This window comes from Streptacidiphilus sp. EB103A (assembly GCF_041261405.1).
Lineage (GTDB): Bacteria > Actinomycetota > Actinomycetes > Streptomycetales > Streptomycetaceae > Streptacidiphilus.
Genome location: NZ_JBGCAQ010000021.1, coordinates 57,672 through 112,627 on the forward strand (window position 1 = coordinate 57,672; position 54,956 = coordinate 112,627).

Sequence of the window (54,956 nt, forward strand, 5' to 3'; positions counted from 1 at the left end):
CCCACCACCGGCGCGCCACCCGGCAACGCACGCCCCACCAACCGCCCCGCTCCTCGTGGTTGCCGCGAGGCGGAGCCGAGCCACCCCAGCCTGGCATGGACCGACGCGCCCCACGGAGGAGACGGACGGTCAGCGGGAGCAATCGCGCACCGGTCACTCGGCCGCTGGAAGGGGGCTCGGCCGCGCGACGGGCCCCGGGGCAGCGGCGGCGGATTTGCTCGGCGCGGTTTCGGGGGCGCGGCGGAACAGGGCCGTCCAGAGGAAGGGTTCGCCGAAGAGTGGGGACTCGGGGGGTTCGTCGTGCATGCGGCGCAGTTCCACCTCCGTCAGGTCGGAGAAGATTCGGCGCAGGGATTCCGGGGTGTAGGCGAGGCCGCCGTGGAGGCGGGAGTCGCGGTAGAAGTCCGCATCGGGAAGTTCGGAGCCCATCGCGCCGGAGGCGAAGCAGGTCAGGGCCAGATGGCCGCCCGGGGCGAGGACGCGGGCGAGGAGGTCGAGGTAGCTGATCCGGCGGTGCGGGGGCAGGTGGTGGAAGCAGCCCGAGTCGCAGATCAGGTCGTAGGGGCCGGTCAGTTCGGCGGCGGTGAGTGCGAAGGCGTCGCCGCAGCGGAACCGGACGTCGGCGTCCGTCCCGGACTCGCGGGCCCGTTCCTCGGCCCAGGCGATGGCGGCGGGGGAGAGGTCGACGGCATCCACTCGGAAGCCGCGCGAGGCCAGGTACAGGGCGTTCCGGCCCGGGCCGCACCCCAGGTCGAGGGCGCGGCCCGCCGGGGCGACCAGGCCACGGTCCAGGCAGGAGACCAGGCTTTCGTCCGGCTTGGCGACGAAGAACGGGATCGGCCTGGAGCGGTCCGCGTAGAAGCTGTCCCACCAGGCGCCGCCGTGGGCCGGCGTCCAGCGGTCCGCCTCGGGGGCGAACAGGTCGTCCAGGAGTCTGAGTACGTCTTCGACCGTGCGTATGTTCCGGTCCATCCGGCCCCCTTTGGCGGTGGTCGGATCCTAGGGCTGATGACGATGAAAGGCCAGGTCAGGGCAGGGTGCTGACGGTCGTGCGAGCCCGCTGAACGGCTGGGGGAGGGGGTGGCAGCCACGGGTGTCCGGGCTGTGCGTGCGACATCGCGCAAGCCCCCGTTCAGAGCCGCCAGGAGGCCATTCCTGGCCGGGCCGGGCGAAGTTTTTTTCGCGGATTTCAGCGAGGGAGCCAGGCGTCCGGGGCGGCGGCCATTCTGCGGACGTGGGCCGGGAGCTTGCCGCTGAGGACCTGGGCGAGGGTCGTCTCGTCGAGGACGCGGCGCAGGCTGGCGCGGGCGGCGACCCAGACCTCGGGGAGGTGTTCGGCGGCGCCGGCGTAGGCGGTCTCGTGCGGACGCAGGCCGCGGACCTCGGCGAGCGGGCCGTCGACCGCGCGGATGACCGATCCCAGCGTGATCTCGGTGGCGGGCTTCGCCAGGGTGTACCCGCCCTCGGCGCCGCGGTGGCTGCAGACCAGATCGGCGTGGCGGAGTTCGACCAGGATGGTCTCGACGAACTTCCGGGGCAGCCCCTGATGGTCGATCAGGACGTTGGCCTTCACCACCTCGGGGCCGTGCGCGGCCAGCTCGAGCATGGCTCGTACCGCATAGTCCGCCTTGGCCGAAATCTGCACGCTTGATGCTAACAGCGGTGGTGCCGCCGGGGACGGTTCCCGTCGTTGCGCGTACGGGTCCGTCGATGCTGTAATACATTTGCTTGCAAAGCAAAGATAGTGGACGTAGACAAGGGGTCGACGTGGGCATGGGCTGGAACGAGCAGATCATCCGGGAGTTCCGGGAGAACAACGGCCGGGTGGGCGGCATGTTCGAAGGGGTCCCGCTGGTGCTGATCACTACGGCAGGCGCGAGGACCGGGAGGCCGCACACGACCCCGGTCGTCTGTCTGCGGGACAGCGACCGGGTCGTGGTCTTCGGTTCGAACATGGGGAAGGATCAGCACCCGGACTGGTACCACAACATCCTCGGCACCGCGCAGGTCACGATGGAGACCGGTACTGCGGAGGGCCGGGTGAAGTCGTTCTCGACCCGTGCCGTCGTTCTGGAGGGCGAGGAGCGGGACCAGTTGTGGGAGCAGCAGTGCTCCCTGGACCCGGCCTTTCGCGCGTACCAGGAGAAGACCGCGCGGCAGATCCCCGTGATCGCCCTGCATCCCCTCGACCTGTCGGCGGACCCGTCCCGGAACCGACTGATCGGGGAGCAGTTGCTCGCGCACCACCGGGATCTGCGCGCCGAGCTGGCCCGGCTGCGGGCAGCCATTGACCCAGCGAAAGCGACACCAGGGCCGGAGCCTGCGGCGGCCGCGCAGCTGCGCGCCCACTGCCTGGCCTTCTGCTACGGACTGCAGCTGCACCACACCCGCGAGGACGGCGCCTTCACTGAGTTCGAGCGGGTGTATCCGCATCTGGCTCCGGTGATCACGCGACTGCGCGCGGAGCACGTCGTCGTGGAGCAAGGGCTGAAGGAGTTCGAGGACCTGCTGTCCGGGGCCGGGGCCGCGGGCGAGGTCGAGTCGGTTCGCGTGGAGCTGGAGCGGGTCGTCGCCGGTCTTGAGCAGCACTTCGCCTATGAGGAGGAGCAGCTGCTGCCCGCCCTGCACGGTGACGTCGGATAACCTGGCGGCTCACGGCAGGACGCGCACCGGGCGCTGAGCCGGGAAGGGGCCGCTGGAGTGGCGACGGAGCCCGGCCTCGAACCCGCGTCGGATCCGGGTCCCAGCACCCCGGGTCCCAACACCCCCGGTCTGAGCACCGACGACGCGATTCGGGCGATGCTGTTGCTGATGCCGAGGGTGGCGGCCCGGCTCAAGCGGATCCCGCTGCCGGAGCGGCTGCAGCCGATGAAGCTGGCGCCCAGGCACCTGTCGCTGCTCTCGTACCTGCTCTTCGACGGGCCGATGCCTGTCAGTCAGCTCGCCGCCCGGCTCGAAGTCGCGCCCACCACGGTGAGCCTGATGGTCAGTGACCTCTCCCAGCAGGGGGTGCTGGAGCGGCGCGACGATCCGGAGGACCGGCGGCGGACCATCGTGGCCCTCACCGAGGACCCGGAGACCCGCTCTGCGATCGAGCGCTGGCTCGCCAACGGCGCCCGGGCCTGGCGGGTGGCGTTCGATCCGCTGACCCCGGCTGAGCGTGCGGTGTTCGTACGCACCATGGAGGCCTACGAGGGCGAGTCCACCTGACAGCGTCGTCCCCTACGCGGAGAGGCGTCGACGGACCCAGGCCTGGTCCTCCTCCGGCAGCGCGTCCACGACCAGCAGCTTCGGCAGCAGTTCGGGTTCCAGTGTCGCCGCGCGGAAGAGCACCGCGACGGTCACGTCGTGGTCCGGGCGGTGGACGATCTCGACCGGGTCCCCGGCGCGGATCTCTCCCGGCTCGATCACCCGCAGGTACGCGCCGGGGAGCGCGGCCTGGGTGAACCGCTTGATCCAGCCCTCGCGCTGCAGCCACCCCTGGAACGTCGAGCACGGGATCCGGGCACTCGACACCTCCAGGAGCACCTGCGGCCCGATCCGCCAGCGCTCGCCGATCAGCGCGCCGTTGACGTCCACGCCGAGGGTGGTGAGGTTCTCGCCGAAGGAGCCGCCGGGCAGGGGGCGGCCCAGCTCGGCCTCCCAGCCGTCGAGGTCCTCCCGGGCGTAGGCGTAGACGGCCTGGTCGGAACCGCCGTGGTGGTCCAGGTCGTAGACGCGGTCACCGGCGAGTCCGACCGCGCCGGTGCCCTTCGGCCCCGGGGCGGTGACGGCCACCGGCCCGTCCACCGGCCGCTTGTCGATACCGGTGGTGCCGGTGGTGCCGAGACCCTTCCAGGGGTTCTGCCGAGGCTTACCGACATTGACGGAAAGCAGTTCCATACGCGCGAGGGTACGGTCCGCCGCAGCGCCGAGTCGATGCATTTACACTGTCGCGATGCTCTCCGATGCCGATGTCGCCGCCCACTACGACCTGCTCAGTCCCTGGGATCCCATCCGCTTTCCCAGCGACGCCTTCTACGACGAGCTGGTCCGCGGCGCGGACGCCGTCCTGGACGTCGGCTGCGGTACGGGCAACATGCTGCGCCAGGCCCGCGAGTCCGGGCACAGTGGCCGGCTCGTCGGGATCGACCCCGATCGGGCGGCGCTGGACCGGGCCCGCAGACGCACCGACGTCGAGTGGGTGCTCGGCACGGCTGCCGACATCGGCTGGGTCGGTGAATTCGACCTGGCGACCATGGTCAGCCACGCCTTCCAGTGCCTGATCGGCGACGACGAGTTGCGCGCCTCGCTCGCGGCTGTCCGGACCGCCCTGCGTGACGGCGGGCGGTTCGCCTTCGAGACGCGCCATCCGCAGGCCCGCGCCTGGGAGGACTGGAACGCCTCCAACGCCGAGGACTTCACGGACCCGGCCGGCCGCGCTCTGCGCTCGTCGCACCACGTCGAGTCGGTCGTGGGCGACGTGGTGACCTTCACCGAGACCACCAGCGACCCGGCGGACGGCACCGTCCTGCGCGTCGATCGCGCCAGCCTGCGCTTCCTGGACGTGCCGACGCTCGGCGACTTCCTGGACGGGGCCGGTTTCGCGATCGAGTCCCAGTACGGCGACTGGCACGGCGGCCCGATCACCGAAACCAGCCGCGAGATCGTCACCATCGCACGCCGGGTCTGAAGCCGACCTTATTCGAAGCTAGCGGCCGGTGTTCGCGGGCGGCGCCTGGGTGGTGCAGACCAGCGGTACTCCGGTCGGCACCAGGCGTTCGACCGAGCCGGGGCGCCCGTGGGTGACGGCCAGTTGAGCCGGGGTCAGGTAGCCGATGAACAGCTGCTCGCCCTTGGGCATGGCCGAGGGGGTGAAGACGAACTCGACCTTGCCGCCGCTCTGCGACTCGCCCTTCATGACCCGGTCCACCCCGGGCCCCGCGCCGCTCGGGTCCAGCGTCCCGGTATCGCCCGAGCCGTGGCAGAACTCCCCGGTCCTGATGAGCACCGGGAAGCCGGCCCTGGTCAGCGCCGCCTGCAGGCCGGTGCGGTCCTCGAAGTACTTGGCCTTGTCCCAGGTCACGTGGACCGTGCCGTCCGCGTTGGTGTCCACGGTGTACGCGGCCGTGTGGATGTGCACGGCGCCGGCTGCGGAGCTGCTGCCTCCGGCCGCGGGCGGCGCGGTCGAAGGGTTGCCGTAGGTGGTCACGCCGAGCGCCAGCCCCACGGCTGCCGTTGCGGCCACCGAGACCTTGGCCAGGCGCCGACGGCGCCCGCGCGCGCGGCCCGCGGCCACGATCTGTTCGACCGGGGCGCGCATGGTGACCTCGGCCAGCGATGCCTTCAGGGTGTCCAGGACCTCCGTGGTCCCGGTGGTTTCCTCGTTCATGGTGCGACCTCCGGATTGTCTGTGATGGTGTCTGCGCTGACGAAAAGGCCGCGCAGCGTTGCGACGGCGCGTGCCAGGTGGGCGGTGACGGTCCCCGGGGCGATGCCGAGGGCCTGGGCGGTGGCTCGGGTGTCGAGATCCAGGAAGACCCGGAACGCGATCACCTCCCGCTGCCGCTGCGGGAGTGCGCGCAGCGCGGCGAGCAGGACCGGGTCCAGGCCGGGTTCGTCGACGGCGGCTGTTGAGCCCGTTGCGCCGACGGCGTTCGCGACGTCGTCGGCGCCGTCCCAGGCGACGTCCCGGCGCCGCCTGCGCCACCAGGAGACCCTGGTGTTGAAGGCGGTCCGGACGACCCATGCGCGTGGCGCGGGATGCTTGCGCACCACGTGCCAGGAGATCCAGGCCCGGGTGAACGCCTCGGCGACCAGATCCTCCGCCAGTTGCCGGTCACCCACGCCGGCCAGAACCGCCCTCAGGCACACGTCCCGACTGGATTCGTAGAACTCGCTGAACTCCGACTGCTTCACGCCCGCTACACGCTTGGGGGTCGCTCTTCGCTTACCTGGCGGACGAGATCGCTCTGGCATGATCGCTCCCGTAGCCGGTCGGATCGGTCGGATCAGTCGGATCGAGCGGGGCGAGAGGGAGGAGAGGACCAGTGCAGCACTTCACGCGTCCCGAGGGGATGCCTCCGGTGAACGGTTACAGCCACGCGGTTGCGGCGGCGGGGACGGTGGTCGCCGTCTCGGGTCAGGTGCCGTTGGACGAGGAGGGACGGGTGGTTGGGGAGGGTGACGTCGCGGCCCAGGTCCGGCAGGTGTTCCGCAATCTGCGGGTGGCGCTCCGCGCGGCGGGCGCCGAGCTGGAAGATGTCGTCAAGCTCACGGTGTTCCTCACCGACATGGCCGACCTGCCGGCCTTCCGCCAGGCCCGGGACGAGTTCCTCGACCCGCAGCGCCTGCCCGCAAGCTCCCTGGTCCAGGTCGCAGGCCTGGTGCATCCGGCGTTCCGGGCGGAGATCGACGCCCTCGCGGTCATTTCTGGGGCTCCCGCAGCTTCCTGAGGGAGCGTCAGGAAGCTGTCAGGCGTCGGTGACGCTCCCTGCGGTCAGGCCGTCGGCGAGGGTTGCCACGGCGACGTCGACCATCTGGCGCCGGTCCTGGTCGGGGAGGCCGCGGATCGGGCCGTCCAGGAGGAGGGTGGCCAGGCCGTGGACGACGGCCCAGGCGGTGGTCTCGGCGCCGGGGCGGCGGGCCGGGGTGATCAGGCCGGCGGCGAGCATGGAGTCCAGGACGTCCACGAGCGTCCGGTAGGCGCGCTGGGTGCCGAGGTCGAACGGCTCGGTGGCGGAATCGGTGGCGGAATCGGTGCCGGGCTCGGCCATCGCGTGAGCGGTGATCTCGGAGCGGCAGAAGGCGGTCCGGAACAGCCCGGGGGCGGCGAGGGCGAAGTCGACGTAGCCGTGGCCGATCGCGCTCAGTCGCGCCCGGGCCCGCTGCTGCTCCGCGCGGACGGCGGCGGGTGAGCCCGCGGCGGGTGAGCCGGCGGAACCGGGGGCGGTCGGTGGGCTCGGTGCGGTCCGGTCGGCCTCGGCGACCGCTGCGGCGAGTGCGTCGGCGAGGTCGGCCAGGGCCTCGTGCTTGACCGCGGTGAGCAGGTCGGCGTGGTTCTCGAAGTGCCGGTAGGCGGCCGTGGGGGAGACCCCGACGCGGCGCGCGGCCTCGCGCAGCACGACGGCTTCGGGGCCGCCCTCCCTGGCGAGTTCGGCCGCGGCGGCGGACAGCGCGTTGCGCAGATCGCCGTGGTGGTAGCCACCGCGTGGGGGAGTCCGCTCCGAGGTCGTCCGTTCGTGCCGCACTCGACCATGGTGCCGCATGTTGACAGCGTAAGCATCCCGCGCGTTAGGATGTTCACGCCGTAAACATTGACCATCGGCGCACAGCCGACCGCGCGATCCCAGGGTGGGGTATCCCATGAACGGACCGTCAGCCCAACCGGACCATGCAGAGCATGATGAAGGGCCCACGCCCTCCCGCCCGCCACGACCGGGCGGTCCGCTCGCCCGGCTCGCGCGGCTCGCACACCGGCGCGCCCGCCTGCTGCTGGTGCTCGCCGTCGTCGCCCTGGTCGCCGCCGCGGCGCTCGGGGTCGGGGCCTTCGGCAAGCTGCAGAACGGCGGGTTCGACGATCCCGCTTCGCCCTCCAGCCGGGCCGCCCAGCTGCTGGACTCCCGCTTCGGCGGCGCGACCGACCTGGTGCTGCTGGTCCGTGCCAGCGGCGGCGGCAGCATCGACACGCCCGCCGACGCCGCGGCCGGCCGCGCGCTCACCGCACGCCTCCGGGCCGAACCCGGGCTGACCCATCTCGCGTCCTACTGGGACTCCAGTGCCGCCACCGCCACCGCCACCGCCGCGACCTCGGCTCTCCGCGGCGACGACGGCGCCGAGGCGCTGATCGTCGCCCACGTCGACGGCACCGAACAGCAGGCGTCCAAGACCGCCAAGGCCCTGATCACCCGCTACACCGGCGACCACGACGGCCTCACCGTCCAGGCCGGCGGCCACCGGGGCGTCAACAACGACGTCTCCGGCCAGGTCACCAAGGACCTCGCGCTCGCCGAGGGCATCGCCGTCCCGGTGACGCTGCTGTTGCTGGTGCTGGCCTTCGGCAGCCTGGTGGCTGCGCTGCTCCCGCTGGTCATCGGCGTGATCGCGATCCTCGGCACCTTCGCCGAACTTGACCTGCTCGGCAGCGTGACCAGCGTCTCCGTCTTCGCCATCAACCTCACCACGGCCCTCGGCCTCGGCCTGGGCATCGACTACGCGCTGCTCCTGGTCAGCCGCTTCCGGGAGGAACTCGCCGCGGGCCGGGAGACGCCCGAGGCGCTGGTCGCCACGGTCCGTACCGCCGGGCGCACTATCCTCTTCTCCGCCGCGACGGTCGCCACCGCGCTCGCCGCGCTGCTGCTCTTCCCGCCGTTCTTCCTGCGCTCCTTCGCCTACGCCGGCATCGGCGTGGTCGCCATCGCGGCGCTCGCCGCCCTGACCGTCGTGCCGGCGCTGCTCGCGGTGCTCGGCCCGCGCGTCAACGCCGGGCGGCTGCCCTGGCCGCGCAGCACTCCGGGCGCGGCCTCACCGCGCTGGGGGCGGCTGGCCGCCGCAGTGATGCGCAGGCCGGCCCGGTGGGCGCTGCCGGTGCTCGCGGTGCTGCTGCTCGGTGCCGCGCCGCTGCTCGGAGTCGGATTCGGCACCCCTGACCAGCGGGTTCTCCCCACCAGCGCGCCCAGCCGACAGGTCGCGGACGCGCTCGCGGCGCACTTCCCGGGCAATGACACCACCGCGCTCCAGGTCGTCACCGACGGTCCCGTCGACGCCGCCCACCTCGACGCCTACGCCCGCACGCTGTCCCGTCTGCCCGGCGTCGGCAGCGTCACCTCCAGCGCCGGGACCTTCCACGACGGCGCACCCGTCCCCGGCAGGGCGGCCCCGGCGGGCTACGGCACGCCCACCGCGCAGCGGCTCACCCTCGCGACCGCCGACGACCCGCACTCGTCCGCCGCCCAGAACCTGGTCGATGCGGTACGGGCGGTCCCGGCGCCGAAGGCCGGGGTCCGTGCCTACGTCGGCGGCGACGCGGCCGTCCTGGTCGACGCCAAGCACACCATCGGCAGCCGCCTCCCCTACGCCGTCGGACTGGTCGCGGCCACCACCTTCCTGCTGCTCTTCCTGTTCACCGGCAGCGTGCTGCAGCCGCTGCGCGCCCTGCTGCTCAACGCCATCAGCCTCAGCGCGGCCCTCGGCGCGATGGTCTGGATCTTCCAGGACGGCCACCTGGCCGGCCTGCTCGGCTTCACCGCCCAGCCGATGGACACCTCGATGACGGTGCTGATGTTCTGCGTCGCCTTCGGGCTGTCCATGGACTACGAGGTCTTCGTCACCAGCCGGATCAAGGAGATGCACGACGCCGGCGCCGGCCCCGGCGAAGCCGTCACCGAGGGCCTGTCCCGCACCGGACGGATCGTCTCCACGGCGGCGGGGCTGCTCGCCGTCAGCTTCTTCGCCTTCGGGACGAGCAGCATCAGCTTCCTGCAGATGTTCGGCATCGGCACCGGTCTGGCCATCCTGCTGGACGCGGTACTGGTCCGCGGCGTCCTCGTCCCGGCCGTGCTGCGGCTGCTCGGCGACACGGCCTGGTACGCGCCGGGGCCGCTGCGGCGGCTGCACAGCCGGATCGGGCTGTCGGAGGCGGCGGCGGACGGCCCCGACGATTCGCCGAGCTCCGACGACGTCAAGCGGCTCGACGCTCAGACACCGGTCGCGTAGCCGGCGCCCGAAGTCCCGCATCACGGTCGGCGTCAGCCGGTCGGCCTCAGCGGGTCGGCATCAGGCCCGGCACAGGTCGACCTGACGGGACGCCAGGACCGCTGCCGCAGCATCGAGCAGGCGGCTGCGCGGCAGGTGTCCGCTCGCGACCGCGGCCACCTCCGCCGCGGCGATGGCCGAAGTCTGCGCCTGGACCCTCGGTCCGAGGTCGGACATCACCATGTCCGCTCCGGCCCGCAGTGCCTGTACGGCCGCCTGCGGCACGCTGTAGCCGGCCCCGGAGACGGCGCCCGCGCTCAGCGAGTCGGTGAGGACCAGTCCGTGGAAGCCGAGCCGTCCGCGCAGTTCGGTGCCGACCAGGGTGGGGGAGAGGCCGGCCGGGAGCGTGGTGAGGCCGGGGACGCTGTCGTTGGACATCATCACGGCGGGGGCGCCCGCGGCGATCGCGGCGCTGAACGGGGTCAGGCCGCTGCCGACCTCGGCGGTCCAGGGCACGGTGTGCGCCGGGGCGAAGTCGGAGTTGACCGTGGAGCCGCCGAGGCCGGGGAAGTGCTTGAGGACGGGGATGACTCCGGCGGAGCGCAGGCCCTGCATGAAGGCGACGGTGTCCCGGGCCGCCACTGCGGGGTCCCCGCTGAAGGAGCGCAGGCCGTCCGGGTCCCCGGAGCCGGGCACGACCTGCTTGCCGTCGACGTCGGCCACCGGGGCGAGGTCCATGTTCACCTGGGCGGCGGCCATCCTCGCGCCGACCTGGGCGGCCGCCTGGCGGATCCGGTCAGGTGTCCAGTGCGCTCCCATCCAGCCCGGCCAGGGCAGCGAGCCGACCAGGTTGTCCATCCGCTGGACGGCGCCGCCCTCCTCGTCGGTCATCACCAGCAGCCCGAGGCGGCCGGGGACGTGCGTCTTCAGCGCGGTGAGGTCGGCGCCCAGCCGGGGCGGGGCCGAGGAGCCGAACAGCAGGACGCCGCCGGCACCCGCGGCCACCTCGGGGGCGACGGTGCCGACGGCGTTCTCGGACACCGGCACGGCGATCGTCAGCATGGCCAGCCGCTGGTCGGACCAGCCGGCGAGCCGTGCGGCAGTGGTGCACGCGGCCGGGGCGGTGGCAGCGGGGGCCGCCGGAGACGACCCGGTGGGCCTGGACGGCCCGGACCGGGGCTGGGGCGCCGGCTGGGACGAGGACGGGCTCCCCGTCCGGTTCGGCGCTCCGGTCGCCGAGGCGGACGCCCGGGAGTCCGCGCTGATGTGCTGCTTCGCACCGCCGCCCGCGCCGCAGCCGGTCAGGACCAGCGCGGCACTGGCCGTGACCGCCCCGCCCCGGACCACCGCCCGGACCACGGCCGGGCGGAGACGGGGGGCGAAGGCGGACATACGGGTGGATGTGGTGCTTTGCGGCATCCTTCCACGGTAGCCCGGACGGCGGACTGTGACGCCCGACACGTCAGGGGCGGGCGGTGGGACGGGGGCGCTCGGCACGCCGGGGGCGCGCGACGGGACGGTCGAGCCCCCCGCTCAGCGCCCCCGGGGCTGCGCTCCCTGATCAGCGCGCGTCGAGCAGGTCGGCCAGGACCCGGGCGTAGCGGCCGGCGGCGGCCGGGGCGGTGGGAAGGAAAAGCTCGGGCTCGATCAGCTCCAGCTCCATCACCGCCGGACCGCCCGGCAGCTGGACCAGGTCGACCCGGGCGTAGCTGGTCGCCGCCGGGGCCGCGGCGAGGGCGGCCGCGGCGACGGCCAGTTCGGCGGCGTCGGGGGCGTACTGCTGCACCGATCCGCCGTGGTGCAGGTGGATGCGGTACTCGCCGGCCGCGGGGATCTTGCGCACGGCATGGCTGAACGCGCCGTCGAAGAACACCAGCGAGGTCTCCCCGCGGGCGAGCACGGACTCGGCGAACGGCTGCACCAGGGCGTCGCCGACTCCGGTGAGCTCGGCCAGGTGGGCAGCGGAGACGTCGTCGGCGGCGAGGGAGCGCAGGGCGCCGCGCGCGCCCGCCGACACGGCCGGCTTGAGCACCACCTCGTCGTCCCCGAACGCGAGGAGCACCCGGCCCCGCTCCGCGTCGGAGGCGCCCCGCGGCACCAGCCGGGTCGGCACCACCGGCACGCCGGCTGCCGCCAGCTCGACGAGGTAGCCCTTGTGACTGTTCCAGAGCAGCACCTCGACCGGGTTGCGCAGCGTCGTCAGCCTCGCCGTCCGCTCGGCCCAGGCGGCGAACTCCTCGCTGCGGGACCAGTAGTCCCAGGTCGTCCGCACCACGGCGAGTCCGAATCCGGCCCAGTCCAGGGGTTCGTCCCAGGGGTGGATCTCCACGGTGACGCCGAGTCGGCCCAGCTCGGCGACCAGCAGGCCGTTCTCCGGCACCTCGCGGGGCATGGTCCGACCTGTGAGCAGTGCGATATCAGCCATGTGTTCATCCTAAGGAACGATCTATCGACCCGACCTGAGATGTTCCTTCAATTGACGCAATGTCACCTCGTCCAGTGGTGTCAGGACGTACGCTGACTTCGAGTAGCCACGAAACGGTGTGGGGGTGCCCAGTGGCCGAGGACACAAGCTGGATGACGGCGGGGGCCGGAGAGCCTGCCCCCTCGGACGAACTGCACCCCGAGACAGCCCATCCTGCCCGGATCTACAACGCGCTGATCGGCGGCAAGGACAACTTCGCCGCGGATCGTCTGGTCGCCGAGCGGCTGAGCGCAGTCGTCCCGGGCGCGGTCGCCGGGGCCAAGGCCAACCGGGCCTTCCTGGGCCGGGCGGTGCGCGCCGCGGCCGCCCTCGGGGTGCGCCAGTTCCTGGACATCGGCACCGGCATCCCGACGGCCGGCAACACGCATCAGATCGCCCAGTCCGTCGAGCCGTCCGCGCGGGTCGCCTATGTCGACAACGACCCCATCGTGCTGGCCCACGCCCGCGCGCTGATGAGCGGACCCGGCCACGGCGCGACCAGCGTCACCCGGGCCGACCTGCGCGAGACGGAGGCGCTGCTGGCCGCCCCGGGCGTGTGCGACCTGCTGGACCTCACCCGACCGGTCGCCCTGATGCTGGTCGCGATCCTGCACTTCATCAGCGACGACGAGGACCCGTACGGCATCGTCAAACGGCTGCTGGCCGCGCTGCCCAGCGGCAGCCTGCTGGTGCTCAGCCACGGCAGCGGCGACCTGGTCACCCCGGAACAGGCCGAGCTCGCCGAACGCAGCTACGACCCCGCCGCCTCCGGCATCCACCTGCGGACCAGGGACGACATCGCCCGCTTCTTCGACGGCCTCACCCTGCTCGACCCCGGCCTGGTCATCGCCCCGCACTGGCGCCCGGACACCCCGCCGGCCGCGGGGGACGAGCGGCTGGGGATCTACACGGGCATGGCCCGGCTCTGACGAACGGGCCCTTCAGCGGCTGTAAGCGCCTGGACGAGGGTCCGCGCCCCCTCCCGCTGAGGCCGATACCTGCCGATAGTGAGTGATAGTGGGGACGGAGGCGGTCGCACCTCCGCCTCGCCCCGTACCGCTCCCGGCAGACCCGCCTCGTGAAGGAGCCCCGACCATGGCCACCGAGACCTGGACCCCAGCCCGACTTCCCGACCTCTACGGCCGAACGGCCGTGGTCACCGGGGCCTCCAGCGGGCTCGGCGCGGACACCGCCCGGGCTCTGGCCGGGGCCGGGGCCCGGGTCGTGCTGGCGGTGCGCGACCCGGCGAAGGGCCGGGCGGTCGCGGACCGGATCGACGGCGAGACCGAGGTCCGCGCCCTGGACCTGGGCGATCTGGCCTCGGTCCGCGCCTTCGCCGGAGCCTGGACCGAACCGCTGGACCTGCTGGTCAACAACGCCGGGATCATGGCCGTCCCGCAGGGCCGTACCGTCGACGGCTTCGAACTGCAGATCGGCACCAATCATCTGGGCCACTTCGCGCTGACCAATCTGCTGCTGCCGCACATCGGCGGACGGGTCGTCACGGTCTCCTCGGGACTGGCCCGGAGGGGGCGGATCGACCTGGACGACCTCAACTGGGAGCGCCGCAGCTACCGGCCCTGGCAGGCGTACAGCCAGTCCAAGCTCGCCAATCTGCTGTTCACCCTGGAGCTCCAGCGCCGGCTGGAGGCCGCCGGCAGCGAGGTGCGGGCCCTGAGCGCGCACCCCGGCGTCGCCGCCACCGGGCTGACCCGGTCCATGGGACGGCTGCGGTCGGGCATCGTCGGCCTGGGCACCCGTCTCGCCGGCCAGCGGAAACCGGAGTACGGCGCGCTGCCCACGCTCTACGCCGCCACCCAGGACCTGCCCGGCGGCAGCTACGTCGGACCGGGCGGCCGCAGCGGCGAGCGCCCGCGCGAGGAGGAGCCCGTCGCGGCCGGACGCGACCCGGAGGTCGCCCGCAGGCTCTGGGACCTCTCCGAGAAGCTGACCGGTGTGACCTTCCCCGGCTGAGTCCGACTCACCCCGTTGGAGCAGGCGAAACCTGTCCGCCATGCGTACATCCCGATCCGGTAGGCGTACGACATGTTTTGGCAGCTTTCCCGTAACGGGCGCAGTGCAGAGTAGTTCTCGGCGGCAGGCGCAGGAGCTAGGAGCGGCTCCCGAACTCCTGTAAGTCGCCACTGAACCGCAGCTGCCGGGTCCTGTTCCACCCCTCTTTCGGGGGGTTCGGACGGCGCCCGACTGCGGTGGCCCTGTGCGGCTCCCGGGTGGGGGAGCCCCAGCGCAGACCGGTAGGGTCGGCCCCGGGTGGGGGTCCGGCCCTACCGGCGTGTCCGGGCCTTCCGGTGGCGCCCAAGTGCTGCGTGCTGGCCGTGGTGGCAGACTGACGCGGTGTCGACCACACCTGAGGCGGCGCCTCCCGGGCGCCGGATGTCGTTCAATGCCGCGGCGGGCAGCTACCGGCGAGGTCGGCCGCCGTATCCGGATGCGGTGTTCGAGCTACTGGCCGACCGCTGCGGGCTGCGGCCGGGGGCGCGGGTTCTGGACATCGGCGCGGGTACGGGGTTGGCGACCGGGCCGCTGCTGGCCGCCGGGGCACACGTGGTCGCGGTCGAACCGGGCGAGAACCTGGCGGCGATTCTGGCCGCCACCCACGCATCCGACCGGCTGGAGGTCACGGTCGCCGACTTCGAGACCGCTGACCTCGCGGGCGGGTTCGACCTGGCGGTGGCGGCGACGGCGCTGCACTGGCTGGACCCGGTCAGCTCGACCAGGAAGATCGGCGAACTGGTCCGGCCGGGTGGATGGCTGGCCGCCTGGTGGACCGATTTCGGCGACACCAACCGGCCGACGGCGTTCCGCGACCGGCTCGACGCCGTCTACCACGACCTGCTGCCGACCGAACCCGGCTACCGGGACAGCCGCTCGTACGCGCTGGACACCGACCGGTGGCGGCGGCAGCTGACCGCGGGGGGCTGGTTCGACGACGTCGCCGTCGAGGTCGTCGAATGGAGCCAGACCCTGACCGCGCAGACCGCGCGCGACCTCTGGTCGACGTTCCCGAACATCGCCGAACTCGCTCCGGCCGACCGCGAGCAGTTCCTGACCCGGCTCGCTGCGATCGTCGACAGTCAGGGCGGGCAGGTCGACGACCCGCGTCTGACGATCGTCTACACCGCTGCCCGCACCAGCACCTTTGGGGACGGATCGGGGGTCAGCCCGCGTCGCAGGCTGTGAGCAGGGCGTCGGCGACGGCGCTGAAGTGGTGGGCGCCCTCGCGGCCACGGGGGAGCGCGTCGGTGAGGTAGGTGAAGACCAGGCCGCGGGTCGGATCGGCCCAGCCGATGCAGCAGCTGCTGCCGTTGTGGCCGAAGGCCTCGGGCGCGCTCAGCCGTCCCATCACCGGTCGGCCGGTTGGATGCGTGCTGAGGCCGCCGAGCTGGAAGCCCTGGGCCCAGCGCACCGGGCGCTTGATCCGCAGGTCGATCTCGCCCTCGGCGGTCGAGCGGCGCCTGGCCTCCAGGACAGTGGCCTGCTCCAGGACGCGCACAGCGCCGGCTCCGCCCACGCCCCCGTCCAGCAGGGTCTGGTAGAACCGCGCCAGGTCGCGAGCGGTCGCGGAGACCCCGGCGGCCGGGATCACCGCACGGCGGGTCGCCCTGCGGTTGACGATCGCCCGGGTGGCTCGCCCGCGGGGACCGCCGCCGCGCAGCGGTACATGACGGTGCCACAGCTCGTCCGGCAGCCCCAGGTGCAGGTCGTCGAGGCCGAGCGGGTCCAGGAACTCCCGGCGCAGCAGCTGCTCCGGCGGTGTCCCGCTCACCCGGCGGACCACCTCGCCCAGGATGAAACCGTAGGCGATGGCCTGGTAGGCCGGCGCGGTCCCCGGCGGCCTGCGCAGCCGGGCCCGTTCCAGGGCGCGCAGCGAGCGGTCCCAGTCCGCCATCACCAGGGCGTCGCCCAGCATGCCGCGGGCCGAGGACAGCCCCGAGCGGTGCTGCAGCACCTGACGTACGGTCACCCCGCCCTTGCCCCGGGCGGCGAAGCCCGGCCAGCTGCGGGCCACCGGGTCGTCCAGGGACAGTTCGCCGCGCTGCGCCAGCAGATGGACCAGCAGGGCGATGAACGGCTTGCCTGCGGAGAAGGTCCAGAACAGGTCGTCGGGGGCGCAGTCGAAGGTGCGGTCCAGCAGCACCGCGCCGTCCTTCAGCACCACCAGCTGCGCGGTCCCCCCGCGCGCCCGCACCAGCTGCAGCGCCGCGGCGAGACGGTCCGGCGCCACGGCCAGTTCCTGCGGCTCGCGCTCCGTCCAGTCGAACACGGCCCCAGCCTAGCGGCGGCTCAGCGGTGCGGTGGCTCAGCCCTCGGCGAGCTCCGCCGGGAAGCCGCCGGTCGCCACCGGGCTCCAGCGCTCCGGGGTGATCCGGACCAGGGCCTTGCCCTGCTTCAGCATGGCCTCGCGGTACTCGTCCCAGTCCGGGTGCTCACCCGCGATGCAGCGGTAGTACTCCACCAGCGGCTCCACGTCCTCGGTCGCGTCGATCACCTCGGCCCGGCCGTCGACCTGGACCCAGGGGCCGTCGAAGTCCTCGGACAGCACCACGATCGAGACCCTGGGGTCGCGCCGGGCGTTCCTTGCCTTGGCACGCTGCGGATATGTGGAGACCACGATCCGGCCCTGCTGGTCCACCCCGCACGACACCGGGGAGGCCTGCGGGCCCCCGTCGGCGCGGGTGGTGATCAGCAGGCCGCGGTGGCGCGGCCGCAGGAAGTCGAGCAGGGCCTCGCGGTCGACCGCGGTGTTGGTGGCGATTCGTCGGCTCATGCTCCGCAGTCTAGGGTCGTCCCGAGGACAGCGGAAAGATCGTCAGGGGAGCGGTGGGCAATGGCGAAGAAGGCGAAACGCGGCGGGCAGGGCACCCCGGCGACGGTGGCACTGGAAGCGGCGGGGGTGCCCTTCACCGTCCACGCCTACGAGCACGACCCGGCCGCCGCCTCCTACGGCGAGGAGGCCGCCGAGGCGATGGGGGCCGGCCAGGACCAGGTCTTCAAGACGCTGCTCGCCGAGGTGGACGGGGTGCTGACGGTCGGCGTGGTCCCGGTCGCCGCCAAGCTCGACCTCAAGGCGTTGGCCGCCGCCGTCGGCGGCAAGCACGCCGCGATGGCCGACCCGGTCGCCGCCGAGCGGGCCACCGGCTACGTCCTCGGCGGGATCTCGCCGCTGGGCCAGCGCCGCCGGCTGCGCACGGTGGTGGACGACAGCGCGCTGGCGTTCGACAGCGTCTATGTCTCGGCCGGGCGCCGCGGCCTGGAGGTGGAGCTCGCGCCGGCCGACCTGGTGGCGCTCACCTCGGCGGCCGCGGCCCCGATCGCCCGCCGCCGGGAGGGATGAGGCAACCCGCGTGTTTTTCGATTCGCCGAGCAGGGTCCCTTGGCCCGACGCCGGCCATCAGCGGGTTCCGTGGGGGTACGGCGGGTCGCTCCCCGGAAGATCGGAGTACTCCCGCCGCCGCTCACCCGGCTACGGTGAGTGCATGCACACCACCTTCCGACGCTGTCGCGCCTTCGTGCGCAGGCACCCGTACTGGGCCGACGGGGTGCTGGCGGTCGTGCTGTATGTGATCACCATGCTGTGGCCGGTCTCCAACCACCATCCCGAGGAATGGTCCGACCTGGACCCCTCCGCGGTGCTGGCCATCGCCGGGATACCGGTCTTCGCGCCGCTGGCCTGGCGCCGCCGCTACCCGGTGGCCGTTCTGGCCGTCTGCGCGCTGGGAACCCTGGGCTTCATGATCGTCGGACCGGTTCGCGGCCCGATCCTGCTGGGCTCGTTCCTCGCCGTCTACACCGTCTCCTCCGCGGTGGAGCGCAGACTGGCGCTGAGCATCGGCGCGGTCACCGTGCTCTGCCTGGGCGGCACCAGCATGCGGCTCTCGGTGGAGGCCTGGGACCAGCCGGTCAACGCCATAGCCTTCGTCTGGACCGCGCTGGCCATCGCCGTCGGCGAGGCGGTCCGCAACCGCAGGGCGTTCGTGGCCGCGATAGAGGAGCGCGCCCGCAGGGCCGAGCACACCCGCGAGGAGGAGGCCCGCCGCAGGGTCGCCGAGGAGCGGATGCGGATCGCCCGGGAACTGCACGACATCGTCGGGCACCACATCGCCCTGATCAACGTCCAGGCCGGGGTCGCCTCCCACCTGCTGACCAGCAGCCCCGACCAGGCCCGCGAGGCGCTGGCCCACGTCCGGGACGCCGGGCGGTCCGCCTTGGCCGAGCTGAGCGCCACCGTCTCGGTGCTGCGCCAGGGCGACGAGGCCGTGGACGCGCCGCACGAGCCGACGCCGGGGCTGGACCGGCTGCCGGAGCTGCTGGAGAGCTTCGACCGGGCCGGCCTCCGGGTCAGCCGGCTGGACGAGGGCCAGCCCAGGAGCCTGCCGGCCACCGTGGACCTCACCGCCTACCGGGTGGTCCAGGAGTCGCTGACCAATGTCCGCAAGCACGCCGGCACCTCGGCGGCCCGGCTGCGCCTCGCCTACCGCCGGGACCTGCTGCACATCGAGGTCGAGGACGACGGGCCGGGGCCGGACGACCCGGGCCCCGGCACCGGCCACGGCCTGATCGGCATGCGCGAGCGGGCCGCCTCGGTCGGCGGCAGCTTCCTGGCCGGCCCGGGCCCCGACGGCGGCTTCCGGGTGAGCGTCGACCTGCCGCTGCCGCGTGGGGCGGTCGGACGCAGGGCGGGGACGGCGAACGGCGCCGCGAACGGGAGCGCCACACTGCCCAGCACCGCCGGCCATGGAGCGCAATGACGATCAAGGTACTGCTCGCGGACGACCAGATCCTGGTCAGGGCCGGTCTCAAGGTCCTGGTCGACTCGGCCCCCGACCTGGAGGTCGTGGCCGAGGCCGCGACCGGGCGGCAGGCGGTCGCCCTGGCCCGTGAGGCCCGTGCCGACGTGGTGCTCATGGACATCCGGATGCCCGACATGGACGGCCTGGCCGCCACCCGGGCCATCACCGCCGACGAGGACCTGGCCGGTGTCCGGGTGCTGGTGCTGACCACCTTCGAGGTCAACGAGTACGTCTTCCAGGCGCTGCGGGCCGGGGCCAGCGGCTTTCTGGGCAAGGGCACCGAACCCGAGGACCTGCTGGACGCGATCCGGGTGGTGGCCAGGGGCGAGGCGCTGCTCTCCCCGGTGGCCACCCAGGGCCTGATCGCCCGATTCCTGGAGCAGCCCGACCGCAGGCCCACCCCCAGCCCGGCCACCCTGTCGGCACTCACCGACCGGGAGCGCGAGATCGTCGCCATGGTCGCCCGCGGCGGCTCCAACGACGACATCGCCGAGGAACTGGCGGTCAGCCCGCTCACCGTGAAGACCCACGTCAGCCGGGCGCTGCTGAAACTGGGCGCCCGTGACCGGGCCCAACTCGTGGTCCTCGCCTACGAGTCGGGCCTGGTCCGCCCCGGCGAGGCCTGACCCTCCCGCGTTTCGGCAACCGAAACGCCCGGCGCGGGTGACCGAGGCCACAGGTCCGCGGAGTGAGCGGTCTTGCCAAAACGTAGTCGGACCGTGGCAGACTGAGGGCACAAGTTACGACGTTTGCGCACTCCGGGGTCGGTGTAATTCCGAACCGGCGGTTACAGTCCGCGACCCGGCCGCTTCCAGCGGTCGGTTGACCAGGTGAAACTCCTGGACCGACGGTGAAAGTCCGGATGGGAGGCAGTGCGCTGCGGGCGTCGGGCTCGTGCTGCGCACCAGTGTCGGCCGTCGGAGATCATCCGGCGCCTCCGCTGCCTCCCGCGCCGCCGTTGCCCGTCGGATTTCGCCCGCATTCTCTCCCTCAGTGCCCCCGGAGCCCGCGCCAGACAGCGCGAGGAGGAACCGGTGGGCACATTTTTTGTTGGAACAGAAGCTGTCGATCAGCTGTTCTCCGTGGACGTCCGCGCGCTGCGCCTGCCGGTCCGTGTCGAGGAGAGCTGAAATGTTCACGGGAATCATCGAAGAGCTGGGTGAGGTCCTCTCAGTCGAGGACCTGGGGGACTCCTCGCGCATTCGCCTGCGCGGTCCGGTGACCACCCAGGACGCCCGCGAGGGCCAGTCCATCGCCGTCAACGGCGTCTGCCTCACCGTCCTCGACACCGACGACCAACTTGCTTCCGTACCAGGTGAGTTCAGCGCCGATGTGATGGCCGAGACGCTGCACCGGTCCAGCCTCGGGGCGCTGGCGCCCGGCTCGCGGGTCAACCTGGAGCGCGCCATGGCGCTCGGCGCCCGACTGGGCGGGCACCTGGTCCAGGGGCATGTGGACGGCACCGCGGTGCTGCTCTCCCGCAGCCCCGGCGAACTCGGCGCGGACGGCGGCCCGCAGTGGGAGGTGCTGCGCTTCAGCCTTCCTGCCGCGCTCTCGCGCTACCTGGTCGACAAGGGCTCGATCACCGTGGACGGCGTCAGCCTGACCGTGGTCGAGGCCGCCGCCGACAGCTTCACGGTGAGCCTGATCCCGGCCACCCTCACCCACACCACGCTGGGCGCCAAGCAGATCGGCGACACCGTCAACCTTGAGGTGGACGTCCTCGCCAAGTACGTCGAGCGGCTGCTCGGCGACCGCGTCGTCGCCCAGGACATCGCTGTTCAGGGGGACCCCTCGTGAGCAACCTGATAGGCGACCTCAACAGCCAGGCGTTCACTGTGCTCGGTGAGCACATCAAGTGGTCCGACATGATCGGCAATCTGCTGGGCCTGGGCGCGCTGGCGCTGGGCTGGCGCCGCTCGGTGCTGAGCTGGCCGGTGCAGCTGCTGTCCGGCCTGGTCCTGGTCGCGGCCTATGCCTCGGCGCATCTCAGCGGCGGCGTCGGCAAGCAGCTGGTGGTCATCGTGGTGTCGCTCTGGGGCTGGATGCAGTGGCAGCGCGGCCGCCGGGACCACGGTGATCTGGTGATCCGCTTCGCGACCTGGTCCGAGCGGGCCTGGCTGGTGGCCGGCACCGCCGTCGGCACTGTCGGCGTCGCCCTGCTGTTCCAGGCCTACAACCTGTCCTGGGCCCCCTGGCAGGACGCCTACCTCTTCACCGGCACCCTGGCGGCGATGGTCGCCCAGGGCCGGGGCTGGGTGGAGTTCTGGTTCGCCTGGCTCGCCGTCGACCTGGTCGGCGTGCCGCTGGCGTTCAACAGCGGGCTGGCCTTCTCCGGCCTCATCTACATCGTCTACTTCGTCCTGGTGATCGCCGGGATGCGGTCCTGGTGGCTGCGCACCCGTATTCCGCAGCCGGGAACTCGGGTCCTGGAAGGGGCAACGGCATGAGTGGCACCACGGAACTGACGCTCCATCACGGAGAGCTGTACGAAGACCTCACGCTGGACTCGGTCGAGTTCGCCATCAAGGAGATCGCGGCCGGCCGGCCGGTCGTGGTCGTCGACGACGAGGACCGCGAGAACGAGGGCGACATCGTCTTCGCGGCCAGCGCCGCCACCCCCGAGGTGATGGCCTTCACCGTCCGCTACAGCTCCGGCGTGGTGTGCGTGCCGATGACCGGGGACGAGCTGGACCGGCTGCACCTGCCGCCGATGACCGCCGTCAACGAGGACCGCAAGGGCACCGCCTATGCCGTCTCGGTGGACGCCCGCGACGGCGTCAGCACCGGCATCTCCGCCGCCGACCGGGCCCGGACGGTGCGGCTGCTCGCCAGTGCCGGCACCGGGCCGGGCGACCTGACCCGCCCCGGCCATGTCTTCCCGCTGCGCGCCAAGGACGGCGGGGTGCTGGAGCGCCCCGGCCACACCGAGGCCGCCGTCGACCTGGCCCGGCTCGCCGGGCTGCCGCCGGCCGGCGGCATCGCCGAGGTGGTCAACGACGACGGCACCATGGCCCGGCTGCCCGAGCTGGTCGCCTTCGCCCGCCGCCACGGCCTGGCGATCATCTCGATCGAGGACCTGATCGCGTACCGGCGCCGGACCGAGGCTCGAATGATTGAAGGCATGGTCACCCGGGACTCGGTCACCGCCCTGCCCACCGTCCACGGCGCCTTCACCGCCCTCGGCTACCGCAGCGAGCCCGACGGCATCGAGCACATCGCCCTGGTCGCCGGCGGCCTGGGCGCCGACGGACGGCTGATCGACGGGGAGGACGTGCTGGTCCGGGTCCACTCCGAGTGCCTGACCGGGGACGTCTTCGGCTCGCAGCGCTGCGACTGCGGCCCCCAGTTGAACGCCGCCCTGGACCGGATAAGCGCCGAGGGCCGCGGGGTGCTGATCTATCTGCGCGGCCACGAGGGCCGCGGCATCGGGCTGCTGCCCAAGCTGCGCGCCTACCAGCTCCAGGAGGCCGGCCGGGACACCGTCGACGCCAACCTCGACCTCGGCCTGCCCGCGGACGCCCGCGACTACGCGGCGGCCGCGCGGATGCTGGAGGACCTGGGGGTGCGCTCGCTGCGGCTGCTCACCAACAACCCGGAGAAGCACACCGCCCTGGAGGGCTTCGGACTGAGCGTCAGCGGCCGCGAGTCCGTCGCGGTCCAGGCCGGTGAGCACAACCTTCGCTACCTGACCACCAAGCGCGACCGGATGGGGCACGAGCTGCCCTGGCTCGCGTAACCGGATCCATCACACCACCACAGAGCCACAGAGGGGAACGAGGAAGATGAGCGGCGAGGGCGCACCCGTACTGAGCGTGCAGGACTGCCGGGGCCTGCGGGTCGCGGTGATCGCGTCGCTGTGGCACGAGAAGGTCATGGACGGCCTGATCGACGGCGCGCAGCGGGCCCTGAAGGAGTACGGCGTCGAGGAGCCGGAGCTGTTCCGGGTCCCCGGCAGCTTCGAGCTGCCGGTGGTGGCCAGGGGACTGGCAGCGCGCGGCTTCAACGCCGTGGTCGCCCTCGGCGTCGTCATCAGGGGCGGTACCCCCCACTTCGACTATGTGTGCGAAGCGGCGACCATGGGGCTCACTCAGGTCTCCGTCGACACCGGCGTCCCCATCGGCTTCGGCCTGCTGACCTGTGACGACGAGCAGCAGGCGGTGGACCGCGCCGGGCTGCCGGGGTCCAAGGAGGACAAGGGCTTCGAGGCCACCAGCGCGGCGCTGTCCACGGCGGTGCTGCTGCGCCAGATCGCTGCCGTCAAGCACTGATCACCCGGGGTTGGCCGTCCGTTCCCTGGACGGTGACGCGGACGGGTCGGCCGACCCCGTAGGGTGGGAGCCATCATGGCGCAGAAGACATTCGAGGAGCTGTTCGTCGAGCTCCAGCAGAAGGCCGTATCCGGCGAGCCGGGCTCGCGTACCGCGGAGCTGGTCGGCCTGGGCGTGCACGCGATCGGCAAGAAGGTGGTCGAAGAGGCCGCCGAGGTGTGGATGGCGGCCGAGCACGAGTCCGACGAGCGGACCGCTGAGGAGATCTCCCAGCTGCTCTACCACCTCCAGGTGATGATGGTCGCCCGCGGCCTCACCCTGCAGGACGTCTACGCCCATCTGTAACCCCCGCCCTTGAGCAGTACGGGAGCGGGGCACCGAGCACATCCGGTGCCCCGCTTCTTTCATGTCCGAATCCGTGCGTCATCCATTCGTCAGTCCGCTCCCCCGAAAGGCACCGTTCCCATGCTGCGTATCGCCGTTCCCAACAAGGGGTCCCTCTCCGAGCCGGCGTCCGCGATGCTGCATGAGGCGGGCTACCGGCAGCGCAAGGACTCCAAGGAGCTCGTCCTCGTCGACCCGGAGAACCAGGTCGAGTTCTTCTTCCTGCGCCCCCGCGACATCGCCATCTACGTCGGCTCGGGCCGGCTCGACATCGGCATCACCGGCCGCGACCTGCTGCTGGACTCCGGCGCCGACGCCGAGGAGGTGCTGGCGCTGGGCTTCGCCGGATCCACCTTCCGCTTCGCGGGCCCGGCCGGGGTGGCCACCGGCGTCAAGGACCTGGAGGGCCGTCGGATCGCGACCTCCTACACCGGCCTGGTCGCCCAGCACCTCGCCGACAACGGCGTCACCCCCGGCGCCCTCACCAAGCTGGACGGCGCGGTGGAGACCGCGGTGCAGCTCGGCGTCGCCGATGTGATCGCCGACGTGGTGGAGACCGGCACCAGCCTGCGCAATGCCGGGATGGAGGTGTTCGGCGAGCCGATCCTGGTCTCCGACGCGGTGGTGATCCGGCCCACCGACGCGGGCGAGGACCCGCAGGCCGAGCAGTTCCTGCGGCGTCTGCAGGGTGTGCTGGTGGCCCGTCGGTACGTGATGATGGACTACGACATCCGTGCCGAGCGCGTCGCGGAAGCGGTCGCGCTCACCCCCGGCCTGGAGTCGCCCACGGTCTCGCCGCTGCACAGCGAGGGCTGGGTCGCCGTGCGGGCGATGGTGCTCCGCAAGGAGGCTCAGCGGATCATGGACGACCTGTGGGCCATCGGCGCCCGCGCCATCCTGGTCACCAACATCCACGCCTGCCGGCTCTAGGGCCCGTCCCGCCCAGCCGCACCCAGGGGGTCCCGTATGACCGCCCACCCCAGCCGTACGGTCACCGTCCCGCCCCGACTGCCCACGGTCTGGCGGCCGGTGCTGACCCGCGTGGTGCTGCTGGGGCTGGCGGTGCTGAGCCTGGGCTTCTTCTGCGGCATCGCCGCGCTCGGCCCGGACGACTGGCACCGCCACGACCGGGTCGGGATCGCGGTGTGCGGACTGCTGTTCGCGCTGGTGCTGACGGTGCTGGCGCGTCCGGCGGCGCGGGCGGACGCGCAGGGGCTCACCGTGGTGAACTTCATCCGCCGCCGCCGGCTCGACTGGGCCGAGATCCTGGGCGTCAACCTGCGGCGCGGCGACCCCTGGGTGCTGCTCGACCTCTCCGACGGCAGCACCCTGGCGGTGGTGGCGATCCAGCCGGGCTCCGGTCTGCGCCAGGCCGTGCAGGCGGCCAGGGAACTGCGGGCCTGCGTCGACCTCTACGGCACCGCACGCCGCGTCGAATAGGTGAGCGCCGCCCGATCGGGCATCCTTGACGGAACCAACCGACCGCTCGCAAGCCCGGAGAAGATAGCTCCCCGATGGAACCTCCCAGTACGTACGCCCCTCCGGCCGCTGACCACCGAAGGGGCGCAACGCTGTGACCTCCGCCTGGCTGCTGCTGGGTGTGGCCCTGCTGCTGATCCTCGCCAACGGCCTCTTCGTCGCCGCCGAGTTCGCCCTGGTCACCGTGGACCGGGGGGAGGTCGCCCGGGCCGCCGCCGCGGGCGACCGCAGGGCGCGGGGCGTCCAGCGCTCGCTGCGCACCCTCTCCTTCGAGCTGTCCGGCGCGCAGCTCGGCATCACCGTCACCTCGCTGCTGGTCGGCATGCTGGCCAACCCGTCGCTGGCCAAGCTGCTCTCGGGGCCGCTGACCTCGATCGGGGTGCCCGGCGGCGCGGTGCATCCGACCTCACTGGTGGTCGGCATGCTGCTGGCGACGGTGGTGCAGATGGTCGTCGGTGAGCTGGTCCCCAAGAACTGGGCCATCTCCCGTCCGGTGCAGGTCGCCCGGGCTGTCGCCGGACCGCAGCGGCTGTTCTCCACCGCCTGCCGCCCCGTCATCCTGCTGCTCAACGGCGCCGCCAACCGGCTGGTCCGGGCCCTGGGCATGGAGCCGGCCGAGGAGCTGGCCTCCGCCCGCAGCGCCGAGGAGCTGGTGGCGCTGGCCCGGCACTCGGCCAGCGAGGGCGCCCTGGAGGAGGACACCGCCGACCTGTTCGTCCGCACCCTGGGCCTGGGCGAGCTGACCGCGGAGAGCGTGATGACGCCCCGGGTCGACGTCGCCGCGCTGCAGGAGTCGGCCACCGCCGCCGATGTGCTCAACCTCACCCGGGTCACCGGGCAGTCGCGGTTCCCGGTGTACCAGCACAGCATCGACGAGGTGACCGGCATCGTCACCCTCAAGGACGCGCTCGCCGTCCCGGTCGAGCGGCGCCAGGACACCGGCGTCGCCACGCTGATGTCGGCGCCGCTGCTGGTCCCCGAGACGCTGCCGGCCGAACGGCTGCTGGAACTGCTGCGCCGTCAGCACGCCATGGCCGTGGTCGTCGACGAGTACGGTGGTACCGCCGGGGTGGCCACCCTGGAGGACGTGGTCGAGGAGATGGTCGGCGAGGTGCTGGACGAGCACGACACCGGCGAGCACCCGGAGCTGCGCCCGCTGCCACCGGTCGACGGCCGCCCGGCCTGGGAGGTCGACGGCCGCTGCCGGGTGGACCAGCTGGAGGCGATCGGCCTGGACGCCCCGGAGGGCCCCTACGAGACCATCGCTGGGCTGGTCGCCGACCTGCTCGGCCGACTCCCCGCCCAGGGCGACACCGCGGAGCTGCCGGGCTGGCGGCTGACCGTGCTGGGCATGGACCGGCACCGTACCGAGGCCGTCCTGCTGGTCCGCGTCGGCGCCGGCACCGAGTGGACCGGCCGCAGGCGGGAGGAGCAGCGATGAGCGCCGTACTGCAGATCGGCTTCTCGGTGCTGCTGCTGCTCGGCAACGCCTTCTTCGTCGGCGCCGAGTTCGCCCTGGTGTCGGTGCGCCGCAGCCAGGTCCAGCCGCTGGCCGAGGCCGGCGACCGCAGGGCCCGTACCGTGGTGTACGCGCTGGAGCATGTCTCCGCGATGATGGCCGCCGCCCAACTGGGCATCACCGTCTGCTCGCTGCTGCTGGGCGCGCTCGCCGAACCGGTGATCGCCCATCTGCTGGAGGGCCCGTTCCACGTCCTCGGGGTGCCGTCGGAGCTGACGCATCCGCTGGCCTATGTCATCGCGCTGGCCGTGGTGGTGTTCCTGCACATGGTGATCGGCGAGATGGTGCCCAAGAACATCGCGCTGGCCGGACCGGAGCGGTCCGCGCTGTGGCTGGGGCCGCCGCTGGCGGGACTGGCCCGGATGCTGCGCCCGGTGATCCACTTCCTGAACGCCTTCGCCAACCTGCTGCTGCGGCTGCTCGGTGTGGAGACCAGGGACGAGGTGGAGTCGGCGTTCACCAGTGAGCAGCTGGCGCATCTGCTCCAGGACTCGCGCGAGGCCGGGCTGCTCGGCCGGACCGCGCACGAGCGCCTGGAGGACGCCCTGGAGCTGGGCCGCAGACCGGTCAGTGAGGTGCTGATGGCGCCGGACCGCCTGGTCAGCGTGGACACCTCGGTCACTGCCCGGCAGATGGAGGAGCTGGCGGTGCGCACCGGTTTCTCCCGCTTCCCGGTGGTCGGCGGCAATGGCGCGTTCCTGGGCTATCTGCACGTCAAGGACGTGCTGGAACTGGAGGACCGGGAGGCTCCGCTGCCGCAGGAGCTGTGGCGCCGGCTGATCACCCTGCCGGAGAGCACCCCGCTGGACGACGCGCTGGCCGCCATGCGCCGGGCCACCTCGCACCTGGCCGGCGTGGTCGGCCGGGACGGGATGCCGCTGGGCCTGGTCACCATGGAGGACGTCCTGGAGGAGCTGGTCGGCGAGGTCCGGGTCTGAGGGAGCAGTTAGCTCAACCACCGCTCAAATGTCCTACCTTCCACCCCCGAGCTGGTGAATGATCGGAACATCAGCACGGGGGAGAGGAACGGTATGACGGATCGAAGGCTGGAAGTCGACGGCGTCTCCAAGCGCTACGGGGACACCGTCGCACTGAGCGAGATGACGTTCGAGGTGCGGGCCGGGGAGATCTTCGGCTTCGTCGGCAGCAACGGCGCCGGCAAGACCACGACCATGCGGATCGCGCTGGGCGTGCTCGCGGCGGACGCGGGGGAGGTGCGCTGGGACGGGGTTCCGGTGACCCTGGAGACCCGCAGCAGGATCGGCTACATGCCGGAGGAGCGGGGCCTCTACCCGCGGATGAAGGTCGGCGAGCAGCTGGAGTACCTGGCCAGGCTGCACGGCCTGAGCAAGGGCGACGCGGTGCGGGCCACCGCCGAGTGGACCGAACGGCTCGGCGTGGCCGGGCGCATCGGCGACGAGGTGCAGAAGCTCAGCCTGGGCAACCAGCAGCGGGTGCAGCTCGCGGCGGCACTGGTGCACCACCCCGAGATCCTGGTCCTGGACGAGCCGTTCTCCGGCCTGGACCCGGTCGCGGTGGACGTGATGAGCGAGGTGCTGCGAGAGAAGTGCGCCGACGGCGTCCCGGTCATCTTCTCCAGCCACCAGCTGGACCTGGTCGAGCGGATCTCCGACCGGGTCGGCATCGTCCGGGCCGGCCGCATGGTCGCCGTCGGCACCGTGGCCGAGCTGCGCTCCGGCGGCACCGAGGAGCTCGTGGTCGAGGCCCCGCAGGCGCCGCAGGGCTGGACGGACGGCCTGACCGGGGTCGCCCTGCTCAGTCACACGGGCGCCCGTACGGTACTGACCCTCGGTCAGGACGCCGACGACCAGGCGGTGCTGCGCGCCGCGCTGGCCACCGGGCCGGTACGGGAGTTCGCCCGGCGGCAGCCGACGCTGACGGAGCTGTTCCGGCACGTGGTCAGCGCCGAGGTGCCGGCTGAGCAGCCCGAGCAGCCCGAGGAGGCGGCGGCATGACGCCCGACAAGCTCCGGATCGGCTCGCGCGAGGCGGTCACCCTGGTGGCCGTGCGCGAGATCACGGTTCGCATCCGCAGCAAGGCTTTTCTGATCCTGCTCGCCATCACCGCGGCCGCCGCCGTCGCGATCCCGCTGATCTCCCACTACGCCAACCTCTCCAGCGGCCCCACCAAGGTCGCCGTGGTGCAGCAGGACGCCTCGCTCGGCCCCACCCTGGAGGCCACCGCCGCCCAGCTCGGCCTGAAGGTCAGCGTCAGCACGGTCGCCGACCATGCGACCGGGGTGGACCAGGTCAAGGGCGGGCAGATCGCTGTCCTCGCCGAGAGCGGGCCGCAGGGCATCCAGGCCACCGTGAAGAAGACCCTCAGCACGCAGTTGCGGCAGCTCTTCCAGGTGGTGGACCAGCAGAAGGCGCTGAACGCCCAGATCACCAGGCTCGGCGGCGATCCGGCCGCGGTCGGCCAGGCCGTCGCCGCGACCCGGGTCCAGGTCACGGCGCTGCAGCCGGCGCAGTCGCAGAACGGCCAGCGGCTCACCATCGCCATCATCGCGGCCCTGCTGCTGTACATGACGCTGATGTTCGTCGGGCAGACGGTGGCCCAGGGGGTGGTCGAGGAGAAGTCCAGCCGGGTGGTCGAACTGCTGCTCTCCACGTTGCGCCCCTGGCAGCTGCTGGCCGGAAAGGTGCTCGGCACCGGAGCGCTCGGGCTGGTCCAGATGCTGGTCCCGGCCGTGCTCGGCCTGGGCGTCGGGCTCTCCACCGGGGCGCTCAGCCTGTCCCTGGGCAGTTCGGTAGGCACCGTGGCCTGGGCGCTGGCCTGGTACGGCGTGGGCTTCGCGCTGTACGCGCTGGTGTTCGCCGCGCTGGGGGCCACGGTCTCCCGGCAGGAGGACGTCGGCGGCCTGATGTTCCCGGCGACCGCGCCGCTGATCCTGGCCTGGGTGGTGGGGATCTCGGTGGTGCCCTCCAACCCGGAGAGCTCGCTGGTGGAGTGGCTGTCCATGGTCCCGCCGTGCGCACCGGTGCTGATGCCTATGCGGATCGCGATGGGGGTCGCTCCGCTGTGGCAGATGCTGCTGTCGCTGGTGCTGGCGATCGCCTTCAGCGGGGTGCTGTTGCGGTTCGCGGGGCGGATCTACCGCAATGCGGTGCTGCGGAGCGGTGCGAGGATTCCGCTGCGGGAGGCGTTGAAGGCGGCGTAGCGGGAGCCCCTCGGGGAGGGGGGTGTCCGTGGGGGTGGGGGAGTTGCGGTGGTGGGTGGTTGGCCGCGCAGTTCCCCGCGCCCCCTGGACGTTTGCAACTGGCTCAGTTGCAGCTACCCAGGGGCGCGGGGAACTGCGCGACAAGCCCGCTACGGTCCGCAGCCGAGATCCTTCAGAACCACCGCCGGCGGGACGTCAACTGCGTCCCTCAATGAGCTCGCCGTAGGCCTGAAGGACGTCGGGGAGACGCAGTGTGGCCAGGTCCTGGCGGGTAGGCGGTTCCGCCAGGACCGACAACCGCAGATCGCGGTACGCGCAGGACTTCTCGTAGAGGGTCCGCATGAAGCGCCCGTTGCCCAGGTCGTCGATCCAGCCCTCCCGCACCACATGGGCGCAGATGCTGCGCAGTTCCTCCAGCGCCTCCTCGTCCCAGAAGTCGCCGTCGCCCTCGGCCAGCGCCTGGCCGATCGCGGCCAGTTCGACCGGCCGGTAGCTGGGGAAGTCCACCCGGCTGGTGAAGCGGGAGTTCAGCCCGGGGTTGGCCGCCAGCAGGCGGTTCATGCCCTCGGGGTAGCCGGCCAGGATCACCACCAGCCGGTCCCGGTTGTCCTCGGCGCGCTTCAGCAGCACCTGCAGGGCCTCGTCGCCGTAGGCGTCCCCCTTGCTGTAGCCGGAGTTGGCCAGGCTGTAGGCCTCGTCGATGAACAGCACGCCGTCCAGTGCAGAGTCGATCAGCTCATTGGCCTTCACCGCGGTCTGGCCCAGGAACTCGCCGACCAGATCCGCCCGTTGGGCCTCCACCAGATGGTCGCCGGAGAGCAGCCCCAGGGCGTAGAAGACCCGCCCGAGAATCCGCGCCACCGTGGTCTTGCCGGTGCCCGACGGGCCGGAGAAGACGAAGTGACGCTTCGGCGGCTGCACCGGCAGGCCCTGGTCGGATCGGAGCTGGGCCATCCGCAGCTGCGCCGACAGGGCCAGCACCTGGCGCTTGACCGGCTCCATGCCGACCATCCGGTCCAGCTCGGCCAGCGCGGCCTCCAGCCGCGGCCGGTCCGGCTGGGCCATGGTGCCGGGCGGCAGCGGGGCGGTGGACTGCGCCGCGCGGTGCCGGGCGCCGGCGCTCAGCTCGGTGTCCCGGTCCTCGCGCCCGTCGGGATCGTCCCCGCGTCGCTCCGGGCCCTGCTGGCCGTCGGGATCGACCAGCGGCGGACCGGCTCCGTCGCCGCCGCCGAAGTCGCCCTCGCCGAAGCCCTCGTCGCCGCCGCTGTCGTCGCCGTCCAGCAGCCCCGTGGTGTACGGGCCGTCGAGCGGATCGCCGCTGTCGCCGTCCAGTGCGGCCACCGCCTCGGGGCCCTCGGCATAGGCGTCGAAGAAGGTGGGCTCGAACACGCCTTCGCCGCCGGTCGGCCCCTGCGGGTCCGGCTGCCCGGGGCCACCGCCGCTGGCGTGGCGCGGGCGCTGCGGGGTGGGCGGGGCCGGGGTCTCCAGCATGGACGGGTCCACCCCGTCCTCGGCGGTGATCGCGGCCAGCCTGGCGCCGGTGTCCATGAAGCCGGGGTCGACCCGGTGCACCGCCCGGTACAGCGACAGTGCGGCGGCGCTGCGGCCGCCGCCCTCGTAGGCGCGGGCCAGCCAGTAGCGCAGCTCCTTGCGCTGCGGCTGCTCCGAGCGGCAGCGCGCCAGCGAGCCGGCCAGCGGGAGTTCGGCCTGCCCGCACATGTCCAGCCGGACCCTGGCCATGCCGGCGAACAGACCGGCCTCGATCCCCAGCAGCGGATCGTCGAGCAGGCTGTCGGTGTCCCGGATCAGCTGCTCCCAGTCCTTCAGCAGATAGGAGCGGCAGGCGTGCAGGAACCGCACCGACCGGTCCTGCTCGCGCGGCGGGCAGTCGGCGAGCGCCTGCTCCAGCTCGGTCAGGTGCCGGCCGTCGAGCCAGTGCGAGGCATGGGCCAGCGCGAGGTCCCTGGCGTCCTCCAGCACCGGCTGCACCCACCAGCCGAGCCAGTACCAGGAGCTCAGCGGGCGGCGGTGGAGCCGGCGCTGCTCGCCGAAACGGTCCCGGTGGCGGTGCATGGCGAGCAGCGCGGCCGAGGTCTCGGAGCGCAGGGCGTGCAGGCCGAGCCAGGCATCGGCCATGCCCGGGTCGATCCGCACCGCGGCGCGGAACTCCTCCTCGGCACGGGTGTAGGCCCCTGCGATGTAGGCGTCCATGGCGCGAAGCCAGGCTCGGTCGGCCAGGCTGCGGGTTCGCCTGCCCTCAGTGTCCTCAGTCCCCACCGGTCAGTCCCCCTGCTGTGCGCGGCTGTGCCGGTCACGAGCGCGGGCCGCGGGCCGTCCCCCCTTTGGAAGGCCCGTACGGTCAAAGCTCCATGACGATCCGTCGGCGCGGTGTCGTCGCTTCCGCGCCTGTGGGCATCGTACCGGTGCAGTGCTGATCCGGAAGGGTGCCGGAAGGGTCGGCAGGGGTGGGGGAGTGGTGTGCGTGGCCGGAAACGCGTGGGTCGACGGTGTCGGATCACTCTGAGTGATCTTCGCGACGGCTGGTCCACCGGGCCGGAAAAGCATAATCGCCACCCCTGCTGAGCTGCTCGGAAGCCACGGGGGAACGGCTTCCGAGCAACCCAGCAGGGCTGGCGATCACTTCTGGCAACCACCGTCGGGGGAACGGCCGGTGGGCACTCTCGGGGGGCGCAGGCGGGTTCCGCGCTGCGTTGAGAAGAACGTAGTTGCTGTCGAGGCAGCAGGTCAAGGGCCCGTGGAGGCCCTGATCACACCCTGTGTACCCGACCTGACGGGATGAAGCCTCCGGCCGACCGCAGGTGAATTGGCTGGGAGTCAGGGCATGGCCCCCCGGCTCGGATGATTACCGAACGTAACCGACCGCGCGGTATGGGTTCGGCCGTGGCGACATGTCGACGCCGTCGACCAGTAGATCGGCGAAGGGCCTGCTGGGGTCGGCCGAGAAGTGCGCCGTCTCGGCCCTGCGCCACCCCCGCCAGAAACCGGCGAGCTCCGGGCCGTCCCTGGCCTCGCCCCGGGCGTGGGCGGTGGCGGCGGGCAGGTCCATCCAGATCAGCTGGGCCAGGTGGGGCCGCAGGGCGCGCCGTCCGGCGCCCACGCCCTCGATCAGCACCACGGGGGCGGGCGGTACGGCGCGCCGGTGCGCGTAGCGGCGCTCGGTCCAGTCGTAGGCGCGGAATCGGGCCGTCCCGCCGCGCGACAGCGGCCCGACCACCTGGTCGAGCAGTCGCGCCGTCCAGTCGAACGGCTGCTCATGGGTCGCAAGGTCGTCCAGATGGACGATCGGGGCGTAGTCCAGGGCCCGGCCGAGGGCGGCGGCGAAAGTGGTCTTGCCGGAGCCGGCGTGCCCGTCCACGGCCACCAGGCGCACCGGTCCGCAGGACGGCGGCAGGGCCCGGAACCGCTCGGCGAGCGCGCTGAGGCCGGCGGAGCGGGTGCGGTGCGGCGGGGTGCCGTCGGAATGCATGGACATGGCAGCTCAAGGCTACTGTCCCGGGCTGATGACGTCGGGCCCGGGGATGCGTCATACTCACTTCGGCACAGGTTAACGGGCGTTCACTGAGATCCGGTGGACGCGGGTCCGGACCGACCGGCACGCCCCCTGACCCCGGAGGCGCTCCGGTCGCGGAGTGCAGGATGCAGGAGGCACGATCCCACCATGAGTCAGCCGATCCGTCCCTCGAAGACGATGGACCGTCAGCTCCCCAGCGAAGAGGCCGCCGATCTGCTGGCGCTGACCAGGGAACTGGTCGAGCGCGAGCTGATCCCGGCGGCCGCCGAGGAGGAGGCCGTGGGCCGCTTCCCGCGCGAGGCGGTTCGCCTGCTCGGCCGGTCCGGCCTGCTCGGTCTGCCCTACCCCGAGGAGTACGGCGGCGGCGGGCAGCCCTACGAGGTGTACCTCCAGGTGCTGGAGGAGCTGGCCGCCGGCCGGCTCACCGTCGGCATGGGCGTCAGCGTGCACACCCTCGCCTGCCACGCGCTGGCCACCTTCGGCAGCGAGCGGCAGAAGCAGGACTGGCTGCCGGCCATGCTGGGCGGCGAACTCCTGGGCGCCTACTGCCTCTCCGAGCCCCAGTCGGGCTCGGACGCCGCCGCGCTGACCACCCGTGCGGTACGTGACGGAGAGGACTACTCCGTCACGGGGACCAAGGCCTGGATCACCCACGGCGGGGTCGCCGACTTCTACAGCACCACGGTCCGCACCGGCGGCCCCGGCGCGGCCGGCATCAGCGTGCTGCTGGTCCCTGCCGACACCCCCGGCGTCTCCGCCGACGCCCCGGAACGCAAGATGGGCCTCAAGGGCTCGCCGACCGCCCAGGTCCACTTCGACGGGGCCAGGGTGCCCGCCGAACGACTGATCGGCGACGAGGGGCAGGGCTTCTCCATCGCCCTGTCCGCGCTGGACTCCGGCCGTCTGGGCATCGCGGCCTGCGCGGTCGGCGTCGCCAGGGCGGCCCTGGACTACGCGGTGGAGTACGCCAGGACCAGGACCCAGTTCGGCCGTCCCATCGCCGAGTTCCAGGGGCTGTCCTTCATGCTCGCGGACATGGCGACGGCGGTGGAGGCCGGACGGGCGCTCTACCTGTCGGCAGCCCGGCGCCGCGACGCCGGGCTCGCCTTCGCCAAGGAGGCCGCGATGGCCAAGCTGTTCTGCACCGACGCCGCGATGCGGGTCACCACCGACGCGGTCCAGGTGCTCGGCGGCTACGGCTACACCGCGGACCACCCGGTCGAGCGCTATATGCGCGAGGCGAAGGTGCTCCAGATCGTGGAGGGCACCAACCAGATCCAGCGCATGGTGATCGGGCGCAGGCTGACCGGGGGGTGACGGGGGCTCAGCGCTGACGCTGGGCCGGGATCGCGATCCGCACCGGCCGCGATCCGGGGCCGCCGACGTGGGAGAAGGGCTGGCGGCGCCAGTCCAGCTCCGGCGGCAGCGCCAGCAGCGCCTCCAGCGAGGGCTCCGGGTCGAAGTCCGGCTCGTCCTCGAGGTCGTCGGCGTCGTCCACGGAGCGGCCGGAGCCGGCGCAGACGGCGGGGGAGAAGGGGTGCCAGGCGGTCGGCAGCGTCGCGTGCTGGGGGAACCGCTCCTCGTCGCCGAGCAGGGCGATCGGGCGGTCGCACTCCGGGCAGCGGAGCCGCAGGATGTCCCAGGTCTCGCCGTCCCCGGGGTCGACGCCCGGCAGCGCTTCGGGCGCCGGGTCGACGGCAGGAGTCAGCTCATCAGTGGCAGACATGTGATCCCCCTCGATGAAGGAAGGCGAAGGCCCGGCTGTGAGCGGGGCTCCGATCGCCGACTGGTGCACCCCTCCCGCGTCTCGTGCGCCGCAATGACGGAGCACCGACGGAATCACGGAGGAGTCACTGCCAGAACTTCCCAGCGGAATATGCGGCTAATCCTGCGGATCGCCTTCCCTCGTGCAGGTCACTGTGGCCTTCGTCACACCGGAGCCGTCGAGCCCGTCGGCGTTCACCGCCGGGTTCGGATAGCCTGGCGTCTCGTGGAGGAACTGGATCGTCAGATCGTGCAGCTGCTCGTCGCCGACGGGCGGATGAGCTACACCGACCTGGGCAAGGCCACCGGCCTGTCCACCTCGGCGGTGCACCAGCGGGTGCGCCGCCTGGAGCAGCGCGGGGTCATCCGCGGCTACGCCGCGCTGGTGGACCCGGAGGCCGTCGGCCTGTCGCTGACCGCCTTCATCTCGGTCAAGCCCTTCGACCCCAGCGCACCGGACGACGTCCCGGAGCGGCTGGCCGCGCTGGAGGAGATCGAGGCCTGCCACAGCGTGGCCGGTGACGAGAACTACATCCTCAAGATCCGGGTCCCCACCCCGGGTGACCTGGAGCACCTGCTCGCCCGGATCCGCTCCGCCGCAGGCGTCTCCACCCGCACCACGGTGGTGCTGAGCACCCCCTACGAGGCCCGCCCGCCCCGGCTGGGGTAGCGGACAAGCGGTACGTCCCGGTCGGGCAGACTGTTGCCCATGCTCCAGTCCTCCGGCGATCGTGCCCCCGCCCTCCCCGCGCCCGAAGAGCCCGCCGTACGCACCGTGCTGCTGCGTGGCGGCGACGTCTACAGCCCGGCCGACCCGTTCGCCACCGCGCTGCTGGTGCAGGACGGGCAGGTCGCCTGGGTGGGTTCGGACGGCGCGGCCGAGAGCTACGCCCGGGACGCGGATCTGGTGGTCGACCTCGACGGCGCGCTGGTCACCCCGGCCTTCGTGGACGCCCATGTGCACGCCACCTCCACCGGTCTGGCGCTCACCGGGCTCGACCTCACCGGCTGCCCCGACCTGGCCGAGGCGCTGCGCCGGATCACCGCCTTCGTCCGGGCCCAGCCCGCGGCCGCCCGCGAGCGCGGGGTGCTGCTGGGTCACGGCTGGGACGAGACCGGCTGGCCCGAGGGCCGCCCGCCGACCCTGGACGAGCTCGACCGCGCCTGCGAGGGCGCTGCGGTCTACCTCTCCCGAACGGACGTCCACTCGGCACTGGCCTCGACGGCGCTGAGAGCACTCGCCGGCGCGGAACTGGCCGGGCGCGCCGGGTACCGGGCCGATGCGCCGCTCAGCCGGGACGCGCACCATGCCGTGCGCCGGGCCGCCCTGGCCCGGCAGACCCCGCAGCAGCGCGACGCCGCGCAGCGGGCGATGCTGCGCCGGGCCGCCGAACTCGGCATCGGCGCGGTGCACGAGTGCGCGGGGCCGGACATCTCCTCGCCCGAGGACCTGACGGCGCTGCTGGCCCTGGCGGCCGGAGGCAGCGAGGGCAGGACCGTCCCTGAGGTTTTCGGCTACTGGGGCGAGCTGGGCGCCGTGGACACCGCCCGCAGGCTGGGCGCGGTCGGCGCCGGCGGCGACCTCTTCGTGGACGGCGCCGTCGGCTCCCACACTGCCTGCCTGCACCTTCCCTACAGCGACGACCCGGAGCTGGACGGCGCCGCCTACCTCACCGCCCAGCAGATCGCCGAGCATGTCGCCGCCTGCACCGAGGCCGGGATGCAGGCCGGATTCCACGCCATCGGCGACGCCGCGCTGACCGCCGTGACCGAGGGCGTCCGCGCCGCGGCCGACAAGCTGGGCATCGCCGCGGTCCGGGCGCTGCGGCACCGGGTGGAGCACGCCGAACTGCTCGACGACGCCGCCGTCGCGGCCTTCGCCGACCTGGGCCTGACCGCCTCGGTGCAGCCGGCCTTCGACGCGGCCTGGGGCGGCGAGGACGGTATGTACGTCACCCGGCTCGGCGCCGAGCGGGCCCGGGCGATGAACCCGTTCGCGGCGATGGTCAGGGCCGGGGTGCCGCTGGCCTTCGGCTCGGACGCGCCGGTCACCCCGCTGGACCCCTGGGGCACCGTCCGCGCCGCCGCATTCCACCGCACCCCCGCGCACCGGGTCTCGGTGCGCGCCGCCTTCACCGCGCACACCCGCGGCGGCTGGCGGGCGCTGGGGCGCGACGACGCCGGAGTGCTGGTTCCGGGCGCGCCGGCCAGCTACGCCGTCTGGGCGCCGACCGACCTGGTGGTGCAGGCCCCCGACGAGCGGGTCGCCAACTGGTCCACCGACCCCCGCTCGGGCGTGCCGGGCCTGCCCGACCTCACCCCGGGCGGCCCGGTGCCGGACTGCCTGGCGACCGTGGTACGCGGCCGGACCGCCCACCTGGCCGACTGAGCGGGTCTGCTGCGGGGTCCGCTGCGGGCCCTGCTGCGCCGTCCGAGTGGTCACCGGTGTCCGGATACCGCCGAACGGCGGGTGTCCCGGGCGTCGCTCCGGCCTCATTAAAACGGCTCTGACCAGCACATTTACCATGTTTTGGCAGGTCGGGGGGCGGTTGACACCGGACCGGCGTCGGCGAGTAGGTTCGGCTGCGTCCACCTTCCGGAATCCTCCGCAGGACCGACCGATCGGAACACCCCCCACGCAAAACCCGGAACCACGACTGGGCCACAGTGCGGCGTCCCCGGACGCCGACAGGCAGCCAGGTCCAGTGGCTCGAGGTCCGGGGAGCGCGGGCGCCGGCAGGCCAACCGGGTCCGGTCGGCAGGTGCGACCCGGGCACGGCCCGGACGCTCAGTAGACAACGGCCTTCGGTCGATCCGCATCCAGCGGGCCCCGGGTCGGACCGAAGAGCGTTCGGGCCGCGCCCGTTGGCATGCCCCCGCGCCGGGCGCCGGCCCTGTTGCGGCGGGACACTGGGCAGGAGACGCCCATGTGAAGCGGGGTGACCACGATGTCTGCTCCTGCGTCCCCGACCTCGCCGTACTGGACCACCACCCGGGTGGTCATCGCGCTGCTGCTCGGCGCCCTGGCCGTGGCCGGGCTGGGCTACGGCGGCGCGCATCTGGCCGACGGCGACGCCGATTCGGCGGTCAACCAGGTGCTGGCCGTTCCCGCGCGGGGCGACTGCGTCACCGACCAGCGGGTCCCGGCGTCCCTGGGCACCGCTCGGCTGGTCGGCTGCGACTCCGCCGACGCCCGGTACACGGTGGTGCAGACCTTCCCGGGCAGCGCCGAGCCGACCGCCTGCGCCGACGTTCCCGGCGCCGAGTTCGCACTGCTGCAGCGCGCGAGCACGACCGCCCCGCTGACCTGGCTGTGCGTGGAGCCCCTGCATGTGGTGCCGCGCTGGGAGGGTGAGTGAGCAGCCCGGATAACAACTTGGGTAGGTAAGAGACGCCACGGGTCGCCCTGGGAGCGGACCGTTCGTTTTCACGCTGTACCGTCGTCGCACGCCGTGCGTTCCGCCGCGCGGCCCGAAACCGTAACTCCGAGCGTGAGTGAGTGTGGCGCCCGTGGCCCAAGCAGTCGACCCCGGAGGCGCTGTCGCCGTCCCGGACCGGCCCGACGCCGCCGAGAGCGGCGACGGGGCGGCTCCGTCCCGGCTCCGCCGCCGACTGAGGGCCGTCCGCGCGGGGCTGCCGCGCACCGGCCTCGCCGTGCTCTGCGGCGTGCTGCTGGCGCTGTCCTTCCCGCCGTACGGACTGTGGCCGCTGTCGCTGGTCGCGGTGGCCGGGCTGGCCCTGCTCACCCACGGCCGGACCGCCCGTCAGGCCGCCTGGACCGGATTCGCCTTCGGCGCCCCGTTCCTGATCTGGCTGCTGTTCTGGCTGAACGTCATCGGCGCGGACGCCTGGCTGGCTCTGGCGCTGTTCGAGTCGCTGTTCCTCGCGGCCATGGCCGCGGGCCAGGCCGTCACCTCCCGGCTCCCGGGCTGGCCGCTGTGGACCGCCTGCCTGTGGGTGACCCAGGAGTGGGCCAGGGACCGGGTCCCGCTGGGCGGCTTCCCCTGGGGACGGCTGGCCTTCGCCAACACCTCCTCGCCGTACACCCCGCTGGCCGCCCTCGGCGGGGCGCCGCTGGTGACCTTCGCGGTGGCGCTCAGCGGGGCGCTGCTGGCCGCCGCCGCGCTCGCGGTGGCGAAGCGGGGATCCGACGGGCGGTGGCGGCTGCGGGCCGCGGCCTCGGTGGCGCTGGGCGCGGTCGCCGGACTGGTCGGCTACGCCGTGCCGATACCGACCGCGGGCACCACCGCCGGGGGACCGGCCAGTGCCGAGATCGCCGTGATCCAGGGCAATGTGCCGCACGCCGGGATGGACTTCCTGGGCCGTCCGATGCAGGTGCTGCAGAACCACGTGCAGGCCACCCTGGCGCTGGCCCATCAGGTCGCGGAGGGCAAGAAGGCCAGGCCCGAGCTGGTGATCTGGCCGGAGAACTCCTCGGACGTCAACCCCTACACCACCCCCGAGGCCTATGCGGCCATCCAGCAGGCGGTCGACGCCATCGGGGTCCCGATCCTGGTCGGCGCCCTGGTGGACGGCCCGGACGCGCAGCACGTGCAGAACGAGGGCATCGTCTGGGCGCCGTCCAACGCGGTCAAGCCGGGGCCCGGCGCGCACTACACCAAGCAGCATCCGGTGCCGTTCGGCGAGTACGTCCCGTTCCGTTCGGTTCTCTCGAAGTACATCACCCGGCTGCAGCGCGTTGCCCGCGACTTCGCCCAGGGGACCACTACCGGTATCCTGCAGGTCGGTCCTGCCAAAATCGGCGACGTGATCTGCTTTGAAGTGGCGTACGACGGCATCGTCAACGACGCGGTCAGCAAGGGTGGCCGGGTTCTCGTGGTGCAGACGAACAACGCCACCTACGAGCACACCGACCAGCCCGACCAGCAGTTCGCAATGTCGCGACTGCGTGCCGTCGAGCACGGACGGGCCGTGGTGATCGCCGCGACCAGCGGGATCAGCGCGGTGATCGAGCCGGACGGCAGCGTCGAGCAGCAGAGCAAGCTGGCGACGGCGGCCGAACTGGAGGCGAACGTGCCCCTCCGCGACACCCTCACGGTGGCGGACCGCGTAGGTGCGGCACCCGAATGGGTCCTCTCCATAGCCGGGCTGCTGGCTGTGGGCGCCGCGGTCGGGATCGCCACCACGCGCAAGCGCCGCAGTACTCGAACCGACTGACGAACACTCGAACCCATGCGAACAATGACGCTGCTGACAAAGGGGCCGGTCCGTGACGGACAGCACCACTGAGGTCAACGAGACCTTCGGTGACCTGGGCAAGATCCTGGTGATCATCCCGACGTACAACGAGATCGAGAACATCGGGCGGATCACGTCCCGGGTGCGCGCCGCCGTGCCCGAGGCCCACATCCTGGTCGCCGATGACAACAGCCCGGACGGGACCGGCCGGGCCGCCGACGAGCTGGCCGGCTCGGACCCCAACCTCCAGGTGCTGCACCGCAAGGGCAAGGAGGGCCTGGGCGCCGCCTATCTGGCGGGCTTCCGCTGGGGCATCGACAACGGCTACGACGTCCTGGTGGAGATGGACGCCGACGGCTCGCACCAGCCGGAGCAGCTGCCCCGGCTGCTGGGCGCGCTGCGCGGTGCCGACCTGGTACTGGGATCGCGCTGGGTCGAGGGCGGCTCGGTCGTCAACTGGCCCAAGAGCCGCGAGATCCTCTCCCGCGGCGGCAGCCTGTACTCGCGGCTGATGCTGCGGGTGCCGATCCGCGACGTCACCGGCGGCTACCGGGCCTTCCGCAAGCAGACCCTGCTGGGCCTGGGCATGAGCGAGGTCGCCTCGCAGGGCTACTGCTTCCAGGTCGACCTGGCCTGGCGCGCGGTGCGGGCCGGCTTCAAGGTCACCGAGGTGCCCATCACCTTCGTCGAGCGCGAGTTCGGCGCCAGCAAGATGAGCAACAAGATCGTCGTCGAGGCCCTGGGTCGGGTGACCTCGTGGGGCGTCAACAGCCGCCTCGGCCGCATCCCGGCACCCAACCCCGACCGCGAGGCGTGAGCGGCACCGAACAGTAGGACTGGCACACTAGGACGCCGCACCCTGGTCGGCAGCAGCGGGTCACCGGCGGAACGAGCGCCCCGGCCCGCGCGTTGACCAGGGTGTATCAGTAGGCGAACCCAACAGAAGTGGAATGCGCCGTGAGCCAGGCAGGACCCGACACCGGGGCGGTTCGCCCCCGCCCGCGCGGACTGCGCCGGTACCTCCCGCTGGCGGTCGCCGCCTGGGTGGTGCTGGAGATCTGGCTGCTGATCGGGCTGGCCGGGTTGATCGGCGGCCTCGGCGTGTTCGGCTACCTGGTCGCCTCGGCGCTGCTGGGCGGCTGGGTGGTCAAGCGCGCGGGCCTGCGGGCGTTCCGGGCCACCGCGGCGAGCATGCGCGGCGGGGTCTACCCGGCCGATGGCGGCGACCCGGTCACCAGTGAGACCCGTACCGCCGTCACCATCGCCGGAGGGCTGCTGCTGGTGCTCCCGGGCATCCTCTCCGACCTGCTGGGCCTGGCCTGCCTGTTCCCGCCCACCGCAGCGCTGCTGCGACGGGTCCCGGAGCGCTGGCTGCGCCGGGCCGGCACCCCGCTGGGCGACGCCTTCCTGCTCCAGGAGCAGCTGCGGATCCACCGGCCCGACGGCAAGGTCGTCCCGGGCGAGGTCGTCGTCGGCGAGGTGGTCGACCCGGCCGAGGACCCGCTGCGCAAGCGGGACGACCCTCACGGGTACGGCGGTTCCCGGGATCAGTTGCACTAGGACTGCAGTAGCCGGCTGGTCGCGCGCGCCCCTAGGTGCGGCGACGCACGGCAGGGCCCGGGACACAGCACCTGGTGGTGGCGCTGCGACCCGGGCCCTGCCGTGCCGCCCTTGCTGGGTCAGGCGGACTTGCGGTTGTCGCGGGGGTGGACGGCGATGTTCATTCCGCCGGACCGCAGGACTGCGAGCCGTTCGGCGAGCACCTCCTCCAATTCCTCACGGGTACGCCGCTCCATCAGCATGTCCCAATGCGTACGGGCGGGCTTGGCCTTCTTTTCCTCAGGTTCGTCGCCGTCGAGCAGTAGTGCCTCGCTGCCGCAGAAGCGGCACTCCCACACGGTCGGGATCTCGGCCTCTACGGAGAACGGAACCTCGAACCGGTGTCCGTTCGTACATGCGTACTCGACGGTCTGGCGCGGGGCCAGGTCGATGCCGCGGTCGGTCTCGTAGCTGGTGGCCCCGAGTCGCGTGCCGCGGAGAGCTCGCTCACTCATGAATCGTGCCTCCCGGGCTTATGGCCCACAGGACTGGATGTCGCTGTCTTCGTCGGTTGGTGCAACGTGCGGCAACCGTCGAAGATTCCCGTTCGGGAGATACGTCTTCCGTCGTGCCGCCCCTGTTTGTACCCACGCCTGCCCGAATTGTCACATCCATGCGTGAATATCACCCTCAGTTGCCGACATTTTGCGTGCGGTCACGGTGCCGGCGTGGATTTCCCGGCGTACACTACCGGCCGCCTCCGACCGGGACCGGCCCGGGCTGCCCGGGCCAGGCGCCGCGTTCGATCAGTACCTCGCGCAGGACGTCGACCCGGTCCGCCATGATCCCGTCCACGCCGAGGTCCAGCAGCGCGTGCATCTCCTCGGCCCGGTCGACGGTCCAGACATGGACCTGGAGGCCCAGGCCGTGGGCCGCGCTCAGGAACGGCCGGTCGACCACCGGCACCCCGGAGGCGGGCCAGCGCACCGGGACCTGGACGCAGACCGTCTGCCTGCGGGCGGCGGCCCCGAGCAGCCGGTCCACCGGGACCGGGCCGGTGAGCGAGCGCAGCCGCAGGCCCAGCACCCCGCGCGGGGACAGCGCGACGGCCAGCCGGGGTCCGGCGGCGGCGCGGACCGCGGCCAGCCGTCCGTCCGAGAAGGAGCCGACGCAGACCCGGTCCCAGGCGGCGGTCCTGCGGATGGTGTCGGCCAGCGGCCGGACCGCGCCGGCCGCCTTGACGTCGATGCTGAAGCGGGCCTCCGGGAAGGCGGCGAGCAGCTCGTCCAGGCGCGGGATCGGCTCGCGGCCGGCGATGCGGGCCGCCGCGACGGTGCGCCAGGGCAGCGAGGCGATGGCGCCGGCGCTGTCGGTGACGCGTTCCAGGCGGCTGTCGTGGAAGGCGACCAGGACGCCGTCGGCGGTGGCGTGGACGTCCGTCTCCAGATAGCGGTAGCCGAGGCGGACCGCTCGGGCGAAGGCCGCCATGGAGTTCTCCGGGCCGCCCAGGGCGCCGCCGCGATGGGCGAACGCCAGGGGTCCCGGATGGTCCAGGAAGGGGTGGCGCGGCAGGCGTCGGCTGGTCACAGGGTGCTCCAACGGTCCGGTGCGAAGCTGCCCCAGTATGTCGCCGGGAGCACTGTGAGGGAGGTCACTGATGGATCCTCAGTCGATGTTCATGCTCTTCATGGCTGGTTGTCAGTCCCTGCTGCGAGACTCTGTGCCATGTCGGTGAGCAGGTTTCCCCAGGAGCTCCTCCGTGCCCAACGTCAGGTCTGGGCCTGTGAGGAGGCCTCACGCGCCTTCGTGCTGGCGGGCCCGGACAGCCCGGTGGCGCAGTGGCCGCTGCCCCGGCAGGAGGAGTACCGCCGGCTGCGCGCGGCGCACGATCAGGCGCTGCGCGCCGTCCGCGAGCATCCGCTGATGGCCGATGCGATCGAGGACCACCACTGGGCGGCGACGATACAGGCCCTGTCGGCGGCGGCGCGGGCCGACGAGCGGATGGCGGCGGCGTGACCGAACGGACCCCGGCGGGTCGGCCGGGGTCCGAGCGGTGTGTTCTGGACGGTGTGTGAGCGCTGGGTGAGTGGGGGTCAGAGCAGCGGCAGGGCCCTGGTGATGGGCTGAGTGATGGGCTGGGTGATCTCGCCGGTGCGCTCCTCGGGGGTCTCCGGGGCGGGTGCGGGACGGTCCTGGTCCAGGGCGGCCGGTACCGGGGGCGGCATCTTGGTGAGGATCGGCGCAGCCGGGGCCTCGGTGCGGCTGTCGGCGTGCGGAAGCAGCGCGATCACGGCGTCGCGCTGGTCCGGCGGGGTCTCCTCGTCCAGTGGGTCCGGCGCCGCCGGGACCTGGATCCGCACCGGCGGGTTGGTGCCGAGCCTGGCGTAGCCGCGTCCGGCCGGGGTGTGGCTGGAGGGGGTGATGTCCAGCGGTACGCCGAGGGCCTCTGGAGCGAGGTCGGGGTCCAGCGCGCCCAGGACCACCCGGGCGCGGGTGGCCGACCGTACCGTCGGCTTGATCCGGTCCAGCGCGTCCAGGTGGTCCGCGACCACGACGGTGACATGTGCGGTGCGGCCGTGCCGCAGCGGGAACTCCAGCAGGTCCTGCGGGTCGGGGCGGTCCTCGGCCTGGGCCAGCTCGCTCAGCTCGGCCGGGTGGTCCAGCAGCAGCCACAGCGGACGGACGGTGTCGGCGGGCGGCGCCTCGCCGGTGCGCTTGGCCAGGTTGTGGGCGTCCAGCCGGCGCTGGGTCTCGTGCATGGCCCACTCCAGTGCGGCCAGCGCGCCGTGCAGGCTGGTCTCCACGGTGTGCACGCCGGGGCGTCCGACCAGGCAGGCGTGCTCGCCGGTGCCGGCGCCGTCGATGACGACGATGTCGCCGTGCGGCAGCACCTGCAGGGCCAGCGAGCGCAGCAGGGTGGAGGTGCCGTGGCCGTGGGTGCCCAGCGCCAGCAGGTGCGGCTCGCTGGAACGGGAGCCGGTCCGCCAGAGCACCGGGGGCTGGTGCGCGGTGCCGGAGCCCTGGCGCACCGGGATCATCCGGTTGGTGCTGGCGGTGTCGGTGAACCCGAGCACGACCTCGCCGTTGGCGGTGACATAGGGCTGGGCGGTGATGTCGGTGGGCAGCGGGGTCAGCGCGGCTACCTGGAGGTGGTTGGTCTCCTCGTCCCAGGTGAAGCGGTACTCGCGGCTGCGGCCGGCCTTGCTGTGGACCACGTGCTCGATCCGGGCCCGGGCGTGCGGCTCGGTGTCGGTGAAGTAGGCGGGGTAGCGCAGGTCCAGGGCGGCCAGCCGGCCCTCGCCATCGAACTCCCAGGAGTTGAAGGCGTCCTTGAAGTCGCCGCCGTGGCTGTACAGCGGGTTGGGGTCGGACTCGTGCACCAGGTAGGGGGTGAGCGCGGTGTAGATGGCGCCCAGCTTCAGCTGGCTGGTGTCCGGCGCGGGCTCGGGGGCCGGGGAACGGTCGCGGCCCGACCAGGCCGCGCTTCCCATCAGGGTCAGCAGGGCGAGGAACGGGCCGTAGGGAAGCAGGGCCACGGCGGCCAGCACGGCGATGCCGAGCAGCACGGCCGGACCGCGGCGGTCCTTGGGCAGATTGCCCCACCAGTTCCTGGTCCAGCGGCCGTGCGAGCGCAGGCCGCGGCCGATGGTGATCAGCGGACCGAACATGTCGGCGGCGTGGTCGCCGGCGGTGCGTGCGAACTCGCGCCCCCGGGTGAGGTGTTCGTTCAGGGTCATCGGTGTCTCTCCGGCAAGGGGCAGGCAGGGGCGCGCTTCGGCGGTGGGGACGACGGGGATGAGGGGGTGGGGGAGCGGGGAGCGGGGGAGCGGTCAGAACTTGATGCCGCCGAGCAGGCTGGCCAGGCTGGCGCCGCCGGCCTTGATGCTCGGGGCGATGGCGGTCCCTGCCAGGTAGAAGCCGAACAGCGCACAGACCACTGCATGCGAGATCTTCATGCCGTCCTTGCGGAAGAACAGGAAGGCGATGATGCCGAGCAGGACTACTCCGGAGATGGAGAGGATCACGGTGGGCTCCTCGTAGTGCGGGGACGGGGTGTCGGGGTGTCTGGACGACGCCGTGGGATGGCGGGGTTTCAGTCAGAATCCGATCACATTGAGCACCCTTATGGTGACAAAAAGTAATAGATGATGGATAGGCGCAAATGGGTGGATTCTCTCTGAGGCCGCAACCAAACGGCCGCCTGAGCTGCGCATTGCCGCTCCGGAGCTGATGCTGTCCGTCGCTCCGGCCCGGTTATGTGCGGCGCGCTGGATGTTCGCCCGTTCGGGTGGCGACACCCCCGGATCTGCTCGCATGGTGGGACGGCGGGAAAGGCGTGCGAATCGTCCGGACCCGGCAGAATGGCGTCGTCGCTCGCACTGTCGTGCGCGCCTGGAACGACGACCGAGGAGTACCGGTATGAACGAGCCTGTGGACGGTGGCGCGGTGGACGGCGGCGCGGTGGATCCCGAGCTGGTCGAGCTGGCCGCGAGGGTCTTCGATGCGGCCAGAGCGGGCGACGCCCCCGCGCTGGCGGCCTATGTGGACGCCGGCGCGCCCGCGGACCTCTGCAACGACCGGGGCGACACCCTGGTGATGCTCGCCGCCTACCACGGCCATGCCGAGGCGGTGCGGACCCTGCTGGAGCGGGGCGCGGACGCCAACCGCGCCAACGACCGCGGGCAGACCCCGCTGGCCGGCGCCGTGTTCAAGGGCGAGGACGCGGTGATAGAGGCGCTGCTGGCCGGTGGCGCCGACCCGCACGCGGGCCAGCCCTCGGCGGCGGCCACCGCGGAGATGTTCGGACGGACGGCGCTGGTGGAGCGGTTCACAGCGCTCTGAGCGGCCCGGTTACCATCCTTGGATGGACATTCGACTCGTGGGCTATGCCCACCCCGACGCGCAGCGCCTGATAGCCGAGGTCCAGCAGGAGTACGTGCGCCGCTACGGCGACGTCGACGTGACCCCGGTCGACCCCGCCGAGTTCGACCCGCCGCAGGGCCTGTTCGCGGTGGTGTACGACGTTGACGGGCGCGCGGTGGGTACGGGGGCCTGGCGCGCCCGCGAGGCGGAGGCGGACGAACCAGGTCTCGCCGACGGCGATGCCGAGCTGAAGCGGATGTACACGGTGCCGTCCGCCCGGGGGCGCGGTCTGGCCCGGGCCATGCTGCGGTTCCTGGAGCAGGAGGCCCGGCGGGCCGGGCGGCGGCGGCTGGTCCTGGAGACCGGCACCGAGCAGCCCGAGGCGCTGGCGCTCTACGCCTCGGAGGGCTACCTGCCCACGGAGAAGTTCGGCGTCTACCGCGAGCATCCGATGAGCGTCTGCCTGGCCAAGGCGATCACCGTGCCGGCGCTGCCGACTGCCCGTCAGTCCGTCGGGTCCCCGGGTCGGTAGTCCGTCGGGTCGTTAGCCCGTCAGGAGGTACGGCGGCGCGCGCGGACGGCCGGGTCCCAGCAGACTGGGGAGAAATCCCCCGTCGCCGGAAGGGCCGCCCCATGCACCTCATCGACCGCAAGGACTTCGGACTGCTGGTACTGCGCCTGGGCACTGGCGGAGTGCTCTTCGCCCATGGCGCGCAGAAGCTCCTCGGCTGGTTCGGCGGCGGCGGGATCGAGGGCACCACCCAGGCCATGGAGCACATGGGCTTCAGGCCCGGACGGCCCAGCGCGATCGCGGCCGGTCTCGGTGAGGCCGGTGGCGGCGCGCTGCTCGCGCTGGGACTGGCCACCCCGGCGGCGGGGGCGGCCGCGGCCGGGGCGATGGCGGGAGCGGTGGCCGTGCACGCGCCCTCGGGCTTCTTCGCCCACGGCGGCGGCTACGAGTACCCGGCCTTCCTCGGCTTCGCGGCCGCCGGTCTCGGGCTCGCCGGTCCCGGGCGCTACTCGCTGGACCACCTCACCTGCCACCGGCTGGACAAGTCGGTGACCGTGCTGCTGGCCTTCGCGATGAGCGCGACCGCGGCCGCCGCTGTGGTCAGCCGCCGTACGGCTGCCGTCGCTGCGGACGCGGCCGCCCCGGCGTCGGCGGAGTCGGGACAGGATGAGCCGACCGAGCCGGAGGGTCCCACCGGTGTGGCATGATCGTCCGCGGCTGGGGAGCTGATGCTGAGGGACAGGTGTGTCCATGGGGCGGTTCGGCGATTCGCCGATGTGGTTCGAGCGGCCGGCGCGGCGCTGGGTCGAGGGCTTCCCGGTGGGGAACGGACGGCTCGGCGCCATGGTGTGGGGGGAGCCGGGCGAGTGCCGCTGGTCCGTCAACGAGGAGACCTTCTGGTCCGGGCCCCGACGGGCGGAGCCGCCGCAGGTGCCCGCCGGACTGCTCGGGACGGTCCGCGAGACCTTGCGGGCCGGGCGCTTCACCGAGGCCGGACGTCTGCTTCAGTCCGCACAGGGGCGGTCGGCCGAGGCGTTCCAGCCGGTCGGCGACCTGGTCCTGAAGTTGATGGACGATCAGGGGGAGTATCACGGCCGCGAACTGACGCTGCGTGAGGGGGTGGCCCGGTCGGGCTGGGGCCGGGGCCGGCAGGAGGTGCTGGCGAGCGCCGGCACCGGGCTGCTGCTGGTCCGGCTGGAGAGCGACGACCCCCGGGGTCTGGACGGCGAACTCGGCTGGGAGAGCCCGCAACTGCGGCAGGCGGTCAGGAGCTGGGGCGCCGACGGGCTCGCGCTGCTGCTCACCGCGCCGTCCCGGATCGGCCAGGACGCGGACTGGCAGCCGGTGATCGAGCACGAGGACCACGCGCTGCGCGCGGCCGCACTGGCCCGGGTGCGGGTCGAGGGCGGCGGCGCCGTCGAACCGCTGGGGCAGCGGCTGCTGCTGCGCGGAGTCCGGGCGCTGACCCTGTTCATCGACGCGCGCACCGGCTTCGAGGGCTGGGACCGGGAACCGGTCCGCGACCAGGAGCAGTGCCTGGAGTCGGCCGCGGCGGCGATCGAGGCCGCGTACGCACGCTCCTGGACCGAGCTGCGCGCCGAGCACTGCGCCGAGCACGCGGAGCGGATGGACCGGGTACGGCTGCGGCTGCACGCCCCCGGGAGCAGCGAGCTCCCGCTCGACGCGCGGCTGCACGCCCGGGCGTCCGGGGCGGCGGACGAGCAGCTCGCGCCGCTGCTGTTCGACTTCGGCCGCTATCTGCTGCTCGCCTCCTCCCGCCCCGGACCGCTGGCGCAGCCCGCGCATCTGCAGGGGTTGTGGAACGACCAGGTCACCCCGCCCTGGAACTGCGACTACACGGTCAACATCAACACCCAGATGAACTACTGGGCCGCCGAGACCACCGCCCTGCCCGAGTGTCATGAGCCGCTGCTGCGCCTGGTCGCGGACCTCGCCGACGCCGGTCGCGGGGTCGCGGTCGGCCTCTACGGCGCGGACGGCTGGGCCTGCCACCACAACACCGACCTCTGGCGCGGCAGTTGGCCGGTCGGCGAGGGCCACGGCGATCCGATGTGGTCGCAGTGGCCGATGGGCGGGCTCTGGCTGGCACTGCACTTGGCCGAGCGCTGGGAGTTCGGCCGCGACGAGGAGTTCCTGCGCGGGACGGCCTGGCCGGTGGCGGCGGGGGCGGCCCGCTTCGCCCTGGACCTGCTGACCGAGGACGAGGAGGGCTTCCTGGTCACCGGCCCGGCCACGTCCCCGGAGAACCGGTTCGCCACCCCGGACGGGCCGGCCTCGGTCGACCTGTCCACGACCATGGACGGAACGCTGCTGCGCGAACTCTTCGGGTTTCTGCTGGATTCGGCGGAGGCGGCCGGGAAGAGCGCCGACTCCCGGTTGCTGGAGCGGATCCGGGCCACGCTGCCGCGGCTGCGCCCGCTGCGCACCGACTCGCGGGGCCGGCTGCTGGAGTGGCATGTGGAGCGGGAGGAGACCGAGCCGCAGCACCGTCATCTCTCACATCTGCTCGGGGTGTACCCGGGGCGCAGCCTCACCGACCACGGCCTGCGCGAGGCGGCCCGCCGCAGCCTGGAGGCACGCGGCGACGAGGGCACCGGCTGGTCGACCGCCTGGAAGATCGGCCTGTGGGCCAGGCTCGGTGACGGTGCGTCAGCCCACCGGCTGCTCGGGGTGATGCTGCGACCCGTCGGCGCGGACGGTGGCGACGCCGGCGGGGTGTACGAGTCGCTGCTCTGCGCGCATCCGCCGTTCCAGATCGACGGCAACCTCGGTGCGGTCGCGGGCATCGCCGAGATGCTGCTGCAGTCCCACGACGGCGCGGTGGATCTGCTGCCGGCGCTGCCGCCGGCCTGGCCCTCCGGCGAGGTGGGCGGACTGCGCGCCCGGGGCGGGGTCACCGTGGAACGGCTCAGCTGGAGCGACGGCGTACCGGTCGCGGTGCGGCTGGTCGCGGACCGGGCGACGGCGCTGCGGCTGCGCTGGCGCGACGCCGAAGGGGTGCCGCGGGAGCGGAGGCTGACGGTGGATCAGATGGGCTGCGAACCAGGTCTGTGAACGTCGGCACACGGCACCCTGCGGCCCGCTGACGAGAAACTTCCCGGCAACCGCCAACCCGCCGACCGGGCCACCCCATCCATAGGGATAGAAGCAGGAACGACGGCGACGGGGGACAGAGCGGTGCACAGTGACGATCCGGAGCTTCGTGAGTTCCTCAGTCACCGGCGCGGTGCGCTGCTGCGCTCCGCCTACCTCATGTGCGGCGACGCCCATGCGGCTGAGGACCTGGTCCAGAGCACGCTGATCAAGGTGGTGCTGGCCAGTCGGGGACGTCGCCGTATCGATCACCTCGACGCCTATGCGCGCCGCACCTTGGTCAACACCTTCATCGCTTCGCGAAAACGGCTGTGGAACCGGGAACGCCCGCATGGGGAACTTCCGGACGCCCCGGACCTGGTCGCTGACGCCGACTTGGGGATGGCGGTGCGGGTGGCATTGCAACGCCTGGCCCCGCGTCAGCGGGCGGTGCTGGTCCTGCGCTTCTTCGAGGACCAGAGCGTGCAGGCGACCGCGGATCTGCTCGGGGTGAGCGAGGGAACGGTGAAGAGCCAGACCGCGCGCGGGCTGACGGTGCTCCGCGCGGCCCTGGGCGACCTGGTGGGAAGTGTCGTGGACGAGGATCTGGCCGACATGCGCGGAGTCATCCGATGACGGACTACACAGTGAGGGAACTGATGGACAAGGCATTGGAAGGGCTGCTCCTGCCCGGCGAGGACATCACCGAGAGCGTGCTGGCGCAGGTGTCGCGCCGGCAGCGCCGCCGCCGGTCCGTGGCGGTGGCGGCATCGGCCGCGGGACTCGCGACGGTCGCGGGCCTCGCCGTGCTCCTCCCTCAGGTGGCGAACGGCGCTACCGACCGGAAACCGGGCCCGGCGACGCTGACCGCGCCCCCGGCGGCTTCGACGCACGCGACGCGGCCCGCCGTCGATCCCGCATCCGTGGTCGCCGGCCTGCTTCCGGCCGGAAGCGGCAGAACCGTCAAGATCAAGGACGAAGCTCCCACACCCCCACCGCCGGGTATGACCATCAAGGTCTGGCCGAAGTCCCGGTTGGCCGGCACCTACCTGATCGTCAGGAACGGTCGGACCGCCGCCGTGGTCATCCAGTCCTACGATCCCAAGGCCAGGCCGGTACAGGCCTACATGGGCGGGGACATCAGCGCGGTGTGCAATGAGACTCCCCCAGCGTGGAACTGCAAGGAGACCAACCTCCCCGGTGGTGTCCAGGTGATCGAGACGACCGAACCCGCAGGAGCGTGGGCCCGGGCCGCAGGGGTCGTCAACACCGTCTCGGTGTCCTACCCGGACGGCCGGTTCATCTCCGTCGACGCCATGGCCGGAACCGGTGGCCTGCGGAGCACCAGCTTCGGGCCCGGCTGGGCGACCCCGCCGCTGGACCGGGCGCAACTGCTCGCCTTCACCGAGAATCCGGTCTGGTTCCGCTGACCCCGGACGTGCGTCGCTCCGCACGGGGCCCGGCTCTCGTCAGAGCCGGGCCCCGTGCGTTCACTGCTGCTGTCGCGTCAGGAGGCCGACGCCGAGTAGTTGGTGACGGCGAAGCTCTGCGCGGTGTTGCCGGTCCCGCTGATCTCGAAGCCGAACTGGACCGTGGACAGCGTGGGGTTGCTGACGTAGCCCTTGCTGTTCTGCATCCACTTCAGGATGTCGAGGATGTTCACCGTCCCCGAGGTCACGTTCGAGCTGAGCACGAACGAGTACACCGGGTTGGAGCCGTTGTTGCCGGAGTAGACCGTCCAGGTCTTCCCGTCCAGGGTGAGGGTGCCGACGGAGGAGCCCAGCGGTCCCACGTTGCCGCTCCTGTCCATCCACAGCATCACCTCGACCGAGCTGCCGTTCAGCCAGATGTCGTACGCCGACTCCCAGTTGCCGGTGCTCGGCAGGGTGGTGGCGAACGTGCTGGTGGCGCTGGACAGCGAGTTCAGCGCGGTGCCGAAGCTGCGGCTGACGTTGGCGTAGGCCTTGACCCCGGAGGTGGAGGGCTGGGTGGAGCTGACGCCCCAGTTGGCGTAGGAGTTGGCCCACAGGGTCTGCGAGCCGTAGCCGCTGCCCCACTCGTCGTTGTAGATGGTGTAGCTGCCGCTGGTGTAGGAGGCCCAGCGGTCGGAGGAGGTGTACGTCGCCGCGCTGGCGTCGGTGGCCGTCAGCATCAGCGCCGAGGCCGCCGCGACCAGCGACAGGCCCGCGCGGGTGGCGCGGCTCGTCCGGCTCGTACGGGTGGTGGTGCGGGTGGGGATGCGCATGAATTCTCCCTCGAATTCGGTCACGCATGGGTGGGTGGAAAGGGGCCGCCCGCCCACCCTCAGAGGCGGGCGGCCCGCCGGGACCGGGGGGAGGCACCTCCCACGGTTCCGGAACCAGGGGTCACCCGGTGAGGGTGAAGGCCGCCAGGCGCTGCTCGCCGGTCAGCACCAGGTGCAGGTCGTGCACGCCGTCGAGCCGCTGGGCGAGCGGCGCCTCGACGGTGGTCCACGCGTAGCGGCCGCCGGTGGCCGGGACGGCGACGGCGGCCAGCCGGAGGCCGGAACCGGGGGCCCCGGCCCACAGTTCGAGCAGGGCCTCGCCGGGGGCGGTGCGGGACACCTCGGCCCGCAGCCCGGTCGCGCCGTCCAGCGCGGTGCGGTGGAACACCAGTGAGCCGGTGTCGCCCGGCGCGGGGGTGAGCGCGTCGCCGTCGGTGCGGTCGGCGTCGACCAGGGTCATGTCCGTGTAGTCGTCGAAATCGGCGGCCAGGATGCGCCGGTTGACGGCGGTGCGGGGTTCGGGGGCCGGGCCGGTGACGCTGAGCTGTGCGGTCAGCGCGATGGCCTCGGAGCTGTGGCCGACCAGCAGCTCGTAGTCGCCGGGGTCGGTGGTGAAGCCGCCGGTGACCACGTCCCAGTGGGCCAGGGCCGAGGCGGGCAGGGTGAAGCGCAGCTCGCGGCTCTCGCCGGCCGCGAGCCGGGCCTTGGCGAAGTCGACCAGCTTGAGCCGGGGGGCCTGGTAGCGGGCGCCGAGGGCGCGGGCGTAGAGCTGCACGGTCTCGGTGCCCTCGCGCTCCCCGGTGTTGACCAGGATGACGCCGACCTCCACCGAGCCGTCCTGGTCCGTGGCCGGGGCGGAGAGCCGCAGGTCGGAGTAGGAGAAGCCGGTGTAGGACAGGCCGTGGCCGAAGGGGTACAGCGGGGCGGGGCGGTGGTACTGGTAGGTCCAGCCGGCCTTGATGATGTCGTAGTCCAGCCGTCCGGGCAGTTCGTCCTCGGCCCGGTACCAGGTCTGCTGCAGCCGTCCGGTCGGCTCGGCGGCGCCCAGCAGTACGGCGGCGACGGCATTGCCGGTCTCCTGGCCGCCGTGCGAGGTCCACACCACCGCCGGGAGCTGCTCCTCGGCCCAGTCCACGGCGTAGGGGTAGCTGCTCATCAGCAGCAGCGCGGTCTGCGGCCGGGCGGCGGCGACGGCGCGCAGCAGCGCGTCCTGGGCCGGGGCCAGGGTGATGCCCTCGCGGTCCTGGGTCTCCCGGCCGTTGATGTGCGGGTCGTTGCCGAGGACGACGACGGCGGTGTCGGCGGCGGCAGCGGCGGCGACGGCCTCGGCGGTGCCGTCGCGGACGGTGCTGCGCTGCCAGCGCTCGGCCTGCTCGGGGCTCTCTGCGGTCAGCACCACCCGACCGGTGGCCGGGTCGATGACCGCGTAGCGGCCGCTGTAGGTGTTGCGCAGCAGTTCGGTGCCGTCCGGCTGGAGCTCCAGCCGGAAGGTCTCGTGCACGTCCCAGCCGTTGGGCTGGAGCTGGTCGGCGGCGAGCGAGTGGTCCTCGTCCTTGAGGCTGACATAGCGTCCGGTGCGGACATTACGCAGCGTCAGAACACCGCTGCCCCAGTCGAAGAGGTCGAACCCGGCCTCGTCGCTCCGCTCCTGCGACTCGGGGTCGGCGGCCTGCAGCGGTCCCGAGGGGTCGAACAGCGGGACGGTGAGCAGGGCGCCGGTGCCGGCGGCGCGCAACGCGATCCGGTCCACGCCCTCCACCAGCACCACCTCGCCACCCTGCGCGGCCACCGCGGCGCTCAGCCCGGTGGCGACGGTGACCCGGTAGGGCATGGTGCCGCTGTACCAGTCCTCGAACAGGGTGTCGGCGAGCGGGCCGATGACGGCGATCCTGCGGGCGCTGTCGCCGGTCAGCGGGAGCAGCGGGCGCTCCCCGGGGCCGTCGTTCTTGAGCAGCACGATCGACTCGGTGGCGGCGCGCAGGGCCAGAGCGCGGTGCTCGGGGGCGTGCACGACGTCCCAGCCGATGCCGGCGTAGGGGTCCAGGTGCGGGTCGAACTCGCCCAGCCGGAAGCGTATCGACAGCTGCCGCCGGACCGCGGCGTCGACGTCGTCCTCGCTGATCAGGCCGCGGTTCAGGGCCTCCTTCAGCCGCCCGAAGGTGGTGGCGGTGTCCTCGCCGTGGTCGGTGAAGCTGTCGATGCCGGCCTTGAGCGCGGCGGCGTGCGACTCGGCGTGGTCGTCGAAGTAGTGCTCGGGGTCGACCAGGTTGGACGGGGCCTCGGCGTCGCTGACGACGAACAGCTCCTGGCCGGTCGGCTCGGCCCAGCGCCGCAGCTCCGCCTCGATCAGCGGACTGACGTGGCAGGGGCGGCCGTTGACCAGGTTGTAGGAGACCATCACCCCGGTGGCGGAGCCACCGGCGATGGC

At 72.5% G+C, this 54,956-nt stretch carries 55 protein-coding genes and 1 riboswitch (1 of these 56 only partly in view); of the genes, 36 read left to right on the forward strand and 19 right to left on the reverse strand.

The features are described from left to right. Positions 1-153: 153 nt before the first annotated feature. Positions 154-972, reverse strand: a complete 819-nt coding sequence (locus ABH941_RS30860; protein ID WP_370132866.1) for a class I SAM-dependent methyltransferase — start codon at positions 970-972, stop codon at positions 154-156. Between the two features lie 217 nt (positions 973-1,189). Then, positions 1,190-1,645: an Rrf2 family transcriptional regulator gene (locus tag ABH941_RS30865; RefSeq protein ID WP_133997147.1), complete on the reverse strand. Its 456-nt coding sequence runs from the start codon at positions 1,643-1,645 to the stop codon at positions 1,190-1,192. Positions 1,646-1,773: 128 nt separating this feature from the next. Here ABH941_RS30865 and ABH941_RS30870 point away from each other — a divergent pair, with 128 nt between their 5' ends. Both ABH941_RS30870 and ABH941_RS30875 read left to right on the forward strand, forming a co-directional pair. Beyond that, the gene (locus ABH941_RS30870; protein ID WP_370132867.1) at positions 1,774-2,643 is read left to right on the forward strand and encodes a nitroreductase/quinone reductase family protein; all 870 of its coding nucleotides are present in this window, start codon (positions 1,774-1,776) and stop codon (positions 2,641-2,643) included. 156 nt (positions 2,644-2,799) lie between these two features. After that, the gene (locus ABH941_RS30875) at positions 2,800-3,210 is read left to right on the forward strand and encodes a MarR family winged helix-turn-helix transcriptional regulator (protein WP_134005391.1); all 411 of its coding nucleotides are present in this window, start codon (positions 2,800-2,802) and stop codon (positions 3,208-3,210) included. 12 nt (positions 3,211-3,222) lie between these two features. Here the strand turns inward: ABH941_RS30875 and ABH941_RS30880 are convergent, their stop codons facing one another. Further along, on the reverse strand, positions 3,223-3,882 hold the full coding sequence (locus ABH941_RS30880) for an MOSC domain-containing protein (RefSeq protein ID WP_370132868.1): 660 nt from the start codon (positions 3,880-3,882) through the stop codon (positions 3,223-3,225). Between the two features lie 55 nt (positions 3,883-3,937). Here ABH941_RS30880 and ABH941_RS30885 point away from each other — a divergent pair, with 55 nt between their 5' ends. After that, positions 3,938-4,672 carry a class I SAM-dependent methyltransferase gene (locus ABH941_RS30885; protein ID WP_370132869.1) on the forward strand — a complete coding sequence of 245 codons (735 nt, stop codon included), beginning with the start codon at positions 3,938-3,940 and terminating at the stop codon, positions 4,670-4,672. An 18-nt stretch (positions 4,673-4,690) separates the two neighbouring features. On the opposite strand, the gene ABH941_RS30890 is transcribed toward ABH941_RS30885, so the two are convergent. Both ABH941_RS30890 and ABH941_RS30895 read right to left on the reverse strand, forming a co-directional pair. Next, on the reverse strand, positions 4,691-5,371 hold the full coding sequence (locus tag ABH941_RS30890) for a hypothetical protein (RefSeq protein ID WP_370132870.1): 681 nt from the start codon (positions 5,369-5,371) through the stop codon (positions 4,691-4,693). Then, positions 5,368-5,898, reverse strand: a complete 531-nt coding sequence (locus ABH941_RS30895; RefSeq protein ID WP_370132871.1) for an RNA polymerase sigma factor — start codon at positions 5,896-5,898, stop codon at positions 5,368-5,370. The genes ABH941_RS30890 and ABH941_RS30895 overlap by 4 nt, the downstream gene beginning before the upstream one ends. Before the next feature lie 158 nt (positions 5,899-6,056). Here ABH941_RS30895 and ABH941_RS30900 point away from each other — a divergent pair, with 158 nt between their 5' ends. Further along, positions 6,057-6,434 carry a RidA family protein gene (locus ABH941_RS30900; protein ID WP_370132990.1) on the forward strand — a complete coding sequence of 126 codons (378 nt, stop codon included), beginning with the start codon at positions 6,057-6,059 and terminating at the stop codon, positions 6,432-6,434. A gap of 18 nt (positions 6,435-6,452) precedes the next feature. Here ABH941_RS30900 and ABH941_RS30905 read toward each other — a convergent pair whose 3' ends face one another. Beyond that, complete coding sequence (locus ABH941_RS30905) at positions 6,453-7,247, reverse strand: WHG domain-containing protein (RefSeq protein WP_370132872.1); 795 nt, start codon at positions 7,245-7,247, stop codon at positions 6,453-6,455. A 97-nt stretch (positions 7,248-7,344) separates the two neighbouring features. Between ABH941_RS30905 and ABH941_RS30910 the strand changes: the two genes are divergently transcribed. Further along, complete coding sequence (locus ABH941_RS30910) at positions 7,345-9,693, forward strand: MMPL family transporter (RefSeq protein WP_370132873.1); 2,349 nt, start codon at positions 7,345-7,347, stop codon at positions 9,691-9,693. A 60-nt stretch (positions 9,694-9,753) separates the two neighbouring features. Here the strand turns inward: ABH941_RS30910 and ABH941_RS30915 are convergent, their stop codons facing one another. Both ABH941_RS30915 and ABH941_RS30920 read right to left on the reverse strand, forming a co-directional pair. Then, a complete protein-coding gene (locus ABH941_RS30915; RefSeq protein ID WP_370132874.1) occupies positions 9,754-11,091 on the reverse strand; it encodes a glycoside hydrolase family 3 N-terminal domain-containing protein in 1,338 nt (445 codons plus the stop codon). Positions 11,092-11,233: 142 nt separating this feature from the next. After that, positions 11,234-12,097 carry a RimK family alpha-L-glutamate ligase gene (locus tag ABH941_RS30920; protein ID WP_370132875.1) on the reverse strand — a complete coding sequence of 288 codons (864 nt, stop codon included), beginning with the start codon at positions 12,095-12,097 and terminating at the stop codon, positions 11,234-11,236. Between the two features lie 131 nt (positions 12,098-12,228). On the opposite strand from ABH941_RS30920, the gene ABH941_RS30925 reads away from it, so the two are divergent. The 3 genes from ABH941_RS30925 to ABH941_RS30935 all read left to right on the forward strand — a co-directional run bounded on the left by ABH941_RS30925 (position 12,229) and on the right by ABH941_RS30935 (position 15,337). After that, positions 12,229-13,065 (forward strand): SAM-dependent methyltransferase, encoded by an 837-nt coding sequence (locus ABH941_RS30925; protein WP_370132876.1) that lies wholly within the window; start codon positions 12,229-12,231, stop codon positions 13,063-13,065. 166 nt (positions 13,066-13,231) lie between these two features. After that, positions 13,232-14,110 (forward strand): oxidoreductase, encoded by an 879-nt coding sequence (locus tag ABH941_RS30930; protein WP_370132877.1) that lies wholly within the window; start codon positions 13,232-13,234, stop codon positions 14,108-14,110. Positions 14,111-14,491: 381 nt separating this feature from the next. Then, the gene (locus ABH941_RS30935; RefSeq protein WP_370132878.1) at positions 14,492-15,337 is read left to right on the forward strand and encodes a class I SAM-dependent methyltransferase; all 846 of its coding nucleotides are present in this window, start codon (positions 14,492-14,494) and stop codon (positions 15,335-15,337) included. Here ABH941_RS30935 and ABH941_RS30940 read toward each other — a convergent pair. Beyond that, the gene (locus tag ABH941_RS30940) at positions 15,315-16,421 is read right to left on the reverse strand and encodes a serine hydrolase domain-containing protein (protein ID WP_370132879.1); all 1,107 of its coding nucleotides are present in this window, start codon (positions 16,419-16,421) and stop codon (positions 15,315-15,317) included. The genes ABH941_RS30935 and ABH941_RS30940 overlap by 23 nt on opposite strands. A gap of 36 nt (positions 16,422-16,457) precedes the next feature. Continuing rightward, on the reverse strand, positions 16,458-16,925 hold the full coding sequence (locus tag ABH941_RS30945; protein WP_370132880.1) for a PPOX class F420-dependent oxidoreductase: 468 nt from the start codon (positions 16,923-16,925) through the stop codon (positions 16,458-16,460). Between the two features lie 60 nt (positions 16,926-16,985). Here ABH941_RS30945 and ybaK point away from each other — a divergent pair, with 60 nt between their 5' ends. From ybaK to ABH941_RS31015, 14 genes are all read left to right on the forward strand, one after another. Then, the gene (gene ybaK / locus ABH941_RS30950) at positions 16,986-17,492 is read left to right on the forward strand and encodes a Cys-tRNA(Pro) deacylase (RefSeq protein ID WP_370132881.1); all 507 of its coding nucleotides are present in this window, start codon (positions 16,986-16,988) and stop codon (positions 17,490-17,492) included. 142 nt (positions 17,493-17,634) lie between these two features. Then, the gene (locus tag ABH941_RS30955) at positions 17,635-18,906 is read left to right on the forward strand and encodes a sensor histidine kinase (protein ID WP_370132882.1); all 1,272 of its coding nucleotides are present in this window, start codon (positions 17,635-17,637) and stop codon (positions 18,904-18,906) included. After that, on the forward strand, positions 18,903-19,574 hold the full coding sequence (locus ABH941_RS30960; RefSeq protein WP_370132883.1) for a response regulator: 672 nt from the start codon (positions 18,903-18,905) through the stop codon (positions 19,572-19,574). Before ABH941_RS30955 ends, ABH941_RS30960 begins: the two co-directional genes overlap by 4 nt. Positions 19,575-19,697: 123 nt before the next feature. After that, a riboswitch (FMN riboswitch) is annotated at positions 19,698-19,828 on the forward strand. Positions 19,829-20,079: 251 nt separating this feature from the next. After that, the gene (locus ABH941_RS30965) at positions 20,080-20,748 is read left to right on the forward strand and encodes a riboflavin synthase (RefSeq protein ID WP_370132884.1); all 669 of its coding nucleotides are present in this window, start codon (positions 20,080-20,082) and stop codon (positions 20,746-20,748) included. Between the two features lie 68 nt (positions 20,749-20,816). Next, entirely contained in the window at positions 20,817-21,398 is a 582-nt protein-coding gene (locus ABH941_RS30970; RefSeq protein WP_370132991.1) for a nicotinamide riboside transporter PnuC, read from the forward strand. Continuing rightward, positions 21,395-22,687: a bifunctional 3,4-dihydroxy-2-butanone-4-phosphate synthase/GTP cyclohydrolase II gene (locus tag ABH941_RS30975; protein WP_370132885.1), complete on the forward strand. Its 1,293-nt coding sequence runs from the start codon at positions 21,395-21,397 to the stop codon at positions 22,685-22,687. The genes ABH941_RS30970 and ABH941_RS30975 overlap by 4 nt, the downstream gene beginning before the upstream one ends. Before the next feature lie 46 nt (positions 22,688-22,733). Next, positions 22,734-23,219 (forward strand): 6,7-dimethyl-8-ribityllumazine synthase, encoded by a 486-nt coding sequence (gene ribH / locus ABH941_RS30980; RefSeq protein WP_133997068.1) that lies wholly within the window; start codon positions 22,734-22,736, stop codon positions 23,217-23,219. 75 nt (positions 23,220-23,294) lie between these two features. Beyond that, complete coding sequence (locus tag ABH941_RS30985) at positions 23,295-23,564, forward strand: phosphoribosyl-ATP diphosphatase (protein ID WP_370132886.1); 270 nt, start codon at positions 23,295-23,297, stop codon at positions 23,562-23,564. Positions 23,565-23,684: 120 nt separating this feature from the next. Then, positions 23,685-24,533, forward strand: coding sequence for an ATP phosphoribosyltransferase (gene hisG / locus ABH941_RS30990; RefSeq protein ID WP_370132887.1), 849 nt, complete (start codon positions 23,685-23,687; stop codon positions 24,531-24,533). A 36-nt stretch (positions 24,534-24,569) separates the two neighbouring features. Further along, positions 24,570-25,043, forward strand: a complete 474-nt coding sequence (locus ABH941_RS30995) for a PH domain-containing protein (RefSeq protein WP_370132888.1) — start codon at positions 24,570-24,572, stop codon at positions 25,041-25,043. Between the two features lie 133 nt (positions 25,044-25,176). Continuing rightward, positions 25,177-26,523, forward strand: coding sequence for a hemolysin family protein (locus ABH941_RS31000; RefSeq protein ID WP_370132889.1), 1,347 nt, complete (start codon positions 25,177-25,179; stop codon positions 26,521-26,523). Further along, complete coding sequence (locus tag ABH941_RS31005) at positions 26,520-27,539, forward strand: hemolysin family protein (RefSeq protein WP_370132890.1); 1,020 nt, start codon at positions 26,520-26,522, stop codon at positions 27,537-27,539. Before ABH941_RS31000 ends, ABH941_RS31005 begins: the two co-directional genes overlap by 4 nt. Before the next feature lie 93 nt (positions 27,540-27,632). Then, the gene (locus ABH941_RS31010; RefSeq protein ID WP_370132891.1) at positions 27,633-28,577 is read left to right on the forward strand and encodes an ABC transporter ATP-binding protein; all 945 of its coding nucleotides are present in this window, start codon (positions 27,633-27,635) and stop codon (positions 28,575-28,577) included. Then, positions 28,574-29,782 (forward strand): ABC transporter permease, encoded by a 1,209-nt coding sequence (locus ABH941_RS31015; RefSeq protein WP_370132892.1) that lies wholly within the window; start codon positions 28,574-28,576, stop codon positions 29,780-29,782. The genes ABH941_RS31010 and ABH941_RS31015 overlap by 4 nt, the downstream gene beginning before the upstream one ends. A 195-nt stretch (positions 29,783-29,977) precedes the next feature. On the opposite strand, the gene ABH941_RS31020 is transcribed toward ABH941_RS31015, so the two are convergent. Both ABH941_RS31020 and ABH941_RS31025 read right to left on the reverse strand, forming a co-directional pair. After that, complete coding sequence (locus ABH941_RS31020) at positions 29,978-31,993, reverse strand: AAA family ATPase (protein WP_370132893.1); 2,016 nt, start codon at positions 31,991-31,993, stop codon at positions 29,978-29,980. A 652-nt stretch (positions 31,994-32,645) separates the two neighbouring features. Beyond that, positions 32,646-33,269, reverse strand: coding sequence for a uridine kinase (locus ABH941_RS31025; protein WP_370132992.1), 624 nt, complete (start codon positions 33,267-33,269; stop codon positions 32,646-32,648). A 192-nt stretch (positions 33,270-33,461) separates the two neighbouring features. On the opposite strand from ABH941_RS31025, the gene ABH941_RS31030 reads away from it, so the two are divergent. Next, positions 33,462-34,631 carry an acyl-CoA dehydrogenase family protein gene (locus tag ABH941_RS31030; protein ID WP_370132894.1) on the forward strand — a complete coding sequence of 390 codons (1,170 nt, stop codon included), beginning with the start codon at positions 33,462-33,464 and terminating at the stop codon, positions 34,629-34,631. Positions 34,632-34,638: 7 nt separating this feature from the next. On the opposite strand, the gene ABH941_RS31035 is transcribed toward ABH941_RS31030, so the two are convergent. Beyond that, the gene (locus tag ABH941_RS31035) at positions 34,639-35,040 is read right to left on the reverse strand and encodes a hypothetical protein (RefSeq protein ID WP_133997034.1); all 402 of its coding nucleotides are present in this window, start codon (positions 35,038-35,040) and stop codon (positions 34,639-34,641) included. 264 nt (positions 35,041-35,304) lie between these two features. Between ABH941_RS31035 and ABH941_RS31040 the strand changes: the two genes are divergently transcribed. The 6 genes from ABH941_RS31040 to fxsA all read left to right on the forward strand — a co-directional run bounded on the left by ABH941_RS31040 (position 35,305) and on the right by fxsA (position 41,837). Further along, positions 35,305-35,748 (forward strand): Lrp/AsnC family transcriptional regulator, encoded by a 444-nt coding sequence (locus ABH941_RS31040; protein ID WP_208329236.1) that lies wholly within the window; start codon positions 35,305-35,307, stop codon positions 35,746-35,748. A 39-nt stretch (positions 35,749-35,787) separates the two neighbouring features. Next, a complete protein-coding gene (locus ABH941_RS31045) occupies positions 35,788-37,467 on the forward strand; it encodes an amidohydrolase (protein ID WP_370132895.1) in 1,680 nt (559 codons plus the stop codon). A gap of 559 nt (positions 37,468-38,026) precedes the next feature. Next, a complete protein-coding gene (locus ABH941_RS31050) occupies positions 38,027-38,437 on the forward strand; it encodes a hypothetical protein (protein WP_370132896.1) in 411 nt (136 codons plus the stop codon). A 151-nt stretch (positions 38,438-38,588) separates the two neighbouring features. Further along, positions 38,589-40,256 (forward strand): apolipoprotein N-acyltransferase, encoded by a 1,668-nt coding sequence (gene lnt, locus ABH941_RS31055; protein ID WP_370132897.1) that lies wholly within the window; start codon positions 38,589-38,591, stop codon positions 40,254-40,256. Positions 40,257-40,308: 52 nt separating this feature from the next. Beyond that, positions 40,309-41,094, forward strand: a complete 786-nt coding sequence (locus ABH941_RS31060) for a polyprenol monophosphomannose synthase (protein ID WP_370132898.1) — start codon at positions 40,309-40,311, stop codon at positions 41,092-41,094. A gap of 140 nt (positions 41,095-41,234) precedes the next feature. Continuing rightward, complete coding sequence (gene fxsA, locus ABH941_RS31065) at positions 41,235-41,837, forward strand: FxsA family membrane protein (protein WP_370132899.1); 603 nt, start codon at positions 41,235-41,237, stop codon at positions 41,835-41,837. Positions 41,838-41,956: 119 nt separating this feature from the next. Here the strand turns inward: fxsA and ABH941_RS31070 are convergent, their stop codons facing one another. After that, positions 41,957-42,331, reverse strand: a complete 375-nt coding sequence (locus ABH941_RS31070) for an RNA polymerase-binding protein RbpA (protein ID WP_030249115.1) — start codon at positions 42,329-42,331, stop codon at positions 41,957-41,959. Positions 42,332-42,563: 232 nt separating this feature from the next. Continuing rightward, positions 42,564-43,388 carry a glycerophosphodiester phosphodiesterase gene (locus ABH941_RS31075; RefSeq protein ID WP_370132993.1) on the reverse strand — a complete coding sequence of 275 codons (825 nt, stop codon included), beginning with the start codon at positions 43,386-43,388 and terminating at the stop codon, positions 42,564-42,566. 153 nt (positions 43,389-43,541) lie between these two features. Between ABH941_RS31075 and ABH941_RS31080 the strand changes: the two genes are divergently transcribed. Next, on the forward strand, positions 43,542-43,832 hold the full coding sequence (locus ABH941_RS31080; protein ID WP_370132900.1) for a hypothetical protein: 291 nt from the start codon (positions 43,542-43,544) through the stop codon (positions 43,830-43,832). A gap of 77 nt (positions 43,833-43,909) precedes the next feature. Here the strand turns inward: ABH941_RS31080 and ABH941_RS31085 are convergent, their stop codons facing one another. Together ABH941_RS31085 and ABH941_RS31090 are read right to left on the reverse strand one after the other, a co-directional pair. Next, the gene (locus ABH941_RS31085) at positions 43,910-45,553 is read right to left on the reverse strand and encodes a hypothetical protein (RefSeq protein WP_370132901.1); all 1,644 of its coding nucleotides are present in this window, start codon (positions 45,551-45,553) and stop codon (positions 43,910-43,912) included. 93 nt (positions 45,554-45,646) lie between these two features. Next, positions 45,647-45,841, reverse strand: a complete 195-nt coding sequence (locus ABH941_RS31090; protein WP_133997016.1) for a hypothetical protein — start codon at positions 45,839-45,841, stop codon at positions 45,647-45,649. Positions 45,842-46,235: 394 nt separating this feature from the next. On the opposite strand from ABH941_RS31090, the gene ABH941_RS31095 reads away from it, so the two are divergent. The 6 genes from ABH941_RS31095 to ABH941_RS31120 all read left to right on the forward strand — a co-directional run bounded on the left by ABH941_RS31095 (position 46,236) and on the right by ABH941_RS31120 (position 51,713). Next, a complete protein-coding gene (locus ABH941_RS31095) occupies positions 46,236-46,658 on the forward strand; it encodes an ankyrin repeat domain-containing protein (protein ID WP_133997012.1) in 423 nt (140 codons plus the stop codon). A gap of 22 nt (positions 46,659-46,680) precedes the next feature. Next, entirely contained in the window at positions 46,681-47,211 is a 531-nt protein-coding gene (locus ABH941_RS31100) for a GNAT family N-acetyltransferase (protein WP_370132902.1), read from the forward strand. 101 nt (positions 47,212-47,312) lie between these two features. Further along, on the forward strand, positions 47,313-47,897 hold the full coding sequence (locus ABH941_RS31105) for a DoxX family protein (RefSeq protein ID WP_370132903.1): 585 nt from the start codon (positions 47,313-47,315) through the stop codon (positions 47,895-47,897). A 43-nt stretch (positions 47,898-47,940) separates the two neighbouring features. After that, positions 47,941-50,265, forward strand: coding sequence for a glycoside hydrolase N-terminal domain-containing protein (locus ABH941_RS31110; RefSeq protein WP_370132904.1), 2,325 nt, complete (start codon positions 47,941-47,943; stop codon positions 50,263-50,265). A gap of 123 nt (positions 50,266-50,388) precedes the next feature. Next, positions 50,389-50,919, forward strand: coding sequence for a SigE family RNA polymerase sigma factor (locus tag ABH941_RS31115; RefSeq protein ID WP_370132905.1), 531 nt, complete (start codon positions 50,389-50,391; stop codon positions 50,917-50,919). Beyond that, positions 50,916-51,713 carry a hypothetical protein gene (locus ABH941_RS31120; RefSeq protein ID WP_370132906.1) on the forward strand — a complete coding sequence of 266 codons (798 nt, stop codon included), beginning with the start codon at positions 50,916-50,918 and terminating at the stop codon, positions 51,711-51,713. The genes ABH941_RS31115 and ABH941_RS31120 overlap by 4 nt, the downstream gene beginning before the upstream one ends. Before the next feature lie 77 nt (positions 51,714-51,790). On the opposite strand, the gene ABH941_RS31125 is transcribed toward ABH941_RS31120, so the two are convergent. Both ABH941_RS31125 and ABH941_RS31130 read right to left on the reverse strand, forming a co-directional pair. Continuing rightward, positions 51,791-52,528, reverse strand: a complete 738-nt coding sequence (locus ABH941_RS31125) for a hypothetical protein (RefSeq protein WP_370132907.1) — start codon at positions 52,526-52,528, stop codon at positions 51,791-51,793. Positions 52,529-52,649: 121 nt separating this feature from the next. Continuing rightward, on the reverse strand, positions 52,650-54,956 hold the 3' portion of the coding sequence (locus tag ABH941_RS31130) for a glycoside hydrolase family 3 C-terminal domain-containing protein (protein ID WP_370132908.1). It continues 645 nt past the right edge of the window; 2,307 of the gene's 2,952 nt are visible here — the last part of the coding sequence; the start codon falls outside the window, past its right edge; the stop codon is at positions 52,650-52,652.

What these genes read in the sequence shown, in the direction of transcription:
- ABH941_RS30860 (WP_370132866.1), bottom strand. Translation starts at nt 972, where the DNA reads ATGGACCGGAACATACGCACGGTCGAAGACGTACTCAGACTCCTGGAC.
- ABH941_RS30870 (WP_370132867.1), top strand. Translation starts at nt 1,774, where the DNA reads ATGGGCTGGAACGAGCAGATCATCCGGGAGTTCCGGGAGAACAACGGC.
- ABH941_RS30875 (WP_134005391.1), top strand. Translation starts at nt 2,800, where the DNA reads ATGCTGTTGCTGATGCCGAGGGTGGCGGCCCGGCTCAAGCGGATCCCG.
- ABH941_RS30880 (WP_370132868.1), bottom strand. Translation starts at nt 3,882, where the DNA reads ATGGAACTGCTTTCCGTCAATGTCGGTAAGCCTCGGCAGAACCCCTGG.
- ABH941_RS30885 (WP_370132869.1), top strand. Translation starts at nt 3,938, where the DNA reads ATGCTCTCCGATGCCGATGTCGCCGCCCACTACGACCTGCTCAGTCCC.
- ABH941_RS30890 (WP_370132870.1), bottom strand. Translation starts at nt 5,371, where the DNA reads ATGAACGAGGAAACCACCGGGACCACGGAGGTCCTGGACACCCTGAAG.
- ABH941_RS30900 (WP_370132990.1), top strand. Translation starts at nt 6,057, where the DNA reads ATGCCTCCGGTGAACGGTTACAGCCACGCGGTTGCGGCGGCGGGGACG.
- ABH941_RS30905 (WP_370132872.1), bottom strand. Translation starts at nt 7,247, where the DNA reads ATGCGGCACCATGGTCGAGTGCGGCACGAACGGACGACCTCGGAGCGG.
- ABH941_RS30910 (WP_370132873.1), top strand. Translation starts at nt 7,345, where the DNA reads ATGAACGGACCGTCAGCCCAACCGGACCATGCAGAGCATGATGAAGGG.
- ABH941_RS30915 (WP_370132874.1), bottom strand. Translation starts at nt 11,091, where the DNA reads ATGCCGCAAAGCACCACATCCACCCGTATGTCCGCCTTCGCCCCCCGT.
- ABH941_RS30920 (WP_370132875.1), bottom strand. Translation starts at nt 12,097, where the DNA reads ATGGCTGATATCGCACTGCTCACAGGTCGGACCATGCCCCGCGAGGTG.
- ABH941_RS30930 (WP_370132877.1), top strand. Translation starts at nt 13,232, where the DNA reads ATGGCCACCGAGACCTGGACCCCAGCCCGACTTCCCGACCTCTACGGC.
- ABH941_RS30945 (WP_370132880.1), bottom strand. Translation starts at nt 16,925, where the DNA reads ATGAGCCGACGAATCGCCACCAACACCGCGGTCGACCGCGAGGCCCTG.
- ybaK (WP_370132881.1), top strand. Translation starts at nt 16,986, where the DNA reads ATGGCGAAGAAGGCGAAACGCGGCGGGCAGGGCACCCCGGCGACGGTG.
- ABH941_RS30955 (WP_370132882.1), top strand. Translation starts at nt 17,635, where the DNA reads ATGCACACCACCTTCCGACGCTGTCGCGCCTTCGTGCGCAGGCACCCG.
- ABH941_RS30960 (WP_370132883.1), top strand. Translation starts at nt 18,903, where the DNA reads ATGACGATCAAGGTACTGCTCGCGGACGACCAGATCCTGGTCAGGGCC.
- ABH941_RS30965 (WP_370132884.1), top strand. Translation starts at nt 20,080, where the DNA reads ATGTTCACGGGAATCATCGAAGAGCTGGGTGAGGTCCTCTCAGTCGAG.
- ABH941_RS30970 (WP_370132991.1), top strand. Translation starts at nt 20,817, where the DNA reads ATGATCGGCAATCTGCTGGGCCTGGGCGCGCTGGCGCTGGGCTGGCGC.
- ABH941_RS30975 (WP_370132885.1), top strand. Translation starts at nt 21,395, where the DNA reads ATGAGTGGCACCACGGAACTGACGCTCCATCACGGAGAGCTGTACGAA.
- ribH (WP_133997068.1), top strand. Translation starts at nt 22,734, where the DNA reads ATGAGCGGCGAGGGCGCACCCGTACTGAGCGTGCAGGACTGCCGGGGC.
- ABH941_RS30985 (WP_370132886.1), top strand. Translation starts at nt 23,295, where the DNA reads ATGGCGCAGAAGACATTCGAGGAGCTGTTCGTCGAGCTCCAGCAGAAG.
- hisG (WP_370132887.1), top strand. Translation starts at nt 23,685, where the DNA reads ATGCTGCGTATCGCCGTTCCCAACAAGGGGTCCCTCTCCGAGCCGGCG.
- ABH941_RS30995 (WP_370132888.1), top strand. Translation starts at nt 24,570, where the DNA reads ATGACCGCCCACCCCAGCCGTACGGTCACCGTCCCGCCCCGACTGCCC.
- ABH941_RS31005 (WP_370132890.1), top strand. Translation starts at nt 26,520, where the DNA reads ATGAGCGCCGTACTGCAGATCGGCTTCTCGGTGCTGCTGCTGCTCGGC.
- ABH941_RS31010 (WP_370132891.1), top strand. Translation starts at nt 27,633, where the DNA reads ATGACGGATCGAAGGCTGGAAGTCGACGGCGTCTCCAAGCGCTACGGG.
- ABH941_RS31015 (WP_370132892.1), top strand. Translation starts at nt 28,574, where the DNA reads ATGACGCCCGACAAGCTCCGGATCGGCTCGCGCGAGGCGGTCACCCTG.
- ABH941_RS31020 (WP_370132893.1), bottom strand. Translation starts at nt 31,993, where the DNA reads ATGGACGCCTACATCGCAGGGGCCTACACCCGTGCCGAGGAGGAGTTC.
- ABH941_RS31025 (WP_370132992.1), bottom strand. Translation starts at nt 33,269, where the DNA reads ATGCATTCCGACGGCACCCCGCCGCACCGCACCCGCTCCGCCGGCCTC.
- ABH941_RS31030 (WP_370132894.1), top strand. Translation starts at nt 33,462, where the DNA reads ATGAGTCAGCCGATCCGTCCCTCGAAGACGATGGACCGTCAGCTCCCC.
- ABH941_RS31035 (WP_133997034.1), bottom strand. Translation starts at nt 35,040, where the DNA reads ATGTCTGCCACTGATGAGCTGACTCCTGCCGTCGACCCGGCGCCCGAA.
- ABH941_RS31045 (WP_370132895.1), top strand. Translation starts at nt 35,788, where the DNA reads ATGCTCCAGTCCTCCGGCGATCGTGCCCCCGCCCTCCCCGCGCCCGAA.
- ABH941_RS31050 (WP_370132896.1), top strand. Translation starts at nt 38,027, where the DNA reads ATGTCTGCTCCTGCGTCCCCGACCTCGCCGTACTGGACCACCACCCGG.
- ABH941_RS31070 (WP_030249115.1), bottom strand. Translation starts at nt 42,331, where the DNA reads ATGAGTGAGCGAGCTCTCCGCGGCACGCGACTCGGGGCCACCAGCTAC.
- ABH941_RS31080 (WP_370132900.1), top strand. Translation starts at nt 43,542, where the DNA reads ATGTCGGTGAGCAGGTTTCCCCAGGAGCTCCTCCGTGCCCAACGTCAG.
- ABH941_RS31085 (WP_370132901.1), bottom strand. Translation starts at nt 45,553, where the DNA reads ATGACCCTGAACGAACACCTCACCCGGGGGCGCGAGTTCGCACGCACC.
- ABH941_RS31095 (WP_133997012.1), top strand. Translation starts at nt 46,236, where the DNA reads ATGAACGAGCCTGTGGACGGTGGCGCGGTGGACGGCGGCGCGGTGGAT.
- ABH941_RS31100 (WP_370132902.1), top strand. Translation starts at nt 46,681, where the DNA reads ATGGACATTCGACTCGTGGGCTATGCCCACCCCGACGCGCAGCGCCTG.
- ABH941_RS31105 (WP_370132903.1), top strand. Translation starts at nt 47,313, where the DNA reads ATGCACCTCATCGACCGCAAGGACTTCGGACTGCTGGTACTGCGCCTG.
- ABH941_RS31110 (WP_370132904.1), top strand. Translation starts at nt 47,941, where the DNA reads ATGGGGCGGTTCGGCGATTCGCCGATGTGGTTCGAGCGGCCGGCGCGG.
- ABH941_RS31120 (WP_370132906.1), top strand. Translation starts at nt 50,916, where the DNA reads ATGACGGACTACACAGTGAGGGAACTGATGGACAAGGCATTGGAAGGG.
- ABH941_RS31125 (WP_370132907.1), bottom strand. Translation starts at nt 52,528, where the DNA reads ATGCGCATCCCCACCCGCACCACCACCCGTACGAGCCGGACGAGCCGC.